The organism is Agrobacterium sp., from assembly GCF_032092815.1.
Taxonomy (GTDB): Bacteria; Pseudomonadota; Alphaproteobacteria; order Rhizobiales; family Rhizobiaceae; genus Agrobacterium.
Window position 1 is genome coordinate 132,021 of the sequence record NZ_DAMDBP010000004.1, and the last position, 49,394, is coordinate 181,414.

The following is a 49,394-nucleotide window of genomic DNA, read 5'->3' on the forward strand; positions in this document are numbered from 1 at the left end:
GGTTCGGCCCGTCAAAGTATCCAAAAATCACCCGTAACTGTCTCGTGCCGTTTCGGCTCATATCCGTTGCAGGCAACAAGATAGCATTACTTCGCTAAGTGATGCTACCTCTTTTGTGCGGTTTCCACTTTTGAGAGTGCGCACTCTGAGGTTGAAGGGGTGTTTTGGCCGTCTTTGCGATCAACAATTTTGCGTTTTTCTCAAGAATATTTTTTGAAAGATAACGTTGATAACCGCTGATGGTTATGGAGTATCATCATTAAAACGCTGTAAAAACAATGGCTTTTAGAATTTGAATTCATTTAAATTTCAAGAGGTACTATCTCTTTGTTTTTTGTTGACAAGAGGTACTATTTCAATAATGCTCTACTCCAGAAAAAGCGAGCTGACGACCGATTGCATGTAGAAAAAGGTTGGCGATTGGCTCCGGGAACATGGTTCGCGCAACACTGCGCGCTCAAAAAATAAAATGGAAAGCTGCTATGGGTGCCGTCTCCGAACGTCTCACAGAGCTGGGTATCGTATTGCCTTCGGTTGCCCCGGCTTCAGGTAACTACATCTCTCACAGGCTGGTGGGAAATCTGCTGTTCATTTCTGGACAGATTCCAAGGATTGATGGTGTCGAGCATTACGTTGGTGTGGTCGGCAAGGATATTTCGCCGGAAGATGGTTACAAGGCCTCCCGTCTTTGCGCACTCAACCTCGTGGCGCGTGTCAACGCTGCCCTGAACGGTGATCTTGATCGTCTCGTTGCCTGTGTCCAATTGCGCGGCTTCGTGAATTCCGTGCCCGACTTCAAGGGGCATCCGGCCGTCATTGATGGCGCTTCTGATCTGCTCGTCGAGATCTTTGGAGACAAGGGTCGCCATGTCCGCACTGCACTCGGTGCCGGATCCTTGCCGCGCGGTTCGTCGGTCGAGATCGACGCCATATTCGAAATTGCACCTGAAGCCTGACAACAAAAAGGGGAACTGGCCATGAATGGGACCAGCATGTCGGAAAAAGCCATTGAGATGACCGGCGTCAACAAATGGTACGGGACACTCCAGGTGCTGAAGGGCATCGACCTTAATGTGGCGCGGGGCGAACACATCGTTCTATGCGGCCCGTCAGGATCTGGAAAGTCCACCTTGATCCGTTGCATCAATCATCTTGAGGAAATCCAACAGGGCAAGATTTCCGTCAATGGCACTGAACTTAGCCAGAAGGGAAACAATGCAGACCACATTCGCCGCGATGTCGGCATGGTTTTTCAACAGTTCAACCTGTTTCCGCACCTGACCGTTCTTGAAAACTGTATGCTGGCGCAGCGCCGTGTGCGCAAAACACCGGTTGCCGAGGCACGCGACAAGGCAATGCGCCATCTTGAGCGGGTGCATATTGCAGAACAGGCCAAAAAATATCCCGCACAGCTTTCCGGCGGTCAGCAGCAGCGCGTGGCCATTGCCCGGGCGTTGTGCATGGACCCCAAGATCATGCTGTTTGATGAACCGACCTCGGCGCTTGACCCGGAAATGGTCAAGGAAGTGCTCGATACGATGATTTCGCTGGCCGATGACGGCATCACCATGATCTGCGTGACCCATGAAATGGGGTTTGCCCGTGCTGTCGCACACCGAGTCATCTTCATGGACCGCGGCGAGATCATCGAAAGCGCCAGCCCGGATACGTTCTTCAGCAATCCGGCCCATGAGCGTACCAGAACGTTCCTCAGCCAGATCCTCAACCACTGAGGGGTGACCGATGAACTATACATTTGATTTCGAACCCGTCTTTGCCGCCTGGCCGACACTTGTTGGCGGTGTGATCGGCACCTTGAAGATGTCGTCCCTTTCGATGGTCTTCGGCCTCAGCCTTGGCATCGTGTTCATGCTGATGCGGATGAGCAAACAGCCGGCCTTGCGGACAATCGCCATCGGTTACATCGAGCTGATCCGCAATACGCCGATCCTGGTTCAGGTGTTCTTTGTCTTCTTCGGCATGCCGGCGCTTGGCATCCGGTTGAGCGGAGAGCAGGCCGCGATATTGGCCATGACGCTGAACTGCGCCGCCTATGCAGCGGAGATCGTGCGAGGTGGCGTGCAGTCCATTCGCCCCGGCCAGATCGAGGCGGGCAGGGCGCTTGGCATGCATACGCTTGATATCTATCGCTTCGTGATCTTTCGGCCAGCGATCCGGGCAGTTTACCCCGCGCTGTGCAGCCAGTTCATTCTGATGATGTTGAACTCCAGTTTGATGTCTTCGGTCTCGGCAGAAGAGCTCACCTATTTCGCTCAGACGCTGGACGCACAGACCTTCCGCAGCTTCGAGATTTATCTCACCCTTGGGGTTATCTATCTGACGCTGTCGCAGTTCTTTTCCATCGCTCTCGGTGCAATTGGCCGAGTGTATTTCTCCTATCCGGTAAAGTGAGGCAGTGCGATGATCCGTCAATTTGGTTGGGGAGAGTTCCTGTTCCTGCTGGAAGGTGCGCGTTGGACGGTGGTCCTGTCGCTGCTGGCCTTTACCGCTGGAGGTGCCCTTGGACTTGCCGTGGCTCTTGGCCGCACCAGCAAGTGGAAATCACTCCGTATTCTGACTGCAACCTATATCCAGATCTTCCAGGGTACACCGCTGCTGGTGCAATTGTTCTTCGTTTATTTCGGCTTGCCGCTGTTGGGGCTGAAGGTCGACGTATGGGTGGCACTGACAATCGGCCTTTCGCTTCACACCAGTGCATTTCTGGGTGAAATCTGGCGCGGCAGCATTCAGGCCGTTCCTGATGGCCAGAGTGAAGCGGCGCGTGCACTCGGTATCGGTTATGTGCACCGTATGGTCGATGTTGTCCTGCCCCAGGCATTTCGCATCGGTCTGCCAGCGACCATCAGCTTCCTTGTCAATCTGATCAAGGGTACGGCGCTCGCAGCACTTCTTGGTCTGACGGAGCTGACCCGCTCCGGTCAGTTGATGTCCAACATCACGTTTCAGCCGCTGCAGGTCTACGGCGCTGTTGCACTCATCTACTTCTTAATCTGCATACCACTGACCTATTGCAGTGCACGGATCGAACGGCGTCTCAACGCCGCGCGGTAAAACAAGAACACATGACAAAAACCAACCAGAGGTGACAACATGTTCAATACAGCATTGACCCTTTCGCGTTCGAAAGCCATCGGCGGGTTCACCGCAGTGCTTCTCGCTGCGACTTCGTTCGCAACGGCCGCGCTGGCTGTGACGCCTGAAGAGATCAAGGCAAAGGGCACAGCAACGATTGGTGTCCAGATGGATCAGTTTCCATGGGGCTTCATTGATCCGAAGGGCCAGAATGACGGTTTCGATATCGAAATTGCCAAGATGATCGCCACTGAACTTGGCGTTGACGTCAAGTTTGAGCGTATTACCGGCCAGAACCGCATCCCGCTGTTGGTCAACGGCAATGTCGATTTCCTCGTTCCTTCGATGACAATTACCGAGGAACGCGCCAAGGTCATTCAGTACGTTATTCCTTATTCCTCTAACGACATTACCGTCTGGGGTAAAAAGGACGCAGCGATTGCTGCCAACGAAGATCTCGGCAAATACGTGATCGGCGTGAACCGTGGCAGCGCCTTCGACCCACTGCTGGTCAAGGTTGCGCCTGCAAACACCGAGATCAAGCGTTTCGATGACGACGCAACAACGGTTCAGGCACTGCTGTCGGGTCAGGTTGACGCCATTGTCGGCAGCATTACCTATGGTCTGGTGATCAAACAGGCCGGCTACGATGCGCAGTTCGACCGCAAGTACAAGGTCGCTGACAATTTTCAGGGCATGGCAGTGCGCAAGGGCGACCAGGAAATGCTGGATTTCCTGACCGACTTCGTAACCCGCCACACTGCTGATGGTTCGCTTGATGCAGTCTACAAAAAATGGATTGGCGTCGACCGCGCCAAACTGCCAACGACCCTGCCGGGCGTCGATTTTACCGGCAAGTAATAAGCTAGAAATATCTGCGCGGCCGCCAAGGCCGCCGCGCAGAACACCAGAATCTCAACAATTGAAGAGCTTTTGACCTCCGCCTGATTGTGCGGGTGGGGGACCGGTCGCTGCACGTCGAAATTTGAGCTTTCCCGCGCAGGCCACAGCAATAGCTCACTTACGGAGCATGAGTTATAAAATGGCGAAAGATGGCAAGCAGATCAGGGTCGGTGTCGATATCGGTGGCACCTTCACCGACGTTGCGATGGAGGTAGGCATCACGCTCCATTCGATCAAAGTGTTGACCGATTATTCCTATCCCGAAAACGCGATCGTCAAGGGTATCCGACAGGTGGCTGAGGTCGCCGGTGTCGACCTTTCCGAAATCGACACGATCATCCATGGCACGACACTGGCAACCAACGCGCTGATCGAGCGACGTGGTGCCCGCACGGCTTTCATCACCACCAAGGGCTTCCGCGACGTCATCGAAATGCGCACCGAAAGCCGTTTCGAACAATATGATCTCAACATCGTTTTACCTGCGCCGCTGGTGCCGCGTAACGAGCGTTTCGTGATCGATGAGCGTATCGGTGCTGACGGTTCAGTGCTGAAAGCGCTTGATCTTGAGGAAGTCGATGCGCTTTGCGACCGTATCATTGCGACCGGTTATGACAGTGTCGCCATCGGTTTCATCCATTCCTACCTGAATGGCGCCCATGAAAAGGTCGTGCGTGAACGACTGTTGGCCAAGAAACCGGATATTTCGGTGTCGATTTCGTCTGAAGTCTCGCCGCAGATGCGCGAATTCCAGCGTTTCAACACGGTTTGCGCCAATGCGTTCGTCAAGCCACTGATGGCTTCTTACCTCAACCGTCTTGTTGGACGCTTGACCGAAGAAGGCACACGTTGCCCTGTTTTCATGATACATTCCGGTGGCGGCATCATCAGCGTTGAAAGCGCCATCGACTTCCCAGTCCGTCTGTTGGAATCCGGCCCGGCCGGCGGTGCGATCTTCGCAGCGCATATCGCCAGCAGCTATGGCCTTGATCAGGTTCTGTCCTACGACATGGGTGGCACGACGGCAAAGATTTGCCTGATCGAAAAACAGACGCCCAAGACATCCAAGACCTTCGAAGTTGCCCGCACCTGGCGCTTCAAGAAGGGCAGCGGCATGCCGATCTCCATTCCCGTCATTGAAATGGTTGAAATCGGTGCCGGTGGCGGCTCCATCGCAACCATCGACAGCATGCGCCAGATCCGTGTTGGGCCGCACAGTGCCGGTTCCGAACCAGGCCCTGCCTGCTATGGCCGCGGTGGTGCCAACCCGACTGTCACCGATGCCGATCTGATCCTTGGTCGTCTTGACCCAGACGAATTTGCCGGTGGTGCCATGAAGCTGGATCGTCCGGCCTCCGACAAGGCCATGGACACTGACATTGCGTCCAAGCTCGAAACGGATATCGCAACGGCTGCTTACGGTCTCAGCGAAGTTGTTGATGAGAACATGAGCAATGCCGCCCGTATGCATGCGGTGGAAAATGGCAAGGAGCTCTCCGAGTTCACCATGATCGCGTTTGGTGGTGCAGCACCAATTCACGCTGCCCGTCTTTGCGAAAAGCTCGGCATGTCTGAACTGCTGATCCCGCCGGGCGCTGGTGTCGGTTCGGCCATCGGCTTCCTGCGCGCACCATTCGGTTTCGAATCCGTACGCAGTGCCTATAGCCGCCTCAGCCGCTTTGATGCCAAGGCAATCAATCAGACCATTGCCGATCTGATTGCCGAGGCGACATCTTTCGTGCGCTCCGGTGCGCCGGATGCTGACCCATCGCTCGAATGCACCGCCTACATGCGCTACGTCGGTCAGGGCTGGGAAGTGCCTGTTACCATTGAGGTTCGTGACTACGCTGACGTTGATGGCGCGTTGTTCCGCACGCTGTTTGACGAGCAATACGAACACTTCTTCGGTCGTGTCATCGATGGTCTCGATGTTGAAATCGTAAGCTGGTCGCTACGCGCTACTTCAAAGGTTGCTCCCCCAGACCGCATCGGCAAGACCGCAAAGTCTGGCATCGCCAAGACAACTGGTGTGCGTGAGATCTTCGATGTGCAGGAAGGCAGCTTCCAGAAAGCCTCGATCGTTGCCCGCAGCGACATGAAGGCTGGCGACTGGGTCGCCGGACCTGCCGTCATCACCGAACGCGAAACCTCGACCATTATCACCGCAAGCCGCGAAGTCATCATGCAAGCTGATGGTTGCCTGCTCGTATGCGTCAAGCAGACCGCTTGAACGGAGGATTACCCATGAAAACCAACGCACTTTCCGAAGTCCACATGCAGATCATGTGGAACCGCCTCATTTCCGTTGTGGAAGAACAGGCTGTTACCCTCATCCGTACCGCATTCAGCACCAGTGTGCGTGAATCGGGCGATCTGTCTGCCGGCGTGTTCAACCGCGGCGGCAAGATGATTGCCCAGGCTGTGACCGGTACGCCCGGTCACGTTAACGCCATGGCTGAGGCCGTCGGCCACTTCATCCGCGATATCGGACCTGAGAACATTTTCGAAGGTGATGTCTACATCACCAATGACCCGTGGAAAGGCACAGGCCACCTGCACGACTTTACCGTGGTTTCACCAAGCTTCCGCAATGGAGCGCTGGTCGGTTACTTCGCCTGCACCGCCCACGTGGTGGATGTCGGTGGCCGCGGTTTCGGACCGGATGCCAACGAAGTCTACGAAGAAGGTATCTTCGTGCCGATCATGAAATTTGCGGAGCGTGGCAAGGTCAACAAGGATCTGGTCAACATCCTGCACAACAACGTGCGTGAAAGCCATCAGGTGGTGGGCGACGTCTATTCTCTCGCCGCCTGCAACGAGATCGGCCATCGTCGTTTGATGGACATGATGGAAGAGTTCGAGCTCGACGACCTCGAAACGCTGGGCGAATTCATCTTCAAGCGCAGCTATGATGCGACGATCGAGCGTATCGCGGCATTGCCGAAGGGTTCTTATTCCAACGTCATGCGGGTTGATGGATATGGTTCTCCCATCGATATCGCCGTGCGTCTCGATGTTGCGGATGATTATATTCTGGCTGACTTCGAAGGCACGTCGCCGCCAAGCCCCAAGGGCATCAATTGCCCGATTATCTATTCGGCAGCCTATGCCTGCTACGGCATGAAATGCTCGATTGCGCCTGAAATCCCGAACAACCACGCCTCGCTGCTACCATTCCGCATGACGGCACCGACGAATTGCATCCTCAATGCCCAGCATCCGGCTCCGGTTTCGGTTCGCCATGTGCTTGGTCATCTTGTTCCGGATGCCGTGCTTGGCGCAGTTCACAAGATGCTGCCTGGCGTCGTTCCGGCGGAAGGCGCAGGCGCCCTGTGGAACCTGCATGTCAGCGTTCGTCCGCTGCAAGGTGAAAAGGCGCCGGCCGATGGTGGCCAGCGCGCTGAAGTTCTGCTGTTCAACAGCGGCGGTGCAGGCGCTCGTTCGACACTGGATGGTCTCAGCGCAACCGCTTTTCCAAGTGGCGTGCATTCCATGTCGATTGAGGCAACGGAACATGTTGGCCCAGTCATTTTCTGGCGCAAGGAACTGCGTGACGGTTCCGGTGGTGCAGGCCAGTTCCGTGGTGGTCTCGGTCAGGTGGTCGAGATTTCGCCAACCGATGGTCACGAAATGCACTTCAACGCGATGTTCGACCGTATCGACCATCCACCGCGCGGTCGTGAAGGTGGTGAGAACGGTGCCGCCGGTGCGGTTCTGCTGGATGACGGTACACGCCTTGCTTCAAAGGGACGCCAGCATGTGCCGGGAGGTCGTCGCCTGATCCTGCAGCTGCCAGGTGGCGGTGGTTATGGCCCAGTTGAAAAACGCGATGCCGATGCTGCCCAACGCGACACCGACTTCGACTACGTGATTGCCCAATAACCCTCCCGTAGAAACCGGGCGAGAAGTTCAGCCTCGCCCGGTTTCTGGCTCAAAGACAAGGTCAAGGAAATCGGAAATGAGTTTCGAAAACGGGCGCGCTACAAGCATCAAATCGTCCCCGAGCATGGCCATTGCCATGGCTGCAAAAAAGCTGGCTGCGGAAGGTCGAGATATCATTGACCTTTCGCTCGGAGAGCCGGATTTCGAGCCGCCGGAACATGTCAGAAAGGCCGCAATTGATGCCATTCTCAAGGGCGGCATTCGTTACGGCGCGCCGGCCGGCATGGAAAATCTACGCAAGGCGATTGTACAAAAATTCAAGGCCGAGAACGGGCTGGATTACACAACCGACGAAGTCACCATCGCCAATGGGGCCAAACAGATCCTGTTTGATGTGTTTCTGGCGACACTTGAAGCCGGGGATGAAGTGATCATTCCGACACCGTGCTGGGTTTCCTATGGCGATATTGTTTCATTGCATGGTGGTGTGCCGGTCTATGTGGAGTGCGGGGCTGAGGACGGTTTCAAGATTTCCGCCGCAAAGCTCGAAGCCATTATCACCCCCAAAACCCGCTGGCTGATGTTGAATTCACCCTCCAATCCAACCGGTGCGATTTATTCGAAAGAGGAATATCGCCAGCTTGGCGAAGTGCTGGTTCGATATCCCGATATTCTCGTGGTTTCCGACGAGATCTACGAACATGTGCTTTTGAAGGACACGCCATTTGTGTCTTTCGGCGTGGCGTGCCCGCAACTGCGTGAACGGACGCTGATCGTCAACGGCGTCTCGAAGGCCTATGCGATGACCGGATGGCGTCTGGGCTACGCGGCAGGGCCGAAGTCACTGATTTCTGCGCTCAACAAGATGCAGTCGCAAAGCGTGTCCTGCGTCTCGCCGATTGCACAACAAGCGGCGTTGGCGGCACTGACCGGTGACCAGGCCTTTGTCAGTAAGGGTGCGCAGATTTTTGCAGACCGCGCGCGTTTGATGGTCGAGCGCCTGGCCAAAATCGATGGCATCGATTTCATTCCACCGGATGGCGCATTTTACGCCTTCATCGGCGTTCAAAAACTGCTTGGTCGAAAAACAGCGGCGGGGCAGGTCATCGCCGATGACACAGGTTTTGCGGCGTGTCTGCTGCAGGACTTCGGCCTGTCGAGTGTGCCCGGAGCTGCCTTCGGAGCGCCCGGGTTCATTCGCCTGTCGATTGCCGCATCCAATCAGGAACTTGAAAGCGCCTGTGATCGTCTGGCCCAGATGGTCGGCTCCTTGAGCGCTTGAGCCAAAAAATCCCCCAACAACAGATAGGCTTGAGGTGACGCTTAGCGGCACCTCTATAACAGGAGGTTACACCATGAAAACTGAAGACTTGAAACATGTGCTGGGTGCAGGCTTGCTGTCCTTCCCGGTCACGCACTTTGACAGCCAGGGCAAGTTCAATGCAAAGAGTTATGCCGAGCACGTCAACTGGCTGTCTGGATTTGAGGCTGCGACCTTGTTTGCGGCTGGCGGCACAGGCGAATTCTTTTCGCTGACGCCGGAAGAAATTCCAGAAATTGTCCGCGTTGCCAAGGAAGCCGCCGGCAAGACACCAATTGTGTCTGGTTGCGGTTATGGCACAGACATCGCCGTTTCCATTGCCAGGTCGGTCGAAAAGGTCGGTGCTGATGGCATTCTGCTTTTGCCGCATTACCTGATCGATGCACCGCAGGAAGGCCTCTATCGCCATATCAAGGCGGTCTGCCAGGCAACCGGCATGGGCGTGATGGTGTATAACCGTGACAACTCGGTTCTGCAGGCCGATACGCTGGCAAGGCTTTGCGATGAATGCCCGAACCTTGTTGGCTTCAAGGATGGAACGGGTGATATTGGTCTTGTGCGTCAGATCACTGCCAAGATGGGCGACCGTCTGACCTATCTCGGTGGCATGCCGACGGCAGAACTGTTTGCCGAAGCCTATCTCGGTGCCGGCTTTACCACCTATTCCTCTGCGGTTTTCAACTTTGTTCCGGGTCTTGCTGTCGAGTTCTACAAGGCGCTGCGGGCTGGTGAGCGCGCCAAGTGCGAAAAGATCTTGCTCGACTTCTTCTATCCATTCATGGCGATCCGTAATCGTGCCAAGGGTTATGCCGTCTCGGCCGTCAAGGCAGGCGTGAGATTGCAGGGCTTTGATGCCGGTCCGGTCCGTTCGCCGTTGCAGGATCTGACGGCAGAAGAAATGGGCATGATGGAAACGCTGATCGGAAAGTACAAGCGTTGATCACACAGTCAGGGTTGCCTGTTTTAAGGCAACCCTGAGAGATGGATGGGTCGCCTTAATCAATAGCAGGGTGCACATTTGGCGGAATGGGGCAGACATAGGGTTGCCCATCCATTTTCTCGTCCCATTCCGATCGTGCTTTTGCCAGCAGTTCAGGTGAGGAAAACAGATCCAGGCCCGTTGATGCCATGGCTCTTGCCGCGTGGATCATTGCCTTGTGTGCACCGGCACTGCGCCCTTGCGCAACAACCTGCCATGTATGTGGATTGGTGCCGATTGCCCAGGCCGGCGCCCAGCACTGTGCGGTTGGTGTGACACGGCTGACATCCCCCACATCGGTTGACCCGGCGCGGAAATGTGATTGTCCCTCAAAAGACCGCAGACCGAGATGCAAGGGCTGTGTGCCATCAACCCTGTGATTGAGGAAAACATCCTCCTTGATCTGGTAAAGCCGGATGCTGCTCTTGATCGCTTCGTCGGTGAAGGTTGCCTGTATCTTCTGCGCGAAAGCAATGTCCGCATCGTCGAAGGGTACCGGTCCAAGTGCGGTCAGATTGTCATGGATCGCGTGCTCAAGTGTCAGATTGGGCAGAAGATTGGTCGACGCGGAGTCAAAAACGATCTCCAGTTCTGTTTCCGTCATCATGGCTGCACCATGGGCGACCTTGTTGACGCGCTCGGCAAGCGCAAGAGCCTGAGACATCTCAGGCGCGCGAACCAGATAAAGCACTTCTGCCCGGGCCTGCACCACATTGGCCGCTTTGCCGCCAGTATCGGTAATGGCGTAATGCACGCGGCAATCCTGCGGCATGTGCTCGCGCAGGAAGTTGACGCCGACATTCATCAGTTCCACAGCATCAAGAGCCGAACGACCAAGATGGGCGGCATTGGAGGCGTGGGCGGCGACGCCCTTGAAACGGTAATAATATTCAAGAACGGCGAGATTATTGGTAGAGCGTACACCGTTGAAGGGCGCGGGATGCCAGGTCAGGGCGGCATCAACATCGTTAAACAAACCGGCTCTCGCCATGAAGGTCTTGCCGGAACCACCTTCTTCACCAGGGCAGCCATAATAACGCACGGTGCCGGGAAGGTTGTTTTCGGCCAGGTGTTTTGCCAGTGAAATGGCGGCTAGCAGCGAGCCGCTGCCGAGCAGATTGTGACCACATCCGTGGCCCGTCGCACCTGATGCCTCGACTTGCGGCTCAGCAACGCCGGCAACCTGGCTCATATCTGCCAGCGCGTCATATTCACCGAGAAATGCAATGACCGGTTTGCCACTGCCATATTCTCCGATGAAGGCCGTTTCCATACCGGCAACACCTGCCGAAACGGTGAAATCATGCTGCTTGAGCATGTCGATCAAAAGCCCGGATGAACGGTGCTCATGGAATTTCAATTCCGCAAAATCCCAGATGCTGTCGCTGAGAGCCGTAAAACCGGGAGCAAGACCATCAATGGTCGCGTTCAAGGCGGCAAGGGAAGCGGTATCGGGCATGTTAAGTCCTCGCAGAAGGGGAAATTTTGGCAAAAGGAAACCTGCATGGCGAACCGCCGTCCGCCATTGCCTTGCGTCATAAAGACAGGATCTGTTCAGGGCTGTTGAAGCTGTTCAACAGCCCTGAAAACGTTCATCAGTCGTCGAGAGATACTTCCCAGAGGCGAGCATTGGACTGCCACACCGGAGCACCCTTGAGTTTGGCCGTTGCACCCCAGACATCGATCATGTCGTAGAGGAAGATGCCGGGCATTTCGACCAGCATCAGCTCATGGAATTCATCGAAAATCGCCTGACGTTTGGTTTGGTCGGTTTCGACATAGGCGGCATTCATCAGTTCAATGGCCTTTGGATTGTCCCACATCAGTGATGCATTCTTGTCCTTGTCACCCACATAGAAGCTGTACATCAGAGCCGGGTCGAGGCGGGGTGCGACCGACTGCGAAATCACCTGATAGTTGCCTGAACGACGACGATCGACCTGCGTGGCATAATCAAGAACTTCGATCTGAACATTGAGTCCTGCGGCCTGCATCATGGCCTGCGCCATCACGGCTGCCGGGAAGCTTGGTACGTTGCCGCGCTTGTTGGCGATGATGTTGATCTGCTCGCCCTTGTAACCGGCGTCGGCCAGCTCTTTTTTCACGGCTTCCAGATCATAGGCAGGGCGCTTTTTCTGGACGTCGCTGTAGTAGATCGAATCTTCCGCAACCATCGAACCGTTGGCGTGACCTGTACCGTTGGATGCTGCGGCAACGAGCTGTTCGAGATCAAGTGCCATGGCCATGGCACGGCGCACGCCAGGTTTGCTGAGAACCGGATCGCGGGACTGGATGTAGAACAGGTTCTTGCCGTTGTTCGGAGAGACGATTAGCTGTGTCTTGTCGTTCGACTGGAATTCGGGGATCAGATCAGGAGAGATTTCGGCCGTATCCAGAACACCAGACTGAAGGCCTGCCTTAACGGTGGACGCATCGGGAATGACCATGAACTTGATGCCATCGACGAGAGGTCGTTTCGAGCCGACCATGCCATCAGCCTTGCCGTCATTTTCTGGCGAGACGTAATCGTCGAACTTGGCAAGGCGGATATATTCGCCCTTCTTCCATTCATTCCATTTGAACGGACCGGTGCCGATTGGCTCTTTGAAGGTGCCATCAGAAGCAACGGATTCTGGCGAGATCATGCCGGTATAACCACATTCAGGACGCGACATCAGACCAAGGAAAACCGCTGAAGGTTTTTCGAGCGTCATGGCGACGGTGGTTGCATCCACGGCCTTGATGCCGGTGACATGAACGATACGGCTGCCGTCGAAATCACCGACACAGGTCCATTTTGTGGCTGGGTCCATATAACGGTTCCAGTTCCACACAACGTCTTCGGCGGTCAGGGTTTTGCCATTGTGGAATTTCACATTGTCGCGCAGCGTGAAGGTATAGGTGAGGCCATCTTCGGAGGTTTCGAAGCTCTTGGCGAGAAGTGGCTTGACCTCACCATTGTTGGCATAACCGACAAGACCTTCAACGATGTGGAGAATGACACCATCGGTGTTGCCGTCGCGGTTGACGCCGGGATTGTTGCTACGCAGATCCGAGCTCTGCGCCACAACGATATCGCGGGCATTTGCCATGGTGGCCATGGTGAGCAGGACGGTGCCTGCAAGCAGTATCTTTTTCATGTTCTACCCTCTTTTATGTTTGAGTTTATTTCTGGAATTCATCCCAGCAGACCCGTGACAATCTGCCGATGGTTTCAAGTGAGACGGTGTAACCGGGGGTGCCGTCCGGCATCGCCTGTGGCACCTGATCGGTGAAAGCGGCGATGATGTAGAAAGGTGCGCCATCGCGGTAGACGATGCCGGCATTCATGCGACCGCGTTTGCCGGTGCCGCCTTTGTGAGCGACGACAGTACCAAATGGCAGGCGGGAAGGAATGGCATAACGCAGGATCTGGTTCTTGAGCGTTTGCAGCGCGTAGGCACACAGTTCCATGGACGAGCCGAGCAATTCTGCCGCTTCCGGCGATGTCTGTGCGTCGAGAATGGTTTGTAGCAGAAAGGCCTGATCGCGTGCCGTGGTTGTCGTGACCGAAGCTAAAGTGTGATCCGGCGACAGGGCCAATGGCGGAATGAGGAAACGGTGATGGGTACCGCTCATGCCGATGGACTTGCAATAGCTGTCCACTTCGGAAAGTTGAAGTCGCTCGAACACCATCTTTGTGCAGACATTGTCACTCAGCACCATCATGCCGGTAATCGCGTCACGTAAGGAAATGACGATACCCGGTGTCAGGTAACGGAACATTCCACTGGCAACTTCTTCGGAAAAACGTTGCTCGTAGACAATCTGCTCATTGAGGTCGAGGCGACCCTCATGTACGGCCTTCAATGCCGCCATCATGATGGAGGTCTTGCGGGTGCTGGCAGACGGTGTTTCTTCGTCTGCTCCACGTTCGATTGTTTCCCCGGTCAGAAGATTGCGCACCATGAAACGGGTGGTGAAAGTGTGCGCATTGCAAATATTATCAAGCGCGGTTGCCGCCTTGGCTGTGTTTATGCTCATGCCCATATCAGGCCTCCAATCGCCATTTCAGTTGCACGCCACCATCTTCATTGAGGTCGAGTGCTGGAATTGCCTGAAGGAGACGTCGTGTGTAGGCCTCCTTCGGCGTGTCGAATATCGTGTCGCGGTCACCTTGCTCTATGATGCGGCCGTCCTGCATCACGATCACCCGGTCTGCCACCTGTTCGACAACACCAAGATCATGGCTGATGAACAGGCACGAAAAGCCGTAGCGTTTCTGCAGGTTGGAAAAGAGGTCCAGAACCTGCGCCCTGACGGTCACGTCGAGGGCCGAAACCGGCTCGTCGGCAATCAGGAATTTAGGGCGGCGGGCAATGGCGCGGGCAATCGCAACGCGTTGGCGCTGACCGCCGGACAACTCGTGCGGGTAACGCAAGGCGTAGTCGCTGTTCAGCCCCACTTCTTCCAGGGTTTCATAGGCGCGCTTCTTCTTGTCCGTACTGGTGATATCGGGCACCAGTCTCAGTGCTTCTTCAACCAGCGAGAGAATGGTCATGCGTGGATCAAGCGATGAATAGGGGTCCTGAAACACCATCTGGCAATTCATGCGGTAATCGGTCCAGTCTGCGTCTCGCGCGCGACCATTAAACAGGATCTGGCCGCTGCTTTCCTTGACAAGTCCGGCGATGGTGCGCCCAAGCGTGGTTTTGCCCGAGCCTGAGCCACCAACAAGTGCGACAACCTCACCTTCGTGAATGTCGATGCTGACGCCGTGAAGTGCGCGTTTCGGTGCGGCCTTTTTCAGGAAACCCTTGCGGCCTGGGTAATCGACAATGATGTCGCGTGCGCTGACCATCGCCTTGGCGTCAGATGGCAAAACACGCGCTTCGGCGCGGAAGGGCAGGGAAGACAGCAGTTTTTTGGTATAGGGATGCTGCGGTTTCTGGAGGATATCCTCCGTGGTGCCCTGTTCAACGATGACGCCTTTTTCCATCACCACGAGACGGCTGGTGTATCGGGCAACCATCGGCAAATCGTGACTGATCAGCAGAACCGCCGTGCCTTCGGCTCGGGTCAGTTCAACCATCAGCTCCATCACATCGCGCTGGATCACCGCGTCAAGCGCAGTGGTCGGTTCGTCAGCAATCAACAGGGCAGGCTTCAAAAGCATGACCGAGGCCAGCATGATGCGCTGGCGCATGCCGCCGGAAAACTCGTGTGGCCATGAGGTGAGCGCACCTTGCGGATCACGAATGCCAACCCGCTTGAGCATGTCGAGAATGCGGGACTTGCGTTCATCTGGTGGCAGCGTGGTGTGCAGGATGAGACCTTCTTCCAGCTGCTTGCCAATGGTCATGGAGGGATTGAGCGAGGTCATCGGCTCCTGGAACACGACACCGATTTCCGCACCACGCATGGCGCGCAAATCTCTGGCGGTCATCGTCAGAGTATCTCGCCCCTTGTAAAGGATCGTACCACCCGTTGCTTTGACCACGGGAGGCAGCAGCGAAATCAAGGCACGGGTTGCAAGTGTCTTACCCGAACCGCTTTCGCCAACGATGCCGAAAATCTCGCCCGGCTTGATGTCGAAGCTGACCTTTTTGACCACCTCAATGCCGGTATGGGACACCTGGAGCGACAGGTCACGAACGCTGATGAGATTTTGTTCTGTCATTTCAGGCCCCTCATGCGTGGGTCGAGTTTGTCGCGCAGCGCATCGCCCAGAAGGTTGATTCCAAGAAGGGTGAGTGCGATGCAAAGACCGGGGAAAAGACCAAGCCATACGGCCTGCTCAATGAAGGGACGGCCAGCGGCCAGCATGTTGCCCCAGGTTGGCGCCGGTGGGGGTACACCGAGACCAAGGAAGCTGAGTGCGCTTTCTGACAGAATGGCCCAACCAAACATTGATGTTGCCAACACCGTGATCGGTGCGATGCAGTTGGGCAGGATGTGGCGGAACATCGTGAAGAGTTCGCTGTTGCCCATCACCCGGGAGGCTTCGATGAATTCCCGTTCGCGCAGCGAAAGAACGGCACCACGCACCACACGTGCCATGGATGGGGTGTAAGCAATTCCGAGTGCGAAGATGATGCCATATTGGTTGGCGCCAAACACAGCGAGCAATCCAAGCGCCAGCAAAATGCCGGGAAAGGCCAACAGTGCATTGTTGATGGCCATGATGATGCCGTCCACCCAGCCACGGGCGTAACCACTGATCAGACCTATGAGTGAGCCGAAGAGCACGGCAAAGCTGACAGTCAGAAAACCGATCCAGACACTGGCGCGGGCACCGACGATGATGCGGCTGAGCACATCACGGCCGAATTCATCCGTACCAAGCCAATGATGTGCGTCCGGCGCGGCCAGACGTGCAGTGAAGCTGAGCTTCATCGGATCATAAGGTGTCCAGAACGAGCCGATCAACGCGGTAAGCAGGAGAATGGCAATCAGCGTTCCGCCGATTACGGCATTGAATGTAAACTTTTTCATTCGGCCACCACGCGCGGATCGAAGAGAGGATAAAGCAGGTCAACGATAAGATTGACCACGACGTAGGAGAGGGCGACGAACAATAGGCAGCCTTGAATAACCGGGTAATCACGCTGGAAAATGCTGTCGACCATCAGACGGCCAAGGCCAGGAATGGTGAAAACGGTCTCGATGACGGCGATGCCGCCAAGCAGATTGCCGAGGATCAGACCGATCATCGTCCAGGTGGGACCAAAGGCATTTTTAAACGCGTGTTTCCACAAGACGGCGCTTTCGGACAGTCCCTTGGCTCTGGCATGGGTGATGTAATCCAGTCGCAGAACTTCCAGGGTTGATGCGCGGGCCATGCGGATCAGCACGCCAGCCTCATGAATGACAAGCGTCATGATGGGCAGGACGATGTAAAGCAGGCCAGCCGTGAGGTTTTCGGACATGGAGACATATCCGAGCACTGGCAACCAGCCGAGCTTGAGACCGAAAAACAGCAGTAACAACAGACCGAGCCAGAATGTCGGAATGGAAAGCAGCACCGTTGCCGTGCCCACCAGGGCAAGGTCGGTAATGCTGTTTTGTTTCCAGGCGGCGATCACACCAGCTGGAACCGCAATCAGGCTGGCAAGCGCGACCGCAATCAGCACGATTTCCGCGCTGACGATGAAGCGTGAAACAACAAGTTCCAGCACCGGTTCGTCGTTGACGATGGATTTGCCGAAGTCACCCGCCAGAACATTCTGCCCCCAGATGAGGAATTGTTCCGGCATGGATTTGTCCAGGCCCAACTCGGTACGCATTTCAGCGATCTGCTCTGGCTGAGCCATGTCGCCCAGCATCAATGCTGCCGGATCGCCGGGAATGAAACGGATCAATGCAAACACGGTGATCGAAACGATCAGCACAGTCGGCAACGCCATGAATAGGCGATTTAAGATAAATCGAAGCATATGTTCCCCTGAACTGGACATGCCGTTTTTTAGGCGGCTATCCATTGTTCCAATTTTGAGGGACTATGAGCGATATGGAAAAAATGCGCAATATTATGCGTTTTTGTCATATGATTATGCATATTGTCGCAGTGGTTTTGGTTAGGTCAAAACCATCGTAAATTATTGTAAAATATTATTTTTGCGAGATATTTATCTGTTGTTTGAGTGTGTCCATTAGTGCCTGTGTGGCAAGTGATGGTGGAACTCCTGTTGGTTTTGCCAGGCCGAACTCTTGGGTGGCAACAGGCACAAACTGGCGCTGAACAATCGGCAGGTGAGGGTAGAGATTCGCATAAAAACTGCTGACGATACCCACGCCAAGATTATGCGCGGCATAGGCACATGCCGAGCTGTTGCTGTGGGTTTCGATCCTGACATTCTGGCGTACGCCTGCGCGCTGGAACGTATTGTCGAGCATCACGCGTTGCGGTCGTTGCCGTCCCAGCATGATCAACGGTTCACCGCGCAAATCCTTTGGGCCGATCTCTTTTTTAGCCGCCAGTGGGTGATCCTTGTGCATGACACAGACGCTGACGCCACGCGCAACGGGCTCCATGGTGATGCTTGTCGGGATCTCACCCTCATATCGCAGGAAACCGAAATCGATGACACGCTGCTCGATCATGCGGGTGATGGCTGTGGTTGTTTCAAAAAATGTTTCGATGCGCACATTGGGGAAGTTGCGGCCATATTCTGCGAGAACCGCTGGTGCGAAATTTTCCCACATGCTGCTGGGCAGACCCACGCGCACCAGATCTGGTCCGGACACACCGGTGCGTAGATCGTCTGCCAGTTCGGAAAACCGTTCGATACCGAGCAGCACGTTTTCGGCGTCTTTTGCAAGGATCAGTGCTTCGGGCGTCGGTATAAGTCGCCCCTTGTCGCGCGCAAAAAGCATCAAAGACAGGTCCGATTCAAGCTGTTGTAACAGCCTGCTGACGCCTGATTGGCTAAGGTTCATACTCTTGGCCGTTGCAATGGTGGAGCCTGTTGCAAGAAGGGTTTTGAGAACCTCCAATTGCCGAAAACTGATCATTGGCGGTACTCCTTCAAGGTAAAGCCCAAGACTTATATCCAATCTTCCAGTCTGCACAGAAAGGCAACGGCAACTTTTGAAAGTGGCGCACGTTCATTGCTGATGAGCGCATAGTTGACCGTCATGACAGATTCCATTGGTGCGAATGTCAGCATTAGGCTGGAATATTTTCAGGCAATCAGTTCACAGATACTAGAGATTCCCAACCCTCCGCTCGAAGTGCATATGCACAGTTAATCGAATGCGCCTCAATGGCAGGCAACGAGCGGTTGCCGTATCAGGTGGAGATCGCGGTGAAAGACGGAGTGTTGTGAAAACCCAGCGTTTGCGCGCCGACGGTGCAATCGAGCGACCACCGGGCAGTGCCAAAAGGAACATGAAATTTGCCGATTGCTTAGGCTGGGCTGGTCGACGCGACAAAAGCAACTGGTATGAGCGTGTGGTCGATCTTGCAAATGCTGGCTCATTCCAGTTGTTGTGGGATGAAATGCAGCAGGATTTCCGGCAATGAGCCGACATACGTAGCGCGTTCTGGTGTTTACTTCGCGATCAGGACTTCGATGCCGCGTTTTTCAAATTCGCGGGCGTCCCGGTCGGAAATGCCGTCATCGGTAACAAAAGAATGGATCACGTCGAGAGAACCCAGGCGCGTGAACGAAGACTTGTTGATCTTGGTCGAATCCGCAACGAGATAAACATGAGCGGCGGCCTTGATCATCGCTTCCTTCAACTGCAGGTCGGCGAAGCTTGGATAGGTCAGCCCGGCATCCAGTGCCACGCCAGCTGTTGCCAGAAACAGCTTGCCCGCAAAAATGTTGCGGAAATATTCGACCGACTTGTCACCCGAAAGCGAAAGTGTGGGGGATTTGAACTGTCCGCCCGGCATGTGCACGGCAAATGTTGGGACCGAGCCTAGAATAATCGCAATGTTGAGCGCATTGGTGATCAGGGTCAGGTCACGACGGTGGGTGAGGCGTGTGGCGATCTCGGTTGTTGTTGTGCCAGCATCGAGGATCAGCGTTTCACCATCCTTGACGAGGCTTGCGGCCAGCGCGCCAATGCGGCGCTTTTTGTCCATATTTTCCTGATGGTGCAGGGTCATGGTGCCGGTCTGCGGCGCTGCCGTGTTCAGGTATGCGCCGCCATGTTCCCGGGTGATGAAGCCTTCGTTTTCGAGTCTTTCGAGATCCTGGCGGATGGTTGCTTCCGACACATGGAATGCGGCCGCCAACTCTCTGACGCGGGCGGAACCTTCTTCCTGAAGCCATTCAAGAATACGGCGACGTCTTGGCTCGGATAGAAGCCCGATCATCGACTCCGCAGCATCGTGCTCGTCTTTCGCTTCCATTTGGGTGTACCTAAGCTCCTGAAACGCAACCAATCGAAATTATTCGATTCCTTTTTATCCGATCCTTACAGTATCGATCAGACGGCATCAAATCCTCAATTGGCGTTCTGCTGCAACACGACACGGGCCTGCAGCTTCTGCTGGACCTGATCCACCACCACTGCGGCGATGATCACAAGACCCTTGATGACGGTTTGCCAGAAGGATGAAACCCCCATCATGATAAGCCCGTCAGCCAGAATGCCGATGACGAAAGCGCCCACGATGGTGCCGGCAATACGGCCACGACCACCGGACATGGAGGTGCCACCCAGCACAGCTGCAGCAATGGCATTAAGCTCGAATGTCTCTCCCGTTGCCGGGTGACTGGCCTGCAGCTGCGAGGAGATGATGAGGCCAACAAATGCCGCGCACAGGCCGGAGAACATGTAGACGAAGAGCTTGATACGGTCGACGTTGACGCCCGACAGGGCAGCCCCGCGCTCATTGCCGCCAACCGCGTAGATATGCCTGCCAAGTGGTGTGCGGCTGGCAAGATAGGCAGCGCCGAGCGCCACAACAACCATGATCCAGACGGACACTGGAAAGCTGAGAAACGTGCCGGAACCAATGATGCGGAACGTGTCAGACCCATAGTCCGGATTGCCGGAGAGGTTTGGAAATGTCCGGCCCTCCGAGAACAGCAGCGCTGCGCCGCGCGCGACATAAAGCGTGCCGAGGGTAGCGATGAACGGCGCAACATTCAATTTGGTTATCAAGAACCCGTTTATTGAGCCGATAAAGACACCGACCACCAACACGATCAGGCAGATTTCGATTGTGTTGAACTGCAGGCTGTAGCCTATGCCGACAAATCCGAGATCAATGCCGTAAAGCACGAGATATCCGGCGACCATGGCGCAGAGGCCGACAATCGAGCCGACCGACAAGTCAATGCCGCCAGCGATGATGACAAAGGTCATTCCGATAGCGAGCAATGCATTCAGCGCAACGTGCTTGGAAATGATCACCATATTGCCCATGCTGAGGAAGTTGGGGGCGGCAATGGCAAAGAAGGTGAACACCAGAATGAGCGCCACGAATGTCCGCATGTGCAAAAGCAGCAGCAATGCAGAGGTTCTGGACGTGGACACTCCAGTGACGGTCTTGACGGTGCCAGAGGTGTCGATGCTGCTCATAGTGTTTCAACCTTTTTAAGATTGGGAGTTGCCGCCGAAACGACATCCGCTGCGTTGGCGCCAGCCGGGAATTGACCGGTCAGCCTGCCATTCGCCATGACGAGAATGCGATCGGAGAGGGCCAGAACCTCCTCCAGATCGGATGTAACAAAAAGGATGCCCAAACCATCGCCGGCCAGGCGCCGCATAGTGCGGAAAATTTCCGCCTTGGCGCCAATGTCGATGCCGCGTGAGGGCTCATCCATCAGCAGTATTTTCGGTTTCGTCATCAGCGCCTTGCCGATGACGACCTTTTGCTGGTTGCCGCCGGACAGGCTGGAAACCGGGTGTTCCATGCTGGCAATCTTGATTGCCATGCGCTTGACGAATTCGGCAGCCTTGGCGGCCTCTGCCTTGAGGCTCAGGTGAAACCCGCGCGTGAAGTCGTAAAGAGACGACATCGTCAGGTTTTCCCGGATTGTCATGATCTGCACGAGGCCGTCGCGTTTGCGATCCTCAGGGATCAGAGCAAGACCGCGACGAATGCGACCGGAGACACTTTTTTCCTTGAGTGGTTTGCCCGAAATAAACATCTGGCCGGACGAATTCGGATGTTGTGCCATGATGCACTCAAGCAGTTCCGAACGGCCGGCGCCCATCAGGCCATAAAGCCCGACGATTTCACCTTCTCTGACCGTCAGCGACATGTGATCAACGGCATAACCGCCAGCCGGGCTCGGCAGGCAGATGTTTTCAACACGAAATACTTCGTCGCCCAGCTCGTGCTCAACGGTTTTGGGAAACTCTTTGGATGCGCTGCCGATCATGTTGGCAACGATCCAGGGAATGTCGACGCCCTTCATCGAACGTGATCCGGTGATAACGCCATCACGCAGGACGGTTATATAGTCACCAATGCGGATCAACTCTTCGAGGCGGTGCGAGATGTAAACAATACCGACGCCCTGTTTTTTCAGGTCGTTGATGACCCGGAACAGCACCTCGACTTCGGCCGCAGAAAGTGCTGACGTTGGCTCGTCGAGAATGAGAATGCGGGCATTTTCTGCCAGTGCCTTGGCAATCTCGACAATCTGTTGCTGACCGATCCGCAAATTGCCGAGCGGCGTGTCGGGATCGATATTCTGCTCAAGCCGTTTCATCAGTGCTCTGGCGGCGCTGGTCTGTGCGGCTCTGTCGATATGAATACCCGCACGGGTCTTTTCGTGGCCGACGAAGATGTTTTCCGCGACCGTCAGGTTGGGGAACAGGTTGAGTTCCTGAAAAACGATGCCAACGCCATGTTTGGCGGCATCCGTCTTATCGGCAAAAACAACCTGTTTGCCATCGAGTTCGATCGCGCCGCCATTCAGTTGCTCAACACCGGCGATGATTTTCATCAGCGTTGATTTTCCGGCGCCATTTTCGCCGACCAGAACGTTGACCGCGCCCATGCGTAGGTCAAAATCGACGTTCTTGAGTGCCTGGGTTCCAGGATAGATTTTTGATCCATTGCGGATGGACAGGCCGATTGGATGCGGTTCCACTGTTGCAACCGCACTCATTGTGCCACCTCGATCGACACAGGCATGATCAGCGGCTGTTCGGTTGCGGAGCGAATGACGACAGCGCCGAGAAAATTGATTTTTTTACCCTTTAGCGGCGTGTCGGCGGTGGGCAGTTTGGAAACGGCCTTGTCGTTCAAAGCGCGGCCGAGGCGGGCATATTCAATCTGGTCACGGAATGTGGAGAAGTCATAAAGTGCTGTTGTGTCGCGCAGGGCCGAACCCTTGATGACCGGACCCAGTTGTAGGGTTGCGTCGGCCTTTCCATCACCATCGATGTCGATATCTGCAACGGCCGCTTTGGATGCGCGGTTTTCGTCTATAGCGGTTGCTGTTCCCTTGACCGCGAAGTTCCAGCCGCCGCCAGCGCCGCCAACTCTTACACCATGGTTCTCTCCAGCCTTGTCGAGACCGGATTTGATAGCGTCACGAAGTTGCGCGAGATCCACGGCCTTTTCTGACAGTGCCGGTACCAGCTTGGCATCGAACGTCGTCTCGACCAGTTCCGCAATCGGGTCCGCAGCGGCACCTGTCGCATCGTCTTTGTTGGTCTTGACCAGTTTGCAGCCTGAAACGGACACGGCAAGCAGGCTCACCGCAACAAGGGTTGTGATTTTCATGGTGATCCGAACTTTTAAAAGCGGGCAAACATCCGGGATGCTCAAACACCCCGGATGGCGATGCAGATTTTACTGCGTCAGCGCGAATGTCTCGAGCTTTTCGGCATTGTCAGCGTTGATAAGAATGCAATCCATCAACTGCTTTTCTTCAAGACCTGTGGAGCCGGTCTTGATGAACTTGTCAGCCTGTTCAACAGCCAGCTGCGCCTGCTGGTAAGCGGGCTGAAGAACCGTTGCTTTGATGCCGCCCTTCTTGATGGAGTCACGAACGTCGTTCGAGCCATCGAAGCCAACAACGATAACATCCTTGCGGCCGGCGGCTTCAAGTGCTGCATAAGCGCCCATGGCCATGGTGTCGTTACCAGAGATCACGCCCTTGATGTCAGGGTGTGCCTGAAGGATCGATTCCATAACGGTGTAAGCTTCGGTCTGCGACCAGTTCGCCGTCTGTTTGGCGACCAGCTTCATGTCCGAATACTGGTCGATCACGTCGTGATAACCCTGCGAACGAATGCCGGCATTGGTGTCGGATTCCTTGCCGAGAAGCTCGGCATAGTTACCCTTTTCACCCATCAGCTTGACGAATTCTTCCGCGCCGAGCTGTGCGCCTTGATAGTTGTTGGAAACGATCTGCGACACGGCGACGCCGGTCGTGGTGATTTCACGATCAATCAGGAATGAAGGAATACCTTTGTCCTTGGCCTTCTGGACAGCTGCTACCGAAGCGTCGGCGCCAGCATTATCGAGAATGATGGCCTTTACGCCAGCAGCAATGGCGCTGTCGAACAGCTCGTTCTGTTTGTTCGCGTCATCATCATGCACCAGGATCATGGTGCCGTAACCCAGTTCTTTTGCCTTGGCTGCAGCGCCGTCCGCTTCCGCCTTGAAGAATGGGTTGTCATGGCTTGGTGTAATGATTGCAATAGTATCGGCAGCTAAAGCCACGCCGGACATCGCGCCGGCAATGCCGAGCGCGACGACGGACATCAAAAGACGTTTCGTCAGTTTCATGGAGACCTCCCGTTGTCAAAACCACCCTCCAGCGGTTTTTCGAGTTTTAAACTATCGATTACTTTCGTTTGATGTCAATATGTTTTTGATATTTGCGGTTTCTGGCAAGAAATATGAATTGTAATGCACTGATAGGATGTGGGGTGGGGCAATCTCTTTCGTTACAGTTCTGGCGGATAACAATTCACTTGAACGCTTTGGTGTTTCATGCGATTTGTTCAATAAAATGAAATAAATCGAAAGCATTCAAAAGCCGCTTAGTGCTTTGGTGCGGTTGCCACGTCTGGGAGGAGTGGATTGTGCCGGTTCGTTTGCAAACAGAAACGTGTATCTTCGTCAGAGGCTGGTCCTCTTTTGATCGCCTGCTGAGCGATGACGGTTTCGTTTTGTTTCGATCTTCTTTGACACTGTCTCGTCATCACATCTGATTTTACGTTTCGTCTGCAAAAGGCGGGCGCTCAAATATTCACATACATGGAGGAAACCTATGACAACACAACGTTTTGGTGCCGGTATCTGGCACTTCGCCACCTATCTCGATCGTTATGCCACCGATGGATACGGCACACCGCGCAGTGTTATCGAAGCGATTGACCTGGCGGGCCAGGTTGCTGATCTTTCGGTTGTCGATATCAACTACCCATTCTTTGGTGGTGATTTTTCCAATGAGCAGGTCAAGGCGGCGCTGGATCGCAACAAGCTGGGTGTCATCGGTATCACACCAGAGATCTATACCCGCGAATTCGTCAAGGGATCCTTCACCAACCCGGATGCCGGCGTTCGCAGACGCACCCATGAACTGGTGACGGAAGCCTGTGATCAGGTGCGTTACTTCGGTGCGGATTACGTTAAGCTCTGGCCGGGTCAGGATGGCTGGGATTACCCGTTCCAGGTTGATTACGGCACGTTGTGGAAGCACTCGCTTGACGGCGTTGGCCAGCTCGCCAGCGAAAATCCGGATTTAAAGTTCGTGATCGAATACAAACCGCGTGAACCCCGCGTTCGCATGAGCTTTGGTTCTGTGGCGCGTACACTGCTCGGTATCGAGAAAATCGGCCTGCCGAATGTTGGCATTCTGCTCGATTTTGGCCACGCCATCATGGGCGGTGAGTCTGCGGCAGATAGCGCGCAGCTTGCTATCGATTACGGTCGCCTGTTCGGTATGGACGTCAACGACAATTATCGCTCATGGGATGATGATCTGGTTGCCGGTAGCCTTCATCCAATTGAACTGTTTGAGTTTTTCTACGTGCTTCGCAAGAACAAGTGGGAAGGCGTCTGGCAGCTGGACCAGTTCCCGTTCCGTGAAGACAGCGTTGCAACGGCCAACCATGCCATTGATTTCCTCAAGGCTGCCGACAAGGGTCTGGATGCGCTCGACATTGACGCATTGAAGGAAGCGCAGAGCCGCCACGACGCCATTGGTGCATTGAAGATCGCCCAGAAGGCTTTGTTCGGCGCCATGTGATAGCGCTGCTTTAATCTCGCTTTCCGTAGATTAAAGCCCGGCCGTAAGGTCGGGCTTTTTACGTTTCATGTGGGGCAACAATTAGCCGCTTTCTCCCTCGATCAGGGTCATCGGCCAGACACGGCGATAGGTGGATGGGTAGATTTCCTTGTAGGCAGGCATCACCGACAGCAGGCTCTCGGCTAGACAGATGCCGAGATCGTGCAGCGAAAGGCTGAAGCCGGTCAACGCCGGTGACAGAAACTGGGTGTGTGGACTGTGGCGGCCGATAATGGCGATATCTTTTCCCGGTTTGATGCCGGCTTCTTCAAGGCCTTTGTAGAGGCCGGTCACCAGCGTTTCATTGACCAGAGTAATAGCGGTCGGGCGGGTCGGCCGGGCGGCGATTTCCTGCGCTACTGCATAACCGCCAGCCTCATTGGGGCGGGCGCGGAAGATGTATTCGTCGCGCAGCGTCAGATCATGTCTGTCCAGAACCTCGCGGCATCGCTCGATGAAGAGATAACCAAGATTGAGATCGCCATGCGGCCAGACGACGCCGATATCCGTGTGTCCCGCCTTGATGAGGCGTTCCATGGCGGTTTCAGCCATGCCTTCAAAATCCAGATCGATCCATGGCTGGCCAACGTCGGTCAGACTGCGGCCGAGCGAAATGAACGGAATGTTTTGCCGATCCAGCAGTTCGAAACGAGCGTCGTTGCGGCGGGTTGCCGACAGAATGATGGCATCGGCAAAACCGCGTGCCACGGTGCGTTGCAGGTAGGCATCGGGATCTTCGGATGAGGAGCAAAGCAGGGCGACAAGGTCGAGATTGTGGCGCGCCAAGACCGTCTGCACGCCATCAAAGACGCTCATAAAAAACGTGTCGCCTTGACCGGTAATTTCCGGCCCTGTCTGCATCATGAAGCCGATGACGCCGGTGGAACCCTTGCGGAGAGAGCGGCCAGACTGGTTGGCGACGTAACCCAGTTTTTCCGCAGCTTCTAGAACACGTTGGCGCGTCTTGGGATTTACATCTGTCTTGCCGTTCAACGCACGCGATACAGTGCCAATCGATATGTCGAGATGTTCGGCCAGTTGGCGAATGCCCTTCATGCTGTAATCCGTCTTCCATCATCGTTTCAGCAAACAGTATTGACAAAAAATCAGACATGTCCATAGTTACCGTAAACGTTTACGGTTTTTGCTGGAGGGCGAAAACCCAGACGTCTCAGGGAGGATAATCTTGACATACAACGTCGTATTGTGTGGCTGTGGAGCCATGGCCAAGGGATGGCTTCGTGCGGTTCAATCCACACCGGATTTGCGGGATGCGCTATCGGTGGTCGGCCTTGTTGACCTTGATCAGAATGTCGCCCGCGCACTTGCAGATGAGTTCAAATTAGGTGCTGTTGTCACAGGTACAGACCTGGGTGAGGTCTTGGAACAGACCAGAGCTGATATCGTGTTTGATGTCGTCATTCCCGCGGCCCGTCATCCGGTTGTCCGCACTGCCTTGGCACATGGTTGCCATGTGTTGAGCGAAAAGCCGATGTCCAGCTCGATGAGCGAGGCGGCCGATCTCATTGAAGCTGCGAAGGCCGCTGGCAAGATCCATTCCGTGGTGCAAAACCGTCGTTTTATATCAGGTGTGCGGCGTATGCGCCGCTTCGTTGAAAGCGGTGTGATCGGCGACATCACCGCCATTCATTGTGACTTTTTCATAGGTCCGCATTTTGGCGGTTTCCGTGAAAAAATGGACAATGTGCTGCTTCTGGATATGGCGATCCACACCTTCGATGCTGCCCGATATGTCTCAGGCAAACAGCCGCTTTCTGTCTATTGCCTGGAAACAAACCCCCGGGGTTCCTGGTATGCCCATGGTGCTTCCGCCAATGCCGTGTTTCAGCTGTCTGATGATGTGGTCTTTACCTATCGTGGATCCTGGTGCGCGGAAGGGGAACGGACAAGCTGGGAAAGCGCGTGGCGCATTGTTGGTACCAAGGGCATGCTGACCTGGGATGGCGAAGAGACGTTCAAGGCGTCTGTCGCGGGCACGCAAGATGGGTTGTTGCGTGGTTTCACGCCGGTAGAGGTTTTACCGCCGGCGCGTGAAGAGGAAACTCATGGTCATGCCAGCGTCATCGCCGACTTTCTGAAAGCCATCCGCACTGGCCAACCATCAGAGACGGATGGCCAGGACAATATCAAGAGCTTGGCCATGGTGTTCGGGGCAATCGAAAGTGCCCGGACTGGCCGATCCGTCGATCTTGCAGCATAGGACGAAGACATAATGAGCGAGCAGAGCAGAAATTCCATCCGCGTTGGTACAATGGTCAGCGCCACCAAGGGGCAGGCTGCCCAGCGCATTTCGCAGATCGCGGATATGGGGTTTGAAAGTTTCGAGCCGTTTTTCTGGCAGACAACCAATGGTCAGGATATTGCCGAGCTTGGAAAACGATGCGTCGATGCCATCGGCGACAGGGATATCACCATGTCGACGATCGGCATGTTCGGTAATCCGCTTGAGGAAACCGAACTGGATTTGCAGACCCTGCAGGGCTGGAAAGACTGCATCGACAATGCCCATCATTTTGGTGCGACTTGCGTCGCCGGTTTTACCGGCCGCATCAGAAACAAGCCATTGCCGGAAAGCCTGCCGCGTTACAGGGAAATCTGGAGCGAACTTGCCAAACGTGCCGCCGACAAGGGCATTAAAATCGCCTTTGAAAATTGCGCCATGGATGGCAACTGGGCAACCGGTGATTGGAATATCGCCCATAATCCAGACGCCTGGGAACTGATTTTCAATGAAACGCCTGACGATAATATCGGTCTGGAGTGGGAGCCTTGTCATCAGATGGTTTATCTGATCGATCCGCTGCCGCAGATCCGCAAATGGGCGCACAAGATTTTCCATGTTCATGGCAAGGATGCCACCATTCGCTGGGATGTCATTCGTGAGCACGGGATTTTTGGAAAACACCCGTTCGTTTTCATGCGTACACCCGGTTTCGGCGACAGCAACTGGACCGATATTATCTCTGAACTGCGTCTCGCCGGCTGGTCCGGTTCCATCGACATTGAAGGTTGGCATGACCCTGTCTACCGCGATGCACTTGAGATGACCGGTCAGGTCCATGCCCTCAACCATTTGAAACAGGCACGAGGAGGCGATTTCGTCGTCGATCCGACCTGACAGGAGTGGCCGATTGTCTGAGGAGGCGGGCAATCGGCAAGGTGACGTGAAGATAACCCGAAGGAGGAGAACTATGGGTATCCGAAAGCATTCGATTGCCATTGCATTGGCCATGACATGTACTTCGCTTGTCGGTTTTTCGGCGAAAGCTGAAGACGTGACGCTGACCCTTTGGTCGCTGGACCGCGATATTCAGCCCGCACCCAATCTGATCAAGGAATTCAACGCACAGAATAACGGTATCAAGATTGAATATCGCCAAATTCAGTTTGACGACGTGGTTAGTGAAGCGATGCGCGCCTATTCGACCGGAAAGGCGCCTGACATCATCGCCATCGACAACCCCAATCACGCGATGTTTGCATCACGCGGGGCGTTTCTTGATCTGACCGACAAGATTAAAGGATCGACAGAGATCAAGCCGGAGAACTATTTCCCTGGACCTCTGAAGTCAGTCACCTGGGATGATAAATATTACGGGGTGCCGAAGGCCACCAATACAATTGCGCTTTATTACAACAAGGACCTGTTCAAGGCGGCAGGGCTTGACCCGGAAAAAGCACCCCAGACATGGGATGCGCTGGTGGAAACGGCTCGCAAGCTGAATGACCCATCGAAGAATGTTTATGGCATTACGTTTTCGGCAAAGGCCAACGAAGAAGGAACCTTCCAGTTTCTGCCATGGGCGCAGATGGGGGGATCATCCTACAAGGCGATCAACGGCGAGGGTGCCGTGCGCGCCCTGACCATCTGGAAACAATTGCTGGATGAAAAACTGACGTCGCCCGATACGCTGACGCGCAGCCAGTGGGATTCAACTGCAACCTTTAATGCGGGCAATGCCGCCATGGCCATTTCTGGTCCTTGGGAAATTGATCGCATGTTGAGTGATGCAAAATTTGAATGGGGAACCGCGTTGTTGCCGGTGCCTCAGGAAGGCGCGCAGCGCTCGTCGGCCATGGGGGATTACAACTGGGCGATCTTCTCGAAAACCCAGCACCCGGACGAGGCTTTCAAGGCACTGGAGTTTTTCGCTTCAAAAGACGCCACCATGTACAAGGATTTCGGCCAGTTACCCGCCCGCGCCGATCTGCCGGTGCCACCCACTGGTAATCCGGTGAAGGACGCTGCACTGAAAACCTTTGTAGAGCAGTTGAAATATGCGCAGCCGCGCGGTCCGTCACCTGAATGGCCGAAGATTTCCAAGGCAATTCAGGATGCTATTCAGGCCGCGCTGACCGGGCAAATGGACCCTAAGGCTGCGCTTGATCAGGCTGCTGACAAAATCAAGGCGATCGAAGGCTGATTTTCTGCCTCCAGGCGATTGCCACAGATTTCGTTTCCTCCCCGACCAAAACTATCCGGCATTGCTATGCCGGATAGTCCAAAGCGATTAAAATGAGGTTCTGATGAAACGAATACTCTCCAGCATCAGCGATGGCCGCGGTTTCGACCTTATGCTCGTTGGCGTACCTTTTGCATTTCTGTTCGCGCTGGCTGGACTGCCTCTGATCTACAATATTCTGATGAGCTTTCAGGAGGTGGACATGTTCAGTCTCGGCAGCTTCATCAGGCCATTTGTCGGTTTCGACAACTATGTCGCCCTGTTCAAGCAGCCGGAAACATGGCCCATTCTCACCAATACGTTGATCTTTGTGGTGGGGTCTATTGCAGGACAATTCATTATCGGTTTTGGCCTCGCTTTGTTTTTCTGGACCGGGTTTCCGGGCTCCACATGGTTACGTGGCTTGTTTCTTGTGTCCTGGGTCATGCCAGGCCTTGTTGTCGGTGCAATCTGGAACTGGATCCTCTCTGGGGACTTTGGTGTGTTGAATTTTTTCCTGCGAGAAAGCGGTCTGATTGGCGGCAACATCTTCTGGCGCTCTGATCCTGATTTTTCTCTATGGGCCGTTGTCATCGCCAATATCTGGCTTGGCACTTCCTTCAATATGATCCTGCTGTCGGTCGGGTTGTCTGCCATTCCCGGTGATCTCTATGAGGCGGCCGAGATGGATGGCGCCAACGCCTGGCACCGTTTTTGGACAATCACATTGCCGATGATGCGTTCGACGATTGGGGCGATTATTTCGCTGGGTTTGATTTTCACACTGCAACAATTTGACCTGTTCGCGGCCATTACCGATGGTGGTCCCAATAACTCCTCCAACGTCGCCCAATATTGGGCATGGGACTTGTCGTTCCGTCAGTATGATTTCGGTCGCGGTGCGACGATCTCGGTTATCATGACAGTGTTCGTAATGTTTGCTGCCGCCGTTTACGTACGTTCGACACGACATGAGGTGCGCGGATGAGTGAGACCAACCGTAATCGTCTGATGCTGGTGATTGCTCTTATTATGGCAGCGATCTACCTGTTTCCGCTCTACTGGATGTATATTACCGCCATCAAGAGCGGCTCGGAAATGTTTGCCAATCCGCCAAGTTTCTGGCCGTCTTCGGCGCAATGGGGAACGTTTGTCTATGTGTGGGAAAGCCGCAACATGGGCCGTTACCTGTGGAATTCGACATTCATCGCCTTTGGTTCCGTTGCGTTGATCACCGTGCTGGGCACGGGCTGTGCTTACGTTCTGGCCCGATATCGGAATGTTTGGATCGATGCTGGTCTTTTCCTTATCCTGATGTTGCAGGTCTTGCCGGCCTCGCTGATGGTGACGCCGATCTTCGTTGGGTTCACTCAAGTTGGATTGCTCGACTATCCGCGCCTTGCCGTCATCCTGGCAATTGCGGCCAAAAGCATGCCGTTTTTTGTGGTGCTGGTTCGCGCCACATTCATGGCGGTTCCGATCGAGTTGGAGGAGGCAGCCCTTGTCGATGGCAATTCACGCATCGGTGCGTTTTTCCACATCGTCCTGCCACTCGCCCGCAACGGTATTCTGGTCAGCGCCATTCTTATCTTCATGCAGGCCTTTGGCGAATTCGTCTATTCCAAGTCGATAATCCAGGACGTCAGTCTGCAACCGGCCAGCGTTGGTCTCAACTCGTTCATGGGGCCAAACACCAGCGAATGGAACAATATCATGGCCTACGCGACAATGTATGTAACGCCGATCCTTGCGATCTTCGTACTCTTGCAGCGCCGCATCGTCTCCGGCCTGACTTCGGGAGCTCTCAAATGACCCAGCAAATCGAACTTTCCGGCGTGAACAAATATTACGGCGCCTATCACGCCTTGAAAAACATCGATCTGTCGATCCGAAAAGGTGCATTTGTTGCATTGGTCGGCCCATCCGGATGTGGCAAGTCGACGCTGCTTCGGTCTCTGGCCGGGCTTGAAGGCATATCAAGCGGTGATTTGGTGATCGCAGGCGAACGCATGAATGATGTGCCGCCCAGAAAGCGGGATCTTGCCATGGTATTTCAGTCCTATGCGCTCTACCCGCATATGACAGTCGAGCAGAACCTCACCTACAGTCTGAAGATCAAGGGCGTGAAGAAGGCGGAGGCAAAAAAAGCCGCGCAAGAGGTTGCAGCCATCACCGGCCTTTCTGATCTGCTTCATCGCTACCCAAGGGAGTTGTCGGGTGGTCAACGTCAACGTGTGGCGATGAGCCGGGCGATTATTCGCCACCCCAAGGCCTTCCTGTTTGACGAGCCTCTTTCCAATCTCGATGCGGCGTTGCGTGTCCATATGCGGAAGGAAATTCGCGCGCTGCACGACAGACTTGGCGCGACATCCGTCTATGTGACCCATGATCAGGTCGAGGCCATGACAATGGCCGATCATGTTGTGGTGATGCGCAGTGGTATTATCGAACAGCAGGGCAAGCCGCTCGATCTCTATGATCGACCTGCGAACCGCTTTGTCGCTGGTTTTATCGGTTCTCCAGCCATGAACTTCATTCCGGCCCGGTCGTCGACTGATGGTAAGTCGTTGCTACTTGATCTCGCTGGCCCGCGAAGCGTTGCGCTCCAGCACCCAATGGTACCGGACAGGGATGTGCTCGTTGGCCTTCGTCCTGAACATCTTGCACTCGCCGCACCTGATGCGCCAGGGTTCGACATTCCTGTCGCAGCCATCGAATCCACGGGTGCGATGACCTATGTGACGACCGCAACCTCCCCGGAAATCGTTGTGGTTTTGAATGGCCGCTCGCAGTTGAACTCCGACAGGATGATACGGTTGACCTTCGATCAGCAAAATATTCATGTCTTCGATGCGAGCACCGAACAGCGCATTGATCTGACGGTCTGACTACAATACCTGCGTGATCGAAGGGATGACAAAACGACAAAGGCGCCGGACAATCGGCGCCTTTCTGTTTGGAACTGCTGTTTTTCGAGCGGTCAATCTCGTTTAATAGAAGCGCAATGGCGATCCGCGTTCTCAATCAGGATTGTCGTGTTTATGGCATGGAGACCAGCGGCAGCATCAAAATTGATCACGGCTGGACACATGACAATCTGAACCTAAAATTTGCCGGCCAGCACGTGTTCAGTCTGCAAGATGCGAGCAACAAGGAAATCGAAGGTTACACCCTGTTTGATTTGACTGGCGCTTACCGCTTCGACGAACAAAACACCACGCTGCGTTTTGGTGTGCATAACCTGTTCGACAAGGAGTACAACACGGTCTGGGGTTCTCGTGCCAAGGGACGTTATGGTGCACTCGCGTATGAGACGATCTTTGACTACAAGGGCAGAGGTCGCACCTTTGCCGTGTCAGTCACCAAGGTGTTCTGAAACTATTGGACGCAAGGCTGTCGTCAAAACAGCCATGCGTCATTACTTTCTGGTCTTTTACGGGTAAGCGGTCGCACCGTCCGGTTTGCGGGTGATCTTGCGCTCCCAGTGAATATAATCTTCCTTCACCAGTGCTTTTTCATCGATTTCGATGCCCCAGCCCGGTCGGTCGGGTCGCAGTTCCATATGACCATCGACGGGCATGTAGGGATCGAGTGCCCATGGCGCATGAACATGCGGTTTGAATTCCAGGATCTTGAAATTGGGCTGCGCCGCGCAGAAGTGAATATTGACGGCAGTGGCCAATGGGCCCATCGGGTTATGCGGTGCGACGGTTACATAATGCGCCTCGGCAATGGCTGCGATGCGACGCATTTCGCTCACACCACCCACGACGCAAATGTCGGGCTGGATGATGTCGGCCCCTCGCGCGGACAGAAGCGACAGGAACTCGAAACGTGAGTAGAGCGATTCACCCGTTGCCAGCGGCACTGTGACCTTTGATTTCAGTTCAGTCCAGGCGGGGATGTGTTCCGGACGGATTGGCTCTTCGTAAAACAGCGGATCGTAGGGAGCGATGGCCGCGGCCAACTGCACGGCCTGATAGGGTTCGAAAATCTTGGCATGTGCATCAAAGGCAAACTCAAAGTCTGATGGTGTGATATCGCGGATTTTGCCGAACCAGTCGCCGGTCTCTCTCACCAGTTCACCCCAGCGACCGGCGTGCAGATCACGACGGAAAGGGCTGAGTTTGAATGCCGTGTAACCATAATCTTCGTGAAGTTTCATGGTCTGGTCACGAGCATGTTCCGCATCTGGTGCGGTGTAAACCCCGCAGTAGACCCGGACACGATCACGCACATTGCCGCCCAGCAGCATATAGACTGGAAGACCAGCAGCTTTGCCGGCAATATCCCACAGGGCATGATCAATCGCCGAAATCGCAGCGAGGCCAAGAGCACCCGGTGGGAAACGGCACTGCTGGTTAAGCTTTAGCACCAGATATTCAACCCGGCGAGGATCCTCACCTTCAATCTGATGAAACAGATAGTCTAAAAGTGGGGGCAAGGCCCAGTCCGGCCCGTGGTTGTAGCACTCACCCCAGCCAGAAATGCCCTCACTCGTTTCAATCTTCAAAAGCAGACGTGGCCGGTCATCGACGCGCTGCATGTATGTTTTTATGCCAGTAATATGCACGTCGTCTCTCCTCAGGCTGCGCGCTGCTCGTTGCTGACCCGATCGATGACAGTGCGCAGCAAGGCGCGTTCACTTTCATTGAGCGATACGACGCCGGGAAGGCGTACCGGGCCAACATCATTGCCGAGCATGCCAAGCGCCTCTTTGACGACGGTGACATTGGCGCCGTTGTTGTATTTGGTGCGCAGGGATTCAAAACCGGCAATTCCATCGATCAATTGGCGTGCCGTGGCGTAATCGCCGGATTCCAGAGCTGTATGAATGGCATGCGAACGCTGCGGAAACACATTGACGAGGCCTGACGTGAAGCCGCGGGCGCCGAGCGCATAAAATGCCGGAGCCCAGCCCTCGGCAAGGCCGCAAACCCAGATGGCTGGGGCATCTTGCGTGGAACGAATGATGTCGGCCAATAACATGAGATTGGACGAGGCAAATTTGATGCCGGCAATGTTGGAATGCATGGCCATTTCGCGGAAGTCTGCCACCGAAAAACTGTCACTGCGCACATAGGCAATGACCGGAATGGTGGAATAGTCCGCGAGTTCAAGGAAGTAACGTGCCTGATAGGAAGGGCCTGCAAACGGGTCCATTGGATGGTGGCCCATGATGGCGTCGGCGCCTTCGGCAATTGCGTCTTTTGCCAGTGCTTTTGCATCCGCAAGGGAACGACCGACAGCTGCACTGACCAGCGCATTGCCATTGGCCGCGCGGATTGTCGTGCGGTGTACCAGACGAATTTCATCCATCGTCAGCGTGAAAAACTCGCCGGTATTACCGGCTGCCATCAGATTATGCACACGCGCTGCAGCAAGCCCCTTTATCAGTGCGTCGAGTTTCTCGACGTGAATGCTGCCATCCGCATGGTAGGGTGTAACAGGTACACCGGATATGCCGGTCAGCGCCTTTCTTACGATTTCAAGCTTCTCACTCACCCTTGGTGTCCTCCCTGTTTCCGAAAACGATTGCCAGATACGTCTCGCCTGAACGCACGACATGGTCGCGCATCTGCTTCTCCGCTCGTTCCGCATCTCCGGCGATGATTGCCTCTGCAATGGCACTGTGTTCACGAAGTGCCTTTTCGCGCTCGGCTATATCCGAGTGGATGACACGGCGAATGCTGGCATCATAAAATTGCTGACGCTCAATCAGCTTTGCCAGATACTGGCAGCGCGATGCCTGATGGATCTGGTCATGAAATGTCTCGTTGAGTGTGATCAGATCATCAACATTGCCGCTTGATGTGGCGACTTCCATCAAGCCAACAGTCGCCTTCAACTCCGTCGCCGCTTCTTTTGACATGCGCCGGGCGGCGAGGTGGCCAATCATCGATTCGAGGGCCGCACGTGCCAGGATCATTTCTTCCGCCCAGCCCATGTTGAAACGGATGATGACGCCGCGTCGCGGCAAGGCCTGCACCAGCCCCTCTGCTTCGAGCTGCCGCAATGCCTCCTTGATGGGGGTGGTGCTGACGCCGAATTGCTCTGCAAGCTGGCGTTCATTGACCTTTTGATCGGGTGCAAAACGACCAGCAATGATCGCCCCACGCAAAATGCGATGGACGTGATCGCGCACTGTAATCTGCAGCTGTGGGTCCAGCTTCTCGATGCGTCCCTGTGTCGATGAAAGATCCGGCAGAACGGCCATGGATGCAAAATCCTGTTGACGTGTTATTGAACTTGTGAGATCTGATATACCAGATTTCAGATCGATGTCGATATGAAAATTCTGAATTTCAGAGGTTGAGGAGCCTCGTTGTGGAGGAGAAGAGCATGTTGAGACGCCATTTTCTGACGCTTGCCGGCGCCGTTGCCCTTTCGGCAGCGTTGCCTTTTGCCGCGCTGGCAGCAACCCCTAAAGATCAGCTCGTTATTGCGACCAATATGTCGTCGATGCGTGGTCTTGATCCGCACGAGTTGAACCAGTTGGAGGCGGCGGAAGTTGTTGCCAATCTTTACGAGCGACTGATTGTTCTGCCGGCCGACAAGATCAATGAGCCGCAGCCGGGGCTTGCCGAAAGCTGGGTTGTCTCTGAAGATGGCAAGACATTTACCTTCAAAATCCGCTCTGGCGTGAAGTTCCACTCGGGCAACCCGCTCACCGCAAAGGATGTCGAATGGTCACTTCGCCGTCTGGTCAAGCTTGGGCTGGCGCCGTCCACCGATCTGCGCCAATGGGGCTTTTCGGCTGACAATGTCGATAGTCTGATCCGCGCAACCGATGGCCAGACCGTTGAAATCAAAACGAATGAGGTCTGGAACTCGGATCTTTTGCTGCTTTCTTTGGCCAGCTTCTCCACCTCCATTCTCGACAGCACTTTCCTTGCCGACAAAGAAAAAGATGGCGATATGGGGCGTGCCTACCTGCAAACCGCGGACGCGGGTTCCGGTCCCTATTCATTGCGTTCGTGGCGCTCTAACGAAACCCTGATTGCTGAGGCATTTCCGGATTACTGGCAGGGTGCTCCTGCCATGCGCCGCGTGCTTTTACGCCATCTGCCGGAATCCTCTGCCCAGCGTCTGCAGATCGATGCAGGGGACATGGATGTCGCAACGCGTCTTTCCTCAACCGATCTGGCAGCACTGGAAGCGGGCGGTAAGGTTGATATTCAAAAAACACCCGGTTTCGGTTTCTATTATGTGGCGCTGAACCAAAAGGATGAAATCCTCTCCAAGCCCAAAGTGCGCGAAGCATTTCGTTATCTCATCGATTATGACGGCCTGTCGTCGACGGTCATGAAATATTACGGCATCAAGCAGCAGAGCGTTATTCCTGCTGGTCTGCCGGGCGCAATGACGGAAAATCCCTACAAACTGGACATTGAAAAGGCCAAACAGTTGCTGGCCGAGGCCGGTTATCCAGACGGCTTTTCCAAAACCTATTATGCGACGCCGGTAACGCCGGAATATGAGGTGGCGCAGTCGCTTCAGGCCAATGCTGCAAAGGCTGGTATCAAGCTGGACTTGCAGGGTGGTGACCACATTGGCAAGTTCCGCGAGAGGGCTTTCGAAGTGTTTTCTGCCCGTTCAGGTGAACGTTTGCCGGATCCGCATGCGGTTCTCGCTTCCTACGCCACAAATGCCAACAATGCAGATGAAGCAAAGTTGACCGGTCTGCTTGCCTGGCGTTCGGCATGGGATGTGCCGAAGGACATTCAGGACATGGTTCTTGCCGCCGCGCATGAAACCGACAAGGCAAAACGCGCCGAGCTCTATGGCAAGATCAACAAAGCCTATCTTGAAGCGTCTCCGGCATTGGTCACGTCGTTCCAGCGAACAGATGCCAAGGCGGTTCGCAAGGAAGTCAAAGGTTATGTCGGGCACTCCACGTGGTTGACCCGTTGGGACACTGTGACGAAGGGTGAATAACTCTTTTTCAGGGAGCCTGTCTGACTGGTTGGACAGGCTCTCTGAATTCTTTCAGATGAAGACAGTCCAACAGTCGCCTGTGGTGTTTTGTGTGGACTAGGCTCCAGCAAGGATTTCCGAATTGAACTCCTCCCAGGCAACCGCCACAAGCGTACCGGGCAGCAGCGGCAAGCTGCTGTCCGCAGTCCGAAAAATCGCCACGTCTTTCGCGGTGATCCTGACAACCCTGTTGGGGCTTCTTGTCATAACCTTTGTTATCGGCCGTCTTGTTCCTGCCGACCCGGTGATTGCAGCTATTGGCGATCAGGCCGATCAGGCAACATATGAACGCGTCTACAAGGAAATGGGACTGGACCGCCCGCTTTACGAGCAGTTTGGCACCTATCTGGTGAATGTCGCTCGGCTGGATTTCGGTCAGTCTCACATCACGAAAAACACCGTTTCGAGCGATCTGGCGCGGGTCTTTCCTGCGACGATCGAGCTTGCGACGCTGGCAACGATTATCGGGGCAGGGCTTGGCGTGCCGCTGGGGGTCGTGTCAGCTGTCCGCAAGGGAACCTGGGTTGATCATCTCGGGCGCGTTGTCGGGCTGATGGGGTATTCGACGCCGATTTTCTGGTTGGGTACCATTGTCATCCTGGTGTTTTACGCAAAATTCGGTCTTATCCCCGGTGGTGGGCGCATCGATATCTATAATGAAGGGCTGGTTGAAGGCCCCACGGGGTCCTTGTTGCTGGATTCCGTCTTGGCCGGTGAATGGGAGGTGTTCTTTAGCGCCCTGCATCACGTCATCGCGCCAGCCCTTATTCTCGGCTATGCCGCCATGGCCTATCTTAGCCGCATGAGCCGCAGCTTCATGCTGGAACAGTTGCGGCAGGAATATATCCTGACCGCCCGTGCCAAGGGGTTGGGGCAACGCTCCGTCGTCTGGCGCCATGCTTTTCGTAACATCCGTGTTCAACTGCTGACCGTCGTGGCCTTGGCCTATTGTGGACTGCTGGATGGCACCGTGCTGATCGAGACGGTGTTCGCCTGGCCGGGGCTTGGTCAATATCTGACGTCGGCGCTGTTTTTTGCTGACATGAACGCGGTGCTCGGCAGTGTTCTATTGATCGGTCTTATCTCCATCGCGATCAATCTTCTGTCGGATATTGTCTATCGTTTCATCGATCCACGGACACGGTGATTGCCATGATGAAAAATGGATCTTTGAACTCTCTGCATGACTGGTTGATCAGCGAAGATTTTAAGTCTTCTCGTCAGGCACGATTGCACAAAGCCTATGTGGCGTGGCTTGGACTACTCGCCAATCCGCTGGCATTTACCGGCTTTTTGGTGGTGTTGGCGCTGATTGTCGTTGCGACCCTAGCGCCCGCCATCACCAGCTATAGCCCCTATGATCAGGATTTGTCGCGTGCGTTACAACCGCTGTCCTGGCAGCACTGGTTTGGCACCGATGAATTCGGTCGCGACGTCTATACTCGCCTTGTTTATGGCGCGCGCACCACACTTTATATCAGCATCCTGGTGACAATCATCGTCGCACCCATTGGTTTCATGATTGGTGCGACATCAGGTTATCTCGGCGGATGGGTGGATGTGGTGTTGATGCGGATCACCGACATTTTCCTTTCCTTTCCAAGCCTTGTTCTGGCGCTTGCCTTCTCGGCAAGCCTTGGGCCGGGCATCGAAAACGCGGTGATTGCCATTGCGCTGACCGTTTGGCCGCCGATTGCTCGTCTTGCGCGTGCCGAGACGCTGACATTCCGAAATGCGGATTTTGTGGTGGCAGCCGAGCTGCAGGGAGCTGGAATGATGCGCATTCTTCTGCGTCACATTGTGCCGCTGTGCGCACCGTCCGTTGTCGTGCGTCTAACGTTGAACATGTCGAGCATTATCCTGACGGCAGCCGGCCTCGGATTCCTCGGGCTGGGTGCCCAGCCGCCGATGCCGGAATGGGGAGCAATGGCAGCGTCTGGCCGGCAATATCTGCTTGATGCTTGGTGGCTGACCACCATTCCAGGCATTGCCATTCTCATAGTCAGCCTCGCTTTCAACCTGCTTGGCGATGGCCTGCGCGATATTCTGGATCCACGAAATGGCTGATGTAAAAGATACGATCCTCAGCGTTAAAAACATGTCGGTGGAATTTCCCACGCTTTCGGGTGTTGTTACGGCTGTGCGTAACGTCTCCTTTGATGTCGGCCGCGAGAAAGTCGGTATCATCGGCGAATCCGGTTCCGGAAAAAGCACCACTGGCCGCGCCATCATGCGCCTGCAGCCACCGCACGCGCTGATTAAAGCGGACCGAATGCAATTCGAAGACGTTGATTTGCTCAAGGCGAGCGAACAGCAGATGCTTTCGGTGCGCGGGCGTCGCATTGCGATGATCCTGCAGGACCCGAAATATTCGCTCAATCCTGTGATGACCGTGGGTGAACAGATTTCCGAAACGGTTATCCTGCACGAGCATGTTTCAAAAAAAGAAGCACGGGCACGGACGCTTGCCATGCTGGAACGGGTCAATATCCGCGATCCGCAACGGGTGTTTGATCTCTATCCCCACGAAGTTTCCGGTGGCATGGGTCAGCGCATCATGATCTCCATGATGTTGATTGCGTCACCGTCACTGATCATCGCCGATGAACCAACCTCGGCACTTGATGTTACGGTCCGTCAGCAGGTTCTTTCGATCCTGGATGAATTGGTGGTCGAGCGAAACATTGGCCTGCTGTTCATTTCGCATGACCTCAATCTGGTGCGCAGTTTCTGTGATCGGGTCATCATCATGTATGCGGGGCAAATCGTGGAAACGATTGCGGCCGCAGATCTAGACAATGCACGCCATCCGTACACGCAGGGCCTGCTCAATGCATTGCCAAGCTTGGAACATCCGCGAGACAGGCTTGAGGTCTTGCGCCGCGATCCGGCATGGCTGGAGAACCGCTCATGAGCATGATTAAAGTCGAACATTTGCAGGTTTCTTACGGCAGCGGAGATACCCTGTTACAGGTGGTCAATGATGTCTCTTTCGACATTGCAGTTGGCGAGACATTCGGGCTGGTTGGCGAAAGCGGTTGCGGGAAATCGACCGTTCTCGGTGCGCTCGCCGGGCGTAACAGACAATGGACGGGTTCCATCACCATCAATGGTGAGGTGATTGGCCAGAAGCGTTCAAAATCGCAACTTGCTACCCAGCAAATGGTGTTTCAGGATCCATTTGGCTCTATCCATCCGCGCCACACTATCGGCCGAACCTTGATGGAGCCCTTGGAGATTCACGGCAGGGATCGTCGTGAGCAACGGATTGAAAAGGTCCTTGCGGATGTAGGATTACCGCAAAACTTCCGCTATCGTTTTCCCCATCAACTGTCCGGTGGCCAACGTCAACGCGTGGCGATTGCACGCGCCCTTATCCTGGAACCGCGTATCCTTTTGCTCGACGAGCCGACATCGGCACTGGATGTGTCCATTCAAGCTGAGATCCTTAACCTGTTGAAAGATTTGCGCGAACGCGAGAAACTGACCTATATTCTTGTCAGTCACGATCTGGCAGTGGTCGCGCACCTCTGTAACAGGGTCGCCGTTATGCAGAACGGTTGTTTTGTCGAGGTTGCCGAAAAACGCCAGCTCATCGAAGGGGATGTGAACCATCCCTACACGCGTGTGTTGATGGATGGCAGTCGTGGATATGTGCCGCCCCAGAGGGCACGTGTTTCGGCGTAACACGGCCGCGGTCTTTCCAATACGATCACAGCAGCCTGGATCATCGAAAATTTAGCGATTTTTGACTGTAACGTTCAGAGTATAAGTGGCTGCAGATCTATGCTCTGGGTTCTCCAAAGAGCGCCAAAGTCTTTCGGGATGCCCCTACGCCTGTTTTGAATATTGTCACAAAAATTCGAATAGGAGAGCATTACGTCTCCTCAGCTGTTTTTGTGATCAGCCGATGGTGTTACTCGCGCGCACCATCGGCAAGTTGCGTCAGCCCTGGCATGTTGCAGACCAGAAGTTTCTGGCGGCCGCCCTGTACAAGCCCCTTGGATTCCCAGTTGCTGAGAATGCGTGACACAGTATGCAGAGTCGTGCCGGTCATCTCGGCAATATCCTGCCTGGATATTGGAAAATCGATACGGATGCCTTCGCTTTCCTTGCGGCCGGCCTGTTGCGACAGGCGCAGAACGGCATGCGCGACGCGGCGTTCCACTTCCTGCGTGGACATTTCGCGAATGCGTGTATGGGCTTCTTCCAGTCGTTGACCGATAGTCTGCATGGCAGAAACCGCCAGATACGGATTTTGTTCAACGAATTGCGGCCACAGGTCGGTCTGCCAGGACAGGATGACACTTTCACTGGCTGTGGTGGCAGTGCCGGGATAATCCGTACGCTGCAAAGCCTTGGCAAAACCGAAGAGATCGCCCGGATGCACAACCCGCACGATGATCTGCTGACCATCCTGCGTAACCTGAGTGACCTTCAGGCGACCATGAATAAGCAGGAAAAAATGTGACGCTGCCTGGCCTTGCTCGAATATCGCTTCACCCGTTGGCACAAGCCTGGAATTGGCGTGGGCTAGAAGCTTGTCTAGCTCATCGTCCGACAGTTTTCCGAACAAAGGCAAAGCCCGGATGACGCTGCGGTCAATCTTCACCAGATGTCCTCTCCAGACACCCTGTCGCCGCTTTTTTTTGCGGCAGTCAACGCTTCTGATCTAGCGGGGACGGCAGGAGTAGTCTTGTTAAAAATTTCCTATTGTTTCGTCGCCGTCTTTAGCACGTGTTGCGTGTTGTGGAAAGGTTGTCGCCCCTTTAGACCGACCAACCACGGTTGCGTAATCTCACCGCAAGTGGTGCATACCAGCGCGTATCCTTGACCAGCCTGAAGCCGAGATTGTCCGGAGGTACACCAACTGCACAGCCACCGCCCTTTGGATTGCGCACAAAACCACTAAGCGCTGCACGGTGCTTGCCCGACGCAACAGGAATGCCACACGAGGTAACGGCGCTTGTTACATTGCCGCTGGCATCCAGATTGACACGGCGACTGCAGGTCGCCGTCCATTCCCAGATGTTGCCGCCAAAATCTGACAGACCGTGTTCGTTCTCACCGAATGTGCCATATGATTGCGGAACTGGATTGCTCGAGGCTTTGCGGCTGGTCTGGCGTTCGTAGTCTGCCAGCCAGCGTGCGGCAGGGTTGGCCGAATCCGTATCGACATCCAGCTTTTCATCAGGAAAGATCGAGCCAGCGGCGAAAGCCAATTGCGCATCGCTTGGCAAAGTCCAGACGTCGCCGGTGCGAGCACTCAACCATGCCGCATAGGCTTTTGCGTCGTCGTTGCTAATGCCGGTTGCCGGTGTTTTCGCGTCAAGCGCAACGGGAAAGCCGGGCTCGGGCGAAGGACAGGCACCATCAGCAACACAACGATTATAGTCGCTGCCCGACACCTGATATTTCATGATTGTCAGTGCATGGTTCATCGTCACGGTGCGCATTGGCGCATCAACGGCATAACCGTTTTTGAAATATTCGCCGTCTTCACGATAGCTGAATGTGCCGGTTGGAATGACAATGGTTTGTGGTGCGTCAACACTTGCCACGGGTGTGCTGTCTGCATCGATGATGCCCGATTGGAAAGCTGCTGTTGCGGTCAGCACCGCAATAATTGATAGCGGAATCGCAATCGAGAGAGTTGGCGAGACAGGTTTTAGACGAAGCGCGGTCATAGCAATCTCCTTGCGCCATCAGTCGTGAATATGTGCAGCTGGTATTCAGGACACCCACGGGGTGGGCCAAGGGGCCGGATTTTCTCCGGTCCCTTGGCTGTTTGTCATGTCAGATGCTCGATGGCGCGAGAACCGCAGTCATCAGGTCGTCGTTCCAGTCACCAGTGACCTTGAAGTGAGCGGCCGCGCCCAGTTCGAAGGCTTCGATCAGGTTGTGGTTCACATAGGCATAAATGCCTGGCTGCTCGAAGGTGTAGAATGCTGCACCTGCCGTGCCGCCTGGAATGAACCAGGTTTCCTGATCGACATCAGGAATGTTGCGGAACTTGCCGGTTGCCCAGACATAGTCGCCGTGACCACCAATCAGGTGTGGACGGGTGTCACGGTTGGCCTGCGAGTGGACGATCAGGACCTTTTCGCCGACGGCAGCCTTCAGAGCATTTTCACCGGTCAAGGCACCGACTGCGCCGTTGAAGACGATATGGCTTGGGGTCAGCGTGCGCATGACTTCCAGTGTGTCGACCATGGCATCGCCGGCACTGTCGTACTTCTTGAAGGCGCCCTTTTCGTCACGTGGCACGTAGAAATCCTGCTCACCGACGTAATAGACGCGGTCATAGACCAATTCCTTGCCGTGACCATCCGTCAGGCCTTCGCGTGGGAGAACCATGATGGCGCCGTTCATGCCCGAGGTCACGTGCCAAGGCACCATACCGGGAGGTGCGCAGTGGTAGACAAAGACGCCAGCTTTCGTGGCTTTGAAGCGCAGGATTGCCTTCTCACCGGGGTTGACGATTGTCAGGCCTCCGCCACCAAGGGCGCCTGTTGCCGAGTGGAAGTCGATGTTGTGCTGAAGCTCGTTGGTGTCAGGGTTGATGAGCGTCAATTCGACATAGTCGTTCTGGTGAACGACCATCAGCGGGCCGGGAACCGAGCCATTGAATGTCATGGCGTGAACTTCAGTACCCTTGTCATCCAGCACCATCTTCTTTTCTTCGATGGTCAGTGTGAACTCGACAATTTTTGGTCCGCCGACAGCTTTCTGGGTGTGTTCATGCACGAAAGGTGGTTTCGCCAATTCCACTTTAACGCGAGGTAATGCCGCAATCTCGGCGGGTGTCAAAGCCTTTTCAGCGGTCTTTGTTTCACCTGCTGCATGCGCGGTTGCTGCGCCGATGACAGGTGCCATCGCACCAGCAAAAGCCGCACTAGCCAGTATGTTCCGGCGTGTGATGTTGAAGTTGTCAGTCATCGGGTTTCTCCTTCTCCGATAGGACAAGCCTTGCTTGGCCCTGTCGTGATCGTTATTAGCGCAACTCGCGAATTACAATTTGAGATGGAACAAAGAGCCCGTTTTGACGGCTGCGACATTTTGGCTGGGGGTGTCGCGGTCTTTGCCTGTTCGCAAAGACGGGGTGGCCAGGGGTGGTTAGACAGATGTCAAGAATTCACCACGAAGGCTAATCCCAGGAGCAATATCATGAGTGGTACAGAAACAATCCGGCAAGACGGACATGCCCGTCCAAAGGGCGGAGTTCCAAGAGGTTTGTCACGCACCGGACCAGTCATTTTTTCCTATGGCTTCCGCCCGTTCTTTCTGGCGGCGGCGATTTGGGCAATCGTGACCATGGTCTTGTGGATCTCCGCATTGAGCGGTTTCATCCAGATCGGCGGCGAATATGGTGCGCAGAACTGGCACGCCCATGAAATGCTGTTTGGTTTTGCCTCGGCTGTACTTGCCGGATTTTTGCTGACAGCCGTACCGAACTGGACAGGCCGTTTGCCGGTGTCCGGGGTGCCACTGGTGCTGCTGTTCGGCTTGTGGTGTTTGGGACGGTTGATCTTCCTTGTGCCGGATCTGTTTGGCATGACATCAGCTGCGGTGATCGATGGTCTGTTTCTTCCAGCCCTGCTGGCGATATGCGCAAGAGAGGTTATTGCCGGGCGCAAATGGAAAGATTTGAAGGTGCTGGCGGGGCTGCTGGCGCTTTCAGCCGCCAATATCGTCTTTCATTACGCAGCGATCAGCGGTGATCATAGCCATGTTGCCACACGGCTTGCGGTTTCGGCTTACACGGTGCTGGTGATGATTGTCGGTGGGCGTATCGTGCCAAGCTTTACCCGCAACTGGATCAACAAGTCTGGCCGCACAGACTTTCCTGTTCCTTATAATAACTTCGATACGGCGGCGATTTTAACGGGGGTCGCCGCGCTTGGCGGCTGGACTTTCGCGCCGGAGAGCCCGTTAACGGCCATTGTTGCTGTTATCGCCGGTTTCATGCATGCGGTCAGACTGGTGCGTTGGCGCGGTTGGGCGACGTGGCCAGAACAATTGCTGGTGGTTCTGCATATGGCTTACGCTTTCATTCCACTCGGCTTCATGGCCATCGCGTTGGGTGTCTATGAGGTGATGGATGCTCGTTCGGTGCTGCATATCTTCACCGTTGGTGTCGTTTCCTGCATGATGCTGGCGGTGATGACCCGCGCCAGCCTTGGTCACACCGGTCGCAAGCTGCATGCAACAAAGATGACGGTTGCCGCCTATCTGGCGCTGATTGGCAGTGCAGTGCTGAGACCAGCCGCAGAAGCCTTCCCGGATGCCATGATGCATCTTTATGCCTGCTCGGGCGCCCTGTGGATCGTCGGTTTTCTGTTGTTCTGCATCGAATTTGGGCCGATCCTGACCCGTGAGCGCAAACCTCTGAAGGCTTGACGGTTCACAGCCATTTCATCTTTTCGACTGAACGAAAGAAAATGCCCCGCTTGTTGTCACAGGCGGGGCATTTTGATGGAGGTCTGCTTTGTTTCCGAGATTGCGCTGTCAGTTCGGTGGCAAACCAACCCTGATGAACATTCGGAATGCTGTACGGCCTTCGTCGAAATTTCCTGCCCATTGATGGCCATTCGACATCAGGTCCGCATAGAGAAAAACCGGTTCCTGCTGCATGACGGCAAAAATGACCGAACCCGGAGGGTGGCTCTTGGTGGCTTCCGTCAGCCGCTTGATTTGCAGCGGTGGAGCCAACTCGACGAGATCAAGATATTCGCTGGGATCCGGCCATGCTTCCGGTTCCGCGGCATCATGGACCAGCGTTGGTGAAACGGAAAGTTCTTCGCTTTTTTTATGCGGAATGAACTGGACCTCCCACTCACCATTGCCAAGCTCTTTTTCCAGATGATCGAACCCGCGCCGCGCCATGACATTGAACAATGGCACCGGGCGAAAGGTTGTCATGATCGTCAAACCTTCACCCGGAGCCAGCGATGCCACAGTCTCCATGATGGCGGGGAATGGTTCGATGCCACTGCGCAAGAGTGGACGCAGATCCAGTTCTTTCATCATGCCATTCATGGTTCACCTTTTATCTTTGAAACAGCTTTTGCCGATTTTAAGAGACGTCTAGCATGAAAGCGGATTGACCTTAATGATCTGATCCGCAGCAGCAATCGCAGCCGGAATGCTCTTCTTCGCTGCCTTCGCTCTCACCTTCCATACGGTTGATGTCAAGGCGCCAGACTTCCGGACCCTGCTCGAGATATTCCCAGCCAAACTCGCCAGGGAAATTGGTGGCCAGTTGGTACAGCAGCGGGCGCGGGTCATGATCACTGGTGATCTGCAGCGACTGGCCGGCGGTTAATGCGCCAAGAGCACCAAAAATCTGCGGATGGCGTTCACGTGGCGGAATGACCCTGACATCAATGTTGGTAACGGGTTGAGCTTCGGACATAATCTGTTTCCATTGCCGCAAAACAAGGACTGCTCGTGCGTGCGGCAGCCGCTTGAGCAGCCCGGAAGCTACCTATTGTCACAGCGGGCAACGTTGACGCGGCTCAAATAAATCTGAAAATTGTCATGTATGCGCTTTTACGCAAAGAAGGGCGCATTCTTCACGGGCAGGATACGGGCACATTTGTAACCGTAAAGGAGTGCCCCATGCATCAGCCGCTTATCGAGAAATACGGCGAAGCGCGACTGCCGCGTTACACCAGTTATCCAACTGCACCGGCCTTTTCGGCCTCGATAGGGGCCGGAACCTATTCGGACTGGATTACTGAAATTCCACCGCAGGATAAAGTCTCGCTTTATCTGCATATTCCGTTCTGCCGGTCGATGTGCTGGTATTGCGGCTGTCACACCACGATCACCAGCCGCGACCAACCAATCCTTGATTACCTCGACGTCCTTCATGCGGAGATTGATCTGGTGCGGGCGCGGACATCTGGTCGTCTGAAGGTTGGCCATGTGCATTTTGGCGGTGGTACACCCACCATCATGCAGCCGGAGGAGTTCCTGCGGTTGATTGCATTGCTGGGCAGAAATTTCGTTTTTGACAAGACAACCGAGATGGCTGTCGAGATCGATCCCAGAACCTTGACGCCCAACATGGCGGTTGCGCTGGGTGAGGGCGGTGTCAGGCGTGCAAGCCTTGGAGTGCAAAGCTTTGACCCTATCGTGCAAAAGGCCATCAACCGCATCCAGAGCGAAGAACAGACGCAGGCGGCCGTCACGAGGCTGAGAGCTGCCCGGGTTGCACGTATTAATTTTGACCTGATCTATGGCTTGCCCCATCAAACCGTGGCGTCCTGTATTGCCACGGCCAAGGCCGCGATCAAAATGCGGCCGGACCGGTTTTCGGTGTTTGGCTATGCGCATATCCCGAGCTTCAAACAGCATCAGAAACTGATTGATGAAAAAGTTCTGCCAGATGCCATGGCGCGGGCCGAGCAGGCCGATGCCATTGCTGCCACTCTTGAACGGGCGGGTTACATCCGTATCGGTCTCGATCACTACGCATTGCCCGGTGACGACATGGTGATTGCACAAAAGGCGGGGCGTCTGCATCGCAATTTCCAGGGTTACACGACGGATGCCTGCCAGACATTGATCGGTCTGGGCGCGTCCGCTATCGGACGCATGCCTGGCGGGTATGTGCAGAATGAAGTGCCACCCGGTATTTATGCGCGGCAGATTTCCAGCGGCCAGTTGGCAACCGTCAAGGGATATCGGTTGACCACTGAAGACCGGATGCGCGCCGATCTGATTGAACGGCTGATGTGCGATTTTCGCGCCGATGTCGCCGGCATTGCTGCAGGTCATGGCTTTGATGCTGCGATGTTGCTGGAGGGCAATCGCCAGCTCTCCATGCTGGAAGATGATGGTGTCGTCGACATCAGAGACGGCATCGTCAGTGTCAAACCGGATCAGCGCTTCATCATTCGTGCCGTCGCGGCCTGTTTTGATGCCTATCTGCATTCGTCGGGTCGCACGCATAGCAAAGCGGCCTGACCCTTATCTACCGAAGGCATACAGCGCGACACGAAAAAGCCCCGCTATTTGAACTGACCCCATAAAGTTGGACGGTTCATAGGTTTGGCTGATTTAAGGGCTGG

At 54.9% G+C, this 49,394-nt stretch carries 46 protein-coding genes; 25 read left to right on the forward strand and 21 right to left on the reverse strand.

Features of this window, described 5'->3' with window-relative positions:
* The first annotated feature begins 482 nt into the window (after positions 1–482).
* The 9 genes from RT613_RS03430 to kdgD all read left to right on the forward strand — a co-directional run bounded on the left by RT613_RS03430 (position 483) and on the right by kdgD (position 10,139).
* A complete protein-coding gene (locus RT613_RS03430) occupies positions 483–956 on the forward strand; it encodes a RidA family protein (protein WP_313613001.1) in 474 nt (157 codons plus the stop codon).
* 36 nt (positions 957–992) lie between these two features.
* Entirely contained in the window at positions 993–1,733 is a 741-nt protein-coding gene (locus RT613_RS03435; RefSeq protein WP_409558756.1) for an amino acid ABC transporter ATP-binding protein, read from the forward strand.
* A 10-nt stretch (positions 1,734–1,743) separates the two neighbouring features.
* Positions 1,744–2,412, forward strand: a complete 669-nt coding sequence (locus RT613_RS03440) for an amino acid ABC transporter permease (protein WP_313613003.1) — start codon at positions 1,744–1,746, stop codon at positions 2,410–2,412.
* Positions 2,413–2,421: 9 nt separating this feature from the next.
* Positions 2,422–3,072 carry an amino acid ABC transporter permease gene (locus RT613_RS03445; RefSeq protein WP_313613005.1) on the forward strand — a complete coding sequence of 217 codons (651 nt, stop codon included), beginning with the start codon at positions 2,422–2,424 and terminating at the stop codon, positions 3,070–3,072.
* Between the two features lie 39 nt (positions 3,073–3,111).
* Positions 3,112–3,954, forward strand: a complete 843-nt coding sequence (locus RT613_RS03450) for a transporter substrate-binding domain-containing protein (protein WP_313613006.1) — start codon at positions 3,112–3,114, stop codon at positions 3,952–3,954.
* Positions 3,955–4,135: 181 nt separating this feature from the next.
* Complete coding sequence (locus tag RT613_RS03455) at positions 4,136–6,226, forward strand: hydantoinase/oxoprolinase family protein (RefSeq protein ID WP_313613007.1); 2,091 nt, start codon at positions 4,136–4,138, stop codon at positions 6,224–6,226.
* Between the two features lie 14 nt (positions 6,227–6,240).
* Positions 6,241–7,878, forward strand: coding sequence for a hydantoinase B/oxoprolinase family protein (locus RT613_RS03460; protein WP_313613008.1), 1,638 nt, complete (start codon positions 6,241–6,243; stop codon positions 7,876–7,878).
* Positions 7,879–7,954: 76 nt separating this feature from the next.
* Entirely contained in the window at positions 7,955–9,160 is a 1,206-nt protein-coding gene (locus RT613_RS03465; RefSeq protein WP_313613010.1) for a pyridoxal phosphate-dependent aminotransferase, read from the forward strand.
* Between the two features lie 73 nt (positions 9,161–9,233).
* Positions 9,234–10,139 (forward strand): 5-dehydro-4-deoxyglucarate dehydratase, encoded by a 906-nt coding sequence (gene kdgD, locus RT613_RS03470; protein ID WP_313613011.1) that lies wholly within the window; start codon positions 9,234–9,236, stop codon positions 10,137–10,139.
* A 55-nt stretch (positions 10,140–10,194) separates the two neighbouring features.
* Here the strand turns inward: kdgD and RT613_RS03475 are convergent, their stop codons facing one another.
* The 7 genes from RT613_RS03475 to RT613_RS03505 form a co-directional block, all read right to left on the reverse strand.
* On the reverse strand, positions 10,195–11,637 hold the full coding sequence (locus tag RT613_RS03475; RefSeq protein ID WP_313613012.1) for a M20 family metallopeptidase: 1,443 nt from the start codon (positions 11,635–11,637) through the stop codon (positions 10,195–10,197).
* A gap of 136 nt (positions 11,638–11,773) precedes the next feature.
* Entirely contained in the window at positions 11,774–13,318 is a 1,545-nt protein-coding gene (locus RT613_RS03480; protein ID WP_313613014.1) for an ABC transporter substrate-binding protein, read from the reverse strand.
* Positions 13,319–13,343: 25 nt separating this feature from the next.
* Complete coding sequence (locus RT613_RS03485; RefSeq protein ID WP_409558754.1) at positions 13,344–14,201, reverse strand: serine hydrolase; 858 nt, start codon at positions 14,199–14,201, stop codon at positions 13,344–13,346.
* A 7-nt stretch (positions 14,202–14,208) separates the two neighbouring features.
* Positions 14,209–15,837, reverse strand: coding sequence for an ABC transporter ATP-binding protein (locus tag RT613_RS03490; protein WP_313613017.1), 1,629 nt, complete (start codon positions 15,835–15,837; stop codon positions 14,209–14,211).
* Entirely contained in the window at positions 15,834–16,652 is an 819-nt protein-coding gene (locus RT613_RS03495) for an ABC transporter permease (protein ID WP_313613018.1), read from the reverse strand. The genes RT613_RS03490 and RT613_RS03495 overlap by 4 nt, the downstream gene beginning before the upstream one ends.
* Complete coding sequence (locus RT613_RS03500; protein ID WP_313613019.1) at positions 16,649–17,593, reverse strand: ABC transporter permease; 945 nt, start codon at positions 17,591–17,593, stop codon at positions 16,649–16,651. Before RT613_RS03500 ends, RT613_RS03495 begins: the two co-directional genes overlap by 4 nt.
* A gap of 175 nt (positions 17,594–17,768) precedes the next feature.
* Complete coding sequence (locus tag RT613_RS03505) at positions 17,769–18,668, reverse strand: LysR family transcriptional regulator (protein WP_313613068.1); 900 nt, start codon at positions 18,666–18,668, stop codon at positions 17,769–17,771.
* A gap of 313 nt (positions 18,669–18,981) precedes the next feature.
* On the opposite strand from RT613_RS03505, the gene RT613_RS03510 reads away from it, so the two are divergent.
* Complete coding sequence (locus tag RT613_RS03510; RefSeq protein WP_313613021.1) at positions 18,982–19,182, forward strand: hypothetical protein; 201 nt, start codon at positions 18,982–18,984, stop codon at positions 19,180–19,182.
* Positions 19,183–19,209: 27 nt separating this feature from the next.
* On the opposite strand, the gene RT613_RS03515 is transcribed toward RT613_RS03510, so the two are convergent.
* From RT613_RS03515 to RT613_RS03535, 5 genes are all read right to left on the reverse strand, one after another.
* Positions 19,210–20,019 carry a DeoR/GlpR family DNA-binding transcription regulator gene (locus RT613_RS03515; RefSeq protein ID WP_313613023.1) on the reverse strand — a complete coding sequence of 270 codons (810 nt, stop codon included), beginning with the start codon at positions 20,017–20,019 and terminating at the stop codon, positions 19,210–19,212.
* A gap of 95 nt (positions 20,020–20,114) precedes the next feature.
* Complete coding sequence (locus RT613_RS03520) at positions 20,115–21,197, reverse strand: ABC transporter permease (RefSeq protein WP_409558755.1); 1,083 nt, start codon at positions 21,195–21,197, stop codon at positions 20,115–20,117.
* Positions 21,194–22,738, reverse strand: a complete 1,545-nt coding sequence (locus RT613_RS03525; protein WP_313613025.1) for a sugar ABC transporter ATP-binding protein — start codon at positions 22,736–22,738, stop codon at positions 21,194–21,196. Before RT613_RS03525 ends, RT613_RS03520 begins: the two co-directional genes overlap by 4 nt.
* Positions 22,735–23,358 (reverse strand): DUF2291 family protein, encoded by a 624-nt coding sequence (locus tag RT613_RS03530; RefSeq protein WP_313613027.1) that lies wholly within the window; start codon positions 23,356–23,358, stop codon positions 22,735–22,737. Before RT613_RS03530 ends, RT613_RS03525 begins: the two co-directional genes overlap by 4 nt.
* Before the next feature lie 69 nt (positions 23,359–23,427).
* Positions 23,428–24,369, reverse strand: coding sequence for a D-ribose ABC transporter substrate-binding protein (locus RT613_RS03535; protein ID WP_313613029.1), 942 nt, complete (start codon positions 24,367–24,369; stop codon positions 23,428–23,430).
* Between the two features lie 487 nt (positions 24,370–24,856).
* On the opposite strand from RT613_RS03535, the gene RT613_RS03540 reads away from it, so the two are divergent.
* Positions 24,857–25,837 (forward strand): TIM barrel protein, encoded by a 981-nt coding sequence (locus RT613_RS03540; RefSeq protein ID WP_313613030.1) that lies wholly within the window; start codon positions 24,857–24,859, stop codon positions 25,835–25,837.
* An 81-nt stretch (positions 25,838–25,918) separates the two neighbouring features.
* On the opposite strand, the gene RT613_RS03545 is transcribed toward RT613_RS03540, so the two are convergent.
* Complete coding sequence (locus tag RT613_RS03545) at positions 25,919–26,932, reverse strand: LacI family DNA-binding transcriptional regulator (protein WP_313613032.1); 1,014 nt, start codon at positions 26,930–26,932, stop codon at positions 25,919–25,921.
* A 130-nt stretch (positions 26,933–27,062) separates the two neighbouring features.
* Here RT613_RS03545 and RT613_RS03550 point away from each other — a divergent pair, with 130 nt between their 5' ends.
* From RT613_RS03550 to RT613_RS03580, 7 genes are all read left to right on the forward strand, one after another.
* Positions 27,063–28,097: a Gfo/Idh/MocA family oxidoreductase gene (locus RT613_RS03550; protein ID WP_313613034.1), complete on the forward strand. Its 1,035-nt coding sequence runs from the start codon at positions 27,063–27,065 to the stop codon at positions 28,095–28,097.
* A gap of 12 nt (positions 28,098–28,109) precedes the next feature.
* On the forward strand, positions 28,110–29,015 hold the full coding sequence (locus RT613_RS03555; RefSeq protein ID WP_313613036.1) for a sugar phosphate isomerase/epimerase: 906 nt from the start codon (positions 28,110–28,112) through the stop codon (positions 29,013–29,015).
* 73 nt (positions 29,016–29,088) lie between these two features.
* Complete coding sequence (locus RT613_RS03560; RefSeq protein WP_313613037.1) at positions 29,089–30,321, forward strand: sugar ABC transporter substrate-binding protein; 1,233 nt, start codon at positions 29,089–29,091, stop codon at positions 30,319–30,321.
* 103 nt (positions 30,322–30,424) lie between these two features.
* Positions 30,425–31,327, forward strand: a complete 903-nt coding sequence (locus RT613_RS03565) for a sugar ABC transporter permease (RefSeq protein WP_313613039.1) — start codon at positions 30,425–30,427, stop codon at positions 31,325–31,327.
* Positions 31,324–32,151, forward strand: a complete 828-nt coding sequence (locus tag RT613_RS03570; protein WP_313613040.1) for a carbohydrate ABC transporter permease — start codon at positions 31,324–31,326, stop codon at positions 32,149–32,151. The genes RT613_RS03565 and RT613_RS03570 overlap by 4 nt, the downstream gene beginning before the upstream one ends.
* Entirely contained in the window at positions 32,148–33,227 is a 1,080-nt protein-coding gene (locus tag RT613_RS03575) for a sn-glycerol-3-phosphate ABC transporter ATP-binding protein UgpC (RefSeq protein WP_313613042.1), read from the forward strand. Before RT613_RS03570 ends, RT613_RS03575 begins: the two co-directional genes overlap by 4 nt.
* 116 nt (positions 33,228–33,343) lie before the next feature.
* Positions 33,344–33,715 (forward strand): TonB-dependent receptor, encoded by a 372-nt coding sequence (locus RT613_RS03580; RefSeq protein WP_313613044.1) that lies wholly within the window; start codon positions 33,344–33,346, stop codon positions 33,713–33,715.
* 57 nt (positions 33,716–33,772) lie between these two features.
* On the opposite strand, the gene RT613_RS03585 is transcribed toward RT613_RS03580, so the two are convergent.
* From RT613_RS03585 to RT613_RS03595, 3 genes are read right to left on the reverse strand one after another with little or no spacing between them, the layout of a single operon-like run.
* Entirely contained in the window at positions 33,773–34,912 is a 1,140-nt protein-coding gene (locus RT613_RS03585) for a mandelate racemase/muconate lactonizing enzyme family protein (RefSeq protein WP_313613045.1), read from the reverse strand.
* Between the two features lie 11 nt (positions 34,913–34,923).
* Entirely contained in the window at positions 34,924–35,844 is a 921-nt protein-coding gene (locus tag RT613_RS03590; RefSeq protein WP_313613046.1) for a dihydrodipicolinate synthase family protein, read from the reverse strand.
* A complete protein-coding gene (locus RT613_RS03595; protein WP_313613047.1) occupies positions 35,837–36,556 on the reverse strand; it encodes a GntR family transcriptional regulator in 720 nt (239 codons plus the stop codon). Before RT613_RS03595 ends, RT613_RS03590 begins: the two co-directional genes overlap by 8 nt.
* A 125-nt stretch (positions 36,557–36,681) precedes the next feature.
* Here RT613_RS03595 and RT613_RS03600 point away from each other — a divergent pair, with 125 nt between their 5' ends.
* The 5 genes from RT613_RS03600 (at position 36,682) to RT613_RS03620 (ending at position 42,003) form a co-directional block, all read left to right on the forward strand.
* Positions 36,682–38,277, forward strand: a complete 1,596-nt coding sequence (locus tag RT613_RS03600; protein ID WP_313613048.1) for an ABC transporter substrate-binding protein — start codon at positions 36,682–36,684, stop codon at positions 38,275–38,277.
* Between the two features lie 121 nt (positions 38,278–38,398).
* Positions 38,399–39,463 carry an ABC transporter permease gene (locus RT613_RS03605; RefSeq protein ID WP_313613049.1) on the forward strand — a complete coding sequence of 355 codons (1,065 nt, stop codon included), beginning with the start codon at positions 38,399–38,401 and terminating at the stop codon, positions 39,461–39,463.
* An 8-nt stretch (positions 39,464–39,471) separates the two neighbouring features.
* Complete coding sequence (locus tag RT613_RS03610; RefSeq protein WP_313613072.1) at positions 39,472–40,383, forward strand: ABC transporter permease; 912 nt, start codon at positions 39,472–39,474, stop codon at positions 40,381–40,383.
* Complete coding sequence (locus RT613_RS03615; protein ID WP_313613050.1) at positions 40,376–41,230, forward strand: ABC transporter ATP-binding protein; 855 nt, start codon at positions 40,376–40,378, stop codon at positions 41,228–41,230. The genes RT613_RS03610 and RT613_RS03615 overlap by 8 nt, the downstream gene beginning before the upstream one ends.
* A 2-nt stretch (positions 41,231–41,232) precedes the next feature.
* Positions 41,233–42,003 carry an ABC transporter ATP-binding protein gene (locus tag RT613_RS03620; RefSeq protein WP_313613074.1) on the forward strand — a complete coding sequence of 257 codons (771 nt, stop codon included), beginning with the start codon at positions 41,233–41,235 and terminating at the stop codon, positions 42,001–42,003.
* A 229-nt stretch (positions 42,004–42,232) separates the two neighbouring features.
* Here RT613_RS03620 and RT613_RS03625 read toward each other — a convergent pair whose 3' ends face one another.
* The 3 genes from RT613_RS03625 to nirK all read right to left on the reverse strand — a co-directional run bounded on the left by RT613_RS03625 (position 42,233) and on the right by nirK (position 45,255).
* Positions 42,233–42,928: a Crp/Fnr family transcriptional regulator gene (locus RT613_RS03625; protein ID WP_313613051.1), complete on the reverse strand. Its 696-nt coding sequence runs from the start codon at positions 42,926–42,928 to the stop codon at positions 42,233–42,235.
* A 157-nt stretch (positions 42,929–43,085) separates the two neighbouring features.
* Positions 43,086–44,003 carry a formylglycine-generating enzyme family protein gene (locus tag RT613_RS03630; RefSeq protein ID WP_313613052.1) on the reverse strand — a complete coding sequence of 306 codons (918 nt, stop codon included), beginning with the start codon at positions 44,001–44,003 and terminating at the stop codon, positions 43,086–43,088.
* Between the two features lie 109 nt (positions 44,004–44,112).
* Positions 44,113–45,255, reverse strand: coding sequence for a copper-containing nitrite reductase (nirK, locus tag RT613_RS03635; RefSeq protein WP_313613053.1), 1,143 nt, complete (start codon positions 45,253–45,255; stop codon positions 44,113–44,115).
* A 228-nt stretch (positions 45,256–45,483) separates the two neighbouring features.
* Between nirK and RT613_RS03640 the strand changes: the two genes are divergently transcribed.
* Positions 45,484–46,716 carry an NnrS family protein gene (locus tag RT613_RS03640; protein ID WP_313613054.1) on the forward strand — a complete coding sequence of 411 codons (1,233 nt, stop codon included), beginning with the start codon at positions 45,484–45,486 and terminating at the stop codon, positions 46,714–46,716.
* A 108-nt stretch (positions 46,717–46,824) separates the two neighbouring features.
* On the opposite strand, the gene RT613_RS03645 is transcribed toward RT613_RS03640, so the two are convergent.
* Entirely contained in the window at positions 46,825–47,355 is a 531-nt protein-coding gene (locus RT613_RS03645) for a DUF2249 domain-containing protein (RefSeq protein WP_313613056.1), read from the reverse strand.
* A 70-nt stretch (positions 47,356–47,425) separates the two neighbouring features.
* Positions 47,426–47,731, reverse strand: a complete 306-nt coding sequence (locus tag RT613_RS03650) for a DUF2249 domain-containing protein (RefSeq protein WP_313613057.1) — start codon at positions 47,729–47,731, stop codon at positions 47,426–47,428.
* Positions 47,732–47,937: 206 nt separating this feature from the next.
* Between RT613_RS03650 and hemN the strand changes: the two genes are divergently transcribed.
* On the forward strand, positions 47,938–49,290 hold the full coding sequence (gene hemN, locus RT613_RS03655; RefSeq protein WP_313613059.1) for an oxygen-independent coproporphyrinogen III oxidase: 1,353 nt from the start codon (positions 47,938–47,940) through the stop codon (positions 49,288–49,290).
* The last annotated feature ends 104 nt before the right edge of the window (positions 49,291–49,394 follow it).

Bases quoted from the DNA above. Each gene is read 5' to 3' on its own strand.
- RT613_RS03430 (WP_313613001.1), top strand. From the start codon at position 483: ATGGGTGCCGTCTCCGAACGTCTCACAGAGCTGGGTATCGTATTGCCT.
- RT613_RS03435 (WP_409558756.1), top strand. From the start codon at position 993: ATGTCGGAAAAAGCCATTGAGATGACCGGCGTCAACAAATGGTACGGG.
- RT613_RS03440 (WP_313613003.1), top strand. From the start codon at position 1,744: ATGAACTATACATTTGATTTCGAACCCGTCTTTGCCGCCTGGCCGACA.
- RT613_RS03445 (WP_313613005.1), top strand. From the start codon at position 2,422: ATGATCCGTCAATTTGGTTGGGGAGAGTTCCTGTTCCTGCTGGAAGGT.
- RT613_RS03450 (WP_313613006.1), top strand. From the start codon at position 3,112: ATGTTCAATACAGCATTGACCCTTTCGCGTTCGAAAGCCATCGGCGGG.
- RT613_RS03455 (WP_313613007.1), top strand. From the start codon at position 4,136: ATGGCGAAAGATGGCAAGCAGATCAGGGTCGGTGTCGATATCGGTGGC.
- RT613_RS03460 (WP_313613008.1), top strand. From the start codon at position 6,241: ATGAAAACCAACGCACTTTCCGAAGTCCACATGCAGATCATGTGGAAC.
- RT613_RS03465 (WP_313613010.1), top strand. From the start codon at position 7,955: ATGAGTTTCGAAAACGGGCGCGCTACAAGCATCAAATCGTCCCCGAGC.
- kdgD (WP_313613011.1), top strand. From the start codon at position 9,234: ATGAAAACTGAAGACTTGAAACATGTGCTGGGTGCAGGCTTGCTGTCC.
- RT613_RS03475 (WP_313613012.1), bottom strand. From the start codon at position 11,637: ATGCCCGATACCGCTTCCCTTGCCGCCTTGAACGCGACCATTGATGGT.
- RT613_RS03480 (WP_313613014.1), bottom strand. From the start codon at position 13,318: ATGAAAAAGATACTGCTTGCAGGCACCGTCCTGCTCACCATGGCCACC.
- RT613_RS03485 (WP_409558754.1), bottom strand. From the start codon at position 14,201: ATGAGCATAAACACAGCCAAGGCGGCAACCGCGCTTGATAATATTTGC.
- RT613_RS03490 (WP_313613017.1), bottom strand. From the start codon at position 15,837: ATGACAGAACAAAATCTCATCAGCGTTCGTGACCTGTCGCTCCAGGTG.
- RT613_RS03495 (WP_313613018.1), bottom strand. From the start codon at position 16,652: ATGAAAAAGTTTACATTCAATGCCGTAATCGGCGGAACGCTGATTGCC.
- RT613_RS03500 (WP_313613019.1), bottom strand. From the start codon at position 17,593: ATGCTTCGATTTATCTTAAATCGCCTATTCATGGCGTTGCCGACTGTG.
- RT613_RS03515 (WP_313613023.1), bottom strand. From the start codon at position 20,019: ATGGAAGCGAAAGACGAGCACGATGCTGCGGAGTCGATGATCGGGCTT.
- RT613_RS03520 (WP_409558755.1), bottom strand. From the start codon at position 21,197: ATGAGCAGCATCGACACCTCTGGCACCGTCAAGACCGTCACTGGAGTG.
- RT613_RS03525 (WP_313613025.1), bottom strand. From the start codon at position 22,738: ATGAGTGCGGTTGCAACAGTGGAACCGCATCCAATCGGCCTGTCCATC.
- RT613_RS03530 (WP_313613027.1), bottom strand. From the start codon at position 23,358: ATGAAAATCACAACCCTTGTTGCGGTGAGCCTGCTTGCCGTGTCCGTT.
- RT613_RS03535 (WP_313613029.1), bottom strand. From the start codon at position 24,369: ATGAAACTGACGAAACGTCTTTTGATGTCCGTCGTCGCGCTCGGCATT.
- RT613_RS03540 (WP_313613030.1), top strand. From the start codon at position 24,857: ATGACAACACAACGTTTTGGTGCCGGTATCTGGCACTTCGCCACCTAT.
- RT613_RS03545 (WP_313613032.1), bottom strand. From the start codon at position 26,932: ATGAAGGGCATTCGCCAACTGGCCGAACATCTCGACATATCGATTGGC.
- RT613_RS03555 (WP_313613036.1), top strand. From the start codon at position 28,110: ATGAGCGAGCAGAGCAGAAATTCCATCCGCGTTGGTACAATGGTCAGC.
- RT613_RS03560 (WP_313613037.1), top strand. From the start codon at position 29,089: ATGGGTATCCGAAAGCATTCGATTGCCATTGCATTGGCCATGACATGT.
- RT613_RS03565 (WP_313613039.1), top strand. From the start codon at position 30,425: ATGAAACGAATACTCTCCAGCATCAGCGATGGCCGCGGTTTCGACCTT.
- RT613_RS03570 (WP_313613040.1), top strand. From the start codon at position 31,324: ATGAGTGAGACCAACCGTAATCGTCTGATGCTGGTGATTGCTCTTATT.
- RT613_RS03575 (WP_313613042.1), top strand. From the start codon at position 32,148: ATGACCCAGCAAATCGAACTTTCCGGCGTGAACAAATATTACGGCGCC.
- RT613_RS03580 (WP_313613044.1), top strand. From the start codon at position 33,344: ATGGCGATCCGCGTTCTCAATCAGGATTGTCGTGTTTATGGCATGGAG.
- RT613_RS03595 (WP_313613047.1), bottom strand. From the start codon at position 36,556: ATGGCCGTTCTGCCGGATCTTTCATCGACACAGGGACGCATCGAGAAG.
- RT613_RS03600 (WP_313613048.1), top strand. From the start codon at position 36,682: ATGTTGAGACGCCATTTTCTGACGCTTGCCGGCGCCGTTGCCCTTTCG.
- RT613_RS03610 (WP_313613072.1), top strand. From the start codon at position 39,472: ATGAAAAATGGATCTTTGAACTCTCTGCATGACTGGTTGATCAGCGAA.
- RT613_RS03615 (WP_313613050.1), top strand. From the start codon at position 40,376: ATGGCTGATGTAAAAGATACGATCCTCAGCGTTAAAAACATGTCGGTG.
- RT613_RS03620 (WP_313613074.1), top strand. From the start codon at position 41,233: ATGATTAAAGTCGAACATTTGCAGGTTTCTTACGGCAGCGGAGATACC.
- RT613_RS03630 (WP_313613052.1), bottom strand. From the start codon at position 44,003: ATGACCGCGCTTCGTCTAAAACCTGTCTCGCCAACTCTCTCGATTGCG.
- nirK (WP_313613053.1), bottom strand. From the start codon at position 45,255: ATGACTGACAACTTCAACATCACACGCCGGAACATACTGGCTAGTGCG.
- RT613_RS03640 (WP_313613054.1), top strand. From the start codon at position 45,484: ATGAGTGGTACAGAAACAATCCGGCAAGACGGACATGCCCGTCCAAAG.
- RT613_RS03645 (WP_313613056.1), bottom strand. From the start codon at position 47,355: ATGAATGGCATGATGAAAGAACTGGATCTGCGTCCACTCTTGCGCAGT.
- RT613_RS03650 (WP_313613057.1), bottom strand. From the start codon at position 47,731: ATGTCCGAAGCTCAACCCGTTACCAACATTGATGTCAGGGTCATTCCG.
- hemN (WP_313613059.1), top strand. From the start codon at position 47,938: ATGCATCAGCCGCTTATCGAGAAATACGGCGAAGCGCGACTGCCGCGT.